Here is a 55,513-nt window from a genome sequence, read left to right on the forward strand (position 1 = left end):
GATCCAGTGGTTGCCGAGGTCATTCAGTTGTCCGGCGAGTATCAGGTGGTGTGCCGTGTTCACCGTGTACCGCCGGCCTGTGCGGTCCCGGGCTCTTCGGATTCCAGGGCGGCGATTTCCCATCGGCCGGAGCGGGCCCGGAGGGTGAGCTCGTAGGCCAGTGGCCACCGCCCGCCCGCGTCCGCCGCGTCCATCTGCGCGAGGATGTGGACCTTCGTGCCGTCGCCCGGCACCTGCTCGGCGGCGGCTTGTTCGACGGCGGAGATCTGCTGGAGGGTGGCTGTCGTGTAGGGGGTGGGGGAGACGGCCGGCAGGTTGATGCCGGGTGCGAGGTAGCGGCTCGCCTCTCCGGTGCCGGTCAGGTAGGCGGCGAAGAACTCCTTGAGCGCTGACGTGAGGTCGCCGTCGGGGACGCTCACGCCGTACGGCGACGCGGGTACCTCGGCGCGGGCCGGGCCGGCCACCACGCCCGGCGCCCCGGTGACCGTGAACGAGGTGCCCGCACCGTCGATGGCAACCGGCACCGCGTAGTAGCGCACCGACCCGTCGGCGTACTGCGCGGCCACTGTCACCGACCACGCATCATCGTCGTGCTGCGCACTGCGCACGGCGACGACGGACTGTGGCGTCGACTGCGCACCCGTACCCGCGGCCGGTTCGGGCAACTCGACGTCCGGCGCGAGTGACTGCGCGAGCCGTGCTTGCGCACTCGTCGCGTCGTCGGCGCTGCTGCGCAGCCACGCACTGACGAACACCTGCGCATAACCTTCCGGGTCGGCGGAGGCCGCCACGGTGCGCACGGAGGTGGACTTGGCGGGGGTGGCCGCCTCGACCGTGGTGGGAGTGGAGGCGACGGCGACGGCCAGGGCGACGGGGCCGGCCGCGATGACGGTCCACACGGCCAGGCGTGAGAGGCGTACGCGGCGTCGCATCGTCTCGAGCCGGGCGCCGGCCGCTATCGGAGGAGCAGCCTCGCTCTCTGAGGCCTGCTTGCCAGGGGACATGGTCAAACTCCCAGGTCAGGAAGGGTTGTTGCTGACCTTGAGGAAACCCGCCGGCCCCGACCCGACCACCGACCACGAGACCCCGACCACGGTCACGATGGGGACACGAAGCCCGTGGTCGGGCTCATGGTCGGCCCGACCACCGGCCCGACCACGGGCTGACCGGGAAAAGGACGGCGCGGCCGTCCACGCTTCCGAACCGGGGCTGGGCGACCACACGCCCCATGGCCCCCACGCCGATGCGCAGACAGATGTCACCCGGACCTCGTGAGGCACCTGCGCAGTGCGCCGCCCGCACCCTGCGCAGGCGAAGATCAGATTCTCGGACCGGCGTTGCGCAGCCGCACCGCACATCGCGACTGCGCACGATCCTCGGCCGGTTGCGCAGCCCGGTTGCGCAACACCGCTTCGAGGCTGCGCAGTTGGGGTCCCGGTGCGATGGCGTGCCGGACTGAGTGCGTGGTCGGCCCGACCATGAGCCCGACCACGGCAGTCAGACGGCCGCGTTGCCGGATCGTGACCGGTGGTCGGGGCTCCTGGCCGCCGGTCTGGTCGGGGCCGGCGGATGAGCTGACGCCATGGCACACACGCACGACCGCGCACCCGGGCCCGCCACCCGCCCCATCCCGGCGGGCTCGGAGCGCTGCCCCGGACACCGCGCGCGGCCCACCCCGGAGACACCACGGTGAGCCGTTTCGGGGCGGGGGTCCGCCGGGGTGTGATGGCGGCCGATGGGTTCACGCAGATCGCCAACGGCCTGTTCCGGGACTCCCGGTTGTCCTACAGGGCGAAGGGGATCTTCGGATACGTCTCCACGCACCGGGACGGCTGGCAGGTCACTCTCGCCCACCTCGTCTCCGTGGGCCCCGACGGACGCGAGGCGGTCCGTGCCGGCCTGAGGGAACTGGAGCGGTACGGCTACCTCGTCCGCGAACGCCTGCGCCGCCCGGACGGCACCCTCGGCGAGGTCGTCTACTCGATCACCGACCACCCCGCCACCCTCGACATCGCCCTGCTGGAAGCCACCTCCGGCCCCGCGATCGAAGGCGGACACGACATCGGCTTCGGGGCGGGGGTCCGCCGGGGGGTGATGGCGGGCGGCCAGTTCACGCAGATCGCCAACGGTCTGTTCCGGGACGGCCGGTTGTCCTACAGGGCGAAGGGGATCTTCGGGTACGTCTCCACGCACCGGGACGGCTGGCAGGTCACGGTCGCCGAGCTGGTGCGGCGCGGCCGTGAAGGTGTCGATGCCGTCACCACGGGGCTCCACCAGCTGGAGCGGTACGGATTCCTCTGCCGCACCCGCGAGCGCCGTCCCGACGGCACGCTCGGTCCGGCGCTGTACGTCATCACCGACCTGCCCGCCCTGCACAACCCCAGCTCACGACCAGAGTCGGGTTTTCCAGGATTGGCTGAGCCTGTGTTGGCTGGTCCCGGCACTAAGAACACCATCGTTAAGAAGACCAACAGCCAGGACACCAGACCCCTCCGTCCGTGCGCCGACGCCGACGCCGACGCCGCGCGAACGACCGCTGCGGCCGGGAGGACGGGCACCCCGAAGGCGACGGCGTCTTCGGCATCCCTGCCGGCGGTGCCCGCGGCGGACGCCATGCATCCGGGGATCCAACTGCTGCTGGAGATCGGGGCTGTTCGTCCCGAGTTGTTGCTGACGGGGAAGGTGCTGACCGGTCAGGGCCGGGTGGCGAGCGTGATGCTGGAGGCCGGCTGGAGCCCCTCGCAGTTGCGTCACGTCATCGCCGGCCGGCCCCTGCCCCGCCCGGTGCGTACCTCGGTCGGGGCGATCGTCGCCGCCCGGCTCCGCGCCGCGCAGGCCTACCCGCCGCCCGTCACTGCCGCGGAGTACCACGTCACGCTCCCGTTCGAGGTGCCGCTCGCGACGGCGAACACCGCCCCCTCGTCGGCGGGATCCGCCGTCCGCACCGTGCCCGAAGCCCTCACCTACCGGGCTCTCGTGGAATGCGCGGGCTGCGGCGTACCCGCAACCGCCCTGGGCGAGGACCTCTGTCCGGCCTGCCTGGGCTGGCCGCTCTGCCGCACCTGCCCGGGCCCGACCCCACGGCGCGCCCGCCCCGACGGCGACGGCCGCTGCACGACGTGCGCCTCCGCCTCGACCAACCCGATGGAAGGAAGCACTCCATGACGGACCCGCTCCGCACGCCGTGCCCGGCCCCGGCACGCCTGCGGCCCTTCGCCGACAACCCGGCCCGCTGGGACGCGGAACGCTCCTGCGCCCTGCAGACGGGGCGGATCGCATGCGACACCGGATCCGCCGGCGTGGCCGGCGAGCCCTATCTGGTGCACGAGCGCACCGGCTGGGGCTGGCTGGCCTGGACGGTTCCCGCCGACGCCAGCATGCCCGAACGGCCTTTTCAGATCGGTGTGCTCCCGCCCCGCGCGACGTGGGCGGACCGTCTGGCGGTCCGCTGGCTCGCCCGGCGCCAGGCCGGCCGCATGGCCCTGCACGCCACGAGCCGCGGGTCGCTGCGGTACTTTGCCGTCGCGGTGGCCGTCATCGGATGCTTCGCCGCCGTCGACGCGATCGCCCGCGGAGTGCCCCTCGGTATCGCCGTGCCGGTCGCGCTGCTGGCCCCGCTGCTCGCCGATCATCTGCCCGACCGGCTCGACCTGCGCGCCCGACGGCGTGTCCGGGTCGTGCAAGGCGTAGCCGCGACCGGGTACCTGCAGCGCCTTGCCGCCTGGCACGCCGGTCTCCTCCAAGCCGCCGCCGTCAGCGACCGCCACGAGGTGCGCCGCTCGGTCGAGGTCGGCCGGCACCTGCTGTGGGACGCGGCCGGCCTGCTCCAGGCCCAGGACACCCGCTCGGCCTCGCCTCGGCTGATCGCCTGTGAGCGGCTGATGCTCCAACTCGCCGACCAGGCCGGCCAGTTCATCGAGCGCACAGCCACCGAGAACGGCGCAGCCGACGCGGACCGGGCCGACGCGGACCGGGCCCATGCGCCCGGGCGGCCCCGTGGCCCGTATCCCTCCGGGGGCCGGCCGGCGACGCCTGCGGCACCTCACCACGCGCACGGCACGTCACCCCTGAAGGGACTTCTCCCCATGGCGCAGATGGCGCAGAGCGAACCCGGCCCGGCCGCCCGCACGGCGGACGTCTACCTGCTCTTCGCGCACGAGCCGTACCATCCCGGCCCCGCAACCCGGGAGATCAACACCACCGTCGTTGCCGCCGGCTCTCTGCTCCACCCGCAGGTGCTCCAGCCCGACGGGGCCCGCATCCACCGTCTCCTCGTCCACGGACGGCAGCCGGGCGGGATCGTCCCGCTGTCCGCCCTCACCCACGAACTGGACGGCGGCGCCGGCTGGCCTGCCGTCGGCGACTGGGAGCGCGTCACCACCGACCTGGTGCAGCTCGCCCATTCCGGTGGCTGCGACGCTCTCAGCCTCGGCCTGCCCGAGATCACGCGCGCTCTCCTGTGCACCGGTCCGCACAGCCACGTGCGCGCCTACGACGCCGCAGCCGACGAGTTCATCGACTACGGACCCGCGGCACGGGCCGCCGCGCTGGCCGACGTCGGCACGCTCCTCGCCGGCCTCGTGGCCGAACGGGACCTGTGGCCGGGCGACGGTCTGCTCGCCCCGCTCGCGGCACGTCCGTGAGCCGGAACACGGAGCCGGATGCGGAACGTAGGCGCTGTGGGCCGGCCTGGTGATCCTGATTCTGCGGCTTCTGCAACACGCTTGTTGTCACCGGCGGTTCGTACGCCGGCTGCCGTCGTTCCGCTCGGCCGCTCAGGCAGCCCCGCTGCCATGAACAGCGAATCCGGCGCCGTCACGCCGGAGACCGGGCCGACCGGGACGGCTGTACCCCGGGTCATCGAGGAGGAAAGGCAGCACGCTCTCGAGCGGGCCGGTGACCTGCGCCGTGCCGGACTCATCGGGCTGCTCACCCAGCCTCGCGTCTTGGAGGCGTTACTCAGCCCCGAGTATCTACTGGTAAGGACTTTTTCCGTTCGCACGACTACAGAGCATGAGGATGTCGGTAACTTCGCGTACGGGGGCGGCTGTGCTGCTGGGGAGCGTCCTTACGCACGGGCTGTGGATCGCCCTTGGCTTGGTGGTCGCAACGGGGGTCGCTATGGCGACGTACTGCGTCTGTGCGGAGCGTGTTCGACGAAAGACCTTGATCGATTTGCTCCACGCGGCACCCAACGGAACCGTCATCGCACAAAAGGGCGGGCCAGGAGGACCGGAGATGTGGGTGCAGGTGGGGGAGGCCGCTGCTGATGCGGCAGAGCCGGTGAGCGGACCGGAACCCCAACTGCCGGTACCGCTTGGAGGCGGGGGGTGACAGGACGCATTCCTGCGGCGTGGCGTGCCGAACTCGAGACGTGCTACGTGCGGTGTGCGAAGGACGTCAACCGGCACGTCTTCTTACTGACCCGAGGCGACAGGGAGCTCACGGAAGATGTTGTGCAGGAAGCGTTCCAAGCGGCGGCCAGGGATTGGGGGCAAGTGCGAATATTCGGCGCCACGCGGCAGGTGGCCTGGCTTTGCCGTACGGCAACGCATATCGCCATTGACCACTTCCGACGCAACGAGACCGCACGACGCAAACAACCCGAGGTGCTGCGCTTTCACTACCAGCGGCCTGAGGCAGACACTCTTCATGAGGCGCTGACGGAGGCGGCGCTTGAGCATTGTTGGAGGGTGATCGAGCGCATGCCTCCGCAGCAGCACCTGGTGGCGCTGCTCCGTTGGAGGTGCGGATACCAGAACCGTGAGATTTCAAGGATGTTGGGCATGGCCGAGGGAACGGTCAGTGCCCACGTGTCAGCAGCACGCCGCACACTCAGAGGCGAGGCAGGTTCCTATCTGCCATTCGGAGCCGACGACCTGGAGGGAGGAACCAGTAATGACTGATCACGACTCCGGCGAGGACAGGACCGAGGCCATTGTCCAGAATCTCTACAACGCTCTGTCTCAAGTTACGGACCGGGCTGCTGATGCTGGGTTCGATCCCGCCGCTGGACTGGCTCGATTCAACGCCTGGCTGAGCGACCGGTCGCAGACGGGCTCCCCCGACCGGACGGAGACACTGGCCGCAGGAACTGAGAATGCCCGCACAGAAAGCAAGGAGCCTCTTCCGGCTGGGCCGCGCAGTCAGGCAGCGCGGCTCATCGCGGCGACCAGGTATGCGCTGGCGCAGAGCGGCGGGGTTTCGGCGGTGATGGCCGAGGTTTGGCAGGCACAGGCCCTCGCGCAGGCGATAGGCAGCCGCTTGGCCATCTCAGGCCCCCCCGAACTCCGGGCCAAGGCGCTTGGCCTGACCGAGCTGGCCGGCCGGGGCTGCGGCATCCTCGACACCCCCGCCCTCGACATCGGCACCATGCGCGCCACCCAGCTCACCGAGTTGGGCGACGCCCGCGAGACGCTCCTTGGCCTCTCTGCTCTTCTCGGCGAGGTCGGCATCGCCCTGGTCGGGACTGCCTGCGCGGTCGACGATGAGGGAATGTACTGGCAGTGCATGGAGGCAATCGACGCGGCGGACGAGTCCCGGGACCGGGTATCCGAGCTGCTGAGACTGCTTGCGGCCCAGGACCAGGAGGTTGTGAAGCGAGGGTCGGCGGCAGGCTAGGGATGGCATTTCCGCCCGCCGCGTCTCGGGATGCAGCGGCCCCTGCCAGCGAGAGACCGCAGGGCACCGTGATTCACCCCTCACCCGCCTGGTCTCGCTCCTGGCCGGCCGCAAAACCCGCCTGTGGCGGGCGGGTTTCGGCTGAAGCAGATCGAGGAGTTGGCGAGTGGTGGCCATCCGGTGCTGGGCGAGCGCGGACAGGAGCTGGAGGGGGAGCGGCTCGGCGGGCCTGGGGCCTGGGAGTGAACGGCGCAGCGGTGTCGGTGGAGGGGACTGGTGTTCCACTTCGTGGCAGGGGAGATGGGCGAGCACGCCAGATGCAGGGCGGCGGTGTCGATGCGGTACGCGATCAGTCGAACCAGATCACGATCCGCACATGTTCTGGGCCGTGCGGCTCGCCAAGCGTCCGCATCACGTCCCAGACTGACGCCCAGCGGGTCCCCACCCCGGCGACCCTGCTTCGGCTGAGCGTGGCGGACCGATCGGTCTCGTCCCAGTCGGCGGCTGCCAGCTCGGCCCATGTGATCCATGTCGTTCCGTGCACGTTCTGCGGCCCACCCCACGCGTCGAACGCGTCCCGCAGTCCGTTTGAGGCGTCCGCCGGCAGGCCGCGGTCCTCGGTCAGCGGCCGGAAACCGAAGGAGTTGCAGACGCCGAAGAGGCAGGCCAGGGCGTCATAGGCGTTGCCGGTGTCGAGGAGGAAGAGGTCAATGGCGGCGTGCCATACCGCGTCCTCGTCGTCTTTTCCCCAGGTCCGGGCCAAGGGTCTGCACTCGATCATTCCGCTCACGTCGGTGGACATGTCCGGCAGTCTGCCGAGAGACAGGCTCTTGCCTACCGGCGGCTAGGCCGTCCGTTCTGCGACCGACAGAAGCAAGGCGGTTACTGCGGGCCGGCTGGGCGCGGGTGGGGGGTGGGGGTGTGGGTCGGGTGGGTTGCGTGGCGGCCTACGCTGGGTAAATGCCTGCGGAGCGGGACGAGTTGGGGCGCGCAGGTATCTGCTCGGGGGTGAGGTGTGGTGGCGGCTGGGGCGATCCGGGGCGGCACGTTTGATCTGAAGGAGCTGTTCGGGCAGGCCCGTTATCAGATCGAGTACTACCAGCGGGAGTACGCGTGGTCGGCGCAGGACGTCAGCACGCTGGTGGAGGATCTGTTCGAGGCCTTCGAGACACTGCTGGGCCAGGGCCGGCTGCACAGCAGGGACGCGGAGGCGTTCTTCCTCGGCCCGTTCGTCTACGTTCAGCAGTCCGACAGTGAGCGGTTCCTGGTGGACGGCCAGCAGCGCTTCACCACGCTGCACCTGCTGTTCCTGCACCTGTTCAGGGCCGCGGTCGAGTGGGGGCAGCGCGACGCGGTGAGCAAACTGGAGCGGGTCATCACCGATTTCGGCCCCGGCAACCGCCTGATGTTCCGCCTGGACATCGACGAGCGCCAGGACGCGCTGGAGGCCCTCTACCGCGACCGGCCCTACGAACTCCCGCCGCAGGCCTCGCTGTCGGTGCGCAACCTGCACGAGCGCAGCCGGCAGATCGCCGATCTCCTGGAGGAGCGGCTGGAGGCGGAGCACTGTCCGCAGTTCGTGGACTGGCTGCTGTCGAAGGTTGTGCTGGTCGGTATCCGCGCACCCAGCCGCGACAGCGGTTTCCGCATCTTCGAGTCGATGAACGACCGCGGGGCCCGCCTGACCCCGGTCGACCTGGTCAAGAGCTTCCTGCTGTCGAACGCGCGCAGGGACGAGGAGAAACTCAACGAACAGTGGCGCCGCATGCTGGCCGAACTCACCAGCGTCCGCGACGACACCGACGCCCCCCGCACCTTCCTCAAAGCCGCTCTCCTGGCCCGCTACGCCGACCTCGACGGGGACAGCGACACCGGTGACGGGCCGGAGATCGACGCCGCGCTGCACATCTGGGTACGCAAGCACCGCGAGCGCATCGGACTGCGCCACCCGGATGACTACTTCCGCTTCGTCGAGGACCTGCTGCGGCTGGCCGGCCACCACCGCACCTTCCTCGAGGCCTGCAAACGCCCCTACCCCGACCAGGGACTGTCCGCGCTCTACTACAACGACACCAACGGCCTCGGCGGCCAGATGGCGATGATCCTGGCGGCGATCCGGCCGCACGACACGGACACGCCCGCCAAGCAGAAAGCGGCCCTGATCGCCAACTTCCTGGACCGCCTCTATGTCGAGCGCATCCTCAACGACGAACCCGTCCAGGCCAAGGACTTCCACCGCGACATCCACCGCCTCATCCCGCGCCTGCGCCGCTGCGCCACCACCGCGGACGTCGCCGGCGTGCTCTCGGCCGAACTGCCCGACACCGCCTTCCAGCAGGTCGTCACCTTCGGCATGCGCGGCAACACCAAGGCCCAGGTGCGCTACCTGTTGGCCCGGCTGACCGCCTACGTCGAAACAGGCCTGGGCAGAACCGACCTCAGCGCCGGCTACCTCGGCGCCGAGCGCCACTGGCAGATCGAGCACCTCTACGCCAACCACCCCGAACGCCACGTCCCCCACGACGCCCCCGACGAGGCCACCTTCCGCGCCTGGCGCGCCCGCCTGGGCGTGCTGGTCCTGCTGCGCCGCAGCGACAACGCCAGCTACAACGACCTGCCCCTGGAGACCAAACGCCGCCACTACGCCCGCGAAAACGCCCTGGCCGCGATCCTCGCCCCCGACTACCGCAAGAACCATCCCGCCCTGCGGCGGTTCATCGCGGCCAACGACATCGAAGGCCACTTCCGTGAACTGGGCAACGCCACGATGGGGCAGGCTGTCGAAATCCGCGGCGAACTCTACCGCCGCCTGTGCCTGCGCATCTGGGACCCCCACCGCCTCGGCCTGCACCCACCCGCCTTCCAGACACCCGCCGGCCCACCACCCCCGACCACGCCGGCCGCTGCGGCACCCGCCCCACGCCGCCGCCCGCTGCGCACCGACCTGGCCCGCCTGATGCGCCAGGACATCCTGGCACCCGGCACCCGCATCGAAGCCGACCACGCAGGCCGGCACCACACGGCCACCGTCGACGCCGACGGAGTCATCATCCTGCCCAGCGGCGACCGCTTCACCAGCGCGGACGAGGCCGGGAAAACCGTCTGCGGCACCCGCCGCTGCACCGGCATGACCTTCTGGCACATCACCACCGCCGAGGGCCTGCGGCTGTCCCTGCGCGACGTGCGCAACCAGGCCCAGCAGCAGGGGCGCCTCACCGCAGCCCGCACCAGATGAGGGGGCGACCTCGTCGTATCGGCCGCGGTGGTGCTGTGGCTGCCGGCAGGGACGTCGCCGGGGGAGGGGCGGGGAGGGGGACGTGTCCGCGCGCGTGCCGGGTTGGCGTGTGCTGCGGCCAGGGTCCGATGGGACGTCGGTCGGGGGCTGTTGCGGGCTTGCTGCCGCCGGATTCACGGGGAATGGGTACCACCCACCTCCGGCTTATCGCAGGAGCCCTGTTCCAGACGTATGCCGAGACCCCCACCACAGACAGGAGCGTGACACCGTGAAACGTGGCGACAGCGACTACGAAGCAGCTCTGGAAGCCGTCGTGGACATCCTCAAGGACCGGGCACGCAGCGGTTGCCAGCCGATGACCTACGGCGACCTGAGCGCGCAGCTCATCGCCGGCCGTCACGACGTTCCCGCCCACCAGGGCCCGGGGTTCTACAGGCTCGCCAGACGGCCGCCGTACGCCGCCAGTCGGAAGGGCGACAACGACACCATCTGGATCATGGAACTGGAGGCTCTCCGGCGGGAGTACCACGTGAGCTGACGCGTCGCATGAAGCTCCGGTGGCTGGCCCGCATATCTGACCGACGAGGACCCTCTTGGTCTGTCCTCTGTCACAACGAGGCGTGCTGCGTGCTTATAGAGGGGGAGCGCGGCGTGACGGACGCTGCCCGTGGACACAGGGGATGGGTATGGATCCCACGACGACGACGGCCGCGGCGGGGCTTGCCGCGGGTGGATACATCCTGCGTCTTGGCCAACGCTGGATCAGGTTCCGTGCACAGATCCGGCGTGCCGAACTCGACCAGCACGGACTGTCGGAGCGGACCCGGTCGCTGCCACCGGGCAGCAGGCTCATCGAGAAGACCGCGCATCACGACGTCGACATCGTGATCGGCGGCCAGGCGGCCGGCCGCAACCCGAGGTGATGCGCGCGATGACCATCGAACAGCCGCCCTCGCCCCTCCATACCACCACCGAACAGACACAGTCCGAGCCGCCGGTACCTTTCCAGCGAAATAACTTCAACGCCTTCTACACGCAGGAGATGAGCGCGGTCACGGTGTTCCTCATGCACCAGGGCGCCACCGCCTACGAAGCGGCCGACGCCGCCCACGAAGCCATCGCCAAACTCCTGCCGCACCTGTGGCGCACCCTGGACCACCCACGAACCTGGTTACGGGTCACCGCCCAACGCTGCTACTGGCGCCAGAGCACCACTCGTGCCGCTCCCACGGACCCCGTCCCGGACCGCCCGGGCGGCACCTGTCCCCTGGCCACCGTGGTCGTCTCCGAATTCCAGCAGACCGTCCTCGACGCCCTGAACCAACTGCCGCCCACCATGCGCACCGTCATGGCCTGGGACATCGACGGCTTCACCTACACCGAGATCGCCGAAGCCCTCACCATGAGCCCCGCCGCCGTACGACAGAACGTCAGCCGCGCCCGCAAGCGGCTGATCACTCTCCTCGACCTGTGACCACTGTCCTCTACCTCCACAAAGGGGGATGCACATGAACCGCCCCACCCATCGCACGCTCCGTGAGGGTGACGGGGGCAACGATCCCCAACAACTGCTGGACCAGGTCCTGACCCACCACCGCACGCATCTGACGAGCGCTGTCACCGCCGCCCTCGACACCGAAACAGGCAGCACCGCCCTCGCCCCGCTGCGCTGCGAACTCTTCCAAGGCCTCAAGCCGTTCAAGCTGGCCGCGCCCGTCAAACGCACGACCAGCACGCACACAGCCGACCCCGCTACTCCGCTTCCGGCCACCCGCCTTGAGGAAGTCCTCACCCGCCTTCGCGACATCAGGCTGATGGTGGAAAGGGTCCGCGCTCGCACCGGCCTGCCTCCCGACGTCCACACCAGGGCGCACACCGTGGCCACCGCACTGCAGCGGCTGCACGCCGGCCTGCAAGCACGCACCCTGGCTCATGACCAGGTCCACGCGCTGTTCAGGGAACTGGAGGAGCAATCCGCACACATCGGCACGTCGATGCTGCGACTGCACACCCAGCTGCCACGGCACACCGTCGAAGAATGGCTCCGGGCAACCAGTTCCCTCCAAGGCATCAAGACCACGGCTCTGCGCCTGTTCAGGAACGCCGACGACAACGTCACCACGCAGGGCTGACCTGGGTCGGCCTGGACAAACCGGCGATACCGTGCGGCGGTTGACGCGTTCACCCTCAGACGGCTCGGCCGGGGCCCCGCAGGGCCGCTGAACCCTGGGGCGCGTGCTGGCTGCTGGCGGCCGGTCAGATGGGTGGCGTGATGTGCGCGTATGGAGGAGCGTGCAGCAGCGTTGAGTTGAGGCGGTGTCAGTGGCCTTTGCTAGAAACGTAGTTCGGGGACTTACGCGACGGTCTCGGGGGTGCGGTGGTGTACAGGGACGGAACGATGAAGCCCGGAGTGAAGGCCGTGGTCGGTCTCATTGTGGCGATCACGCTCGCGCGTCTGTTATGGCAGTGGGTGAGAGGCACTGCAGTGCCCTGGGTCGGTGATCATCCGTGGGGGACTGGGTTCGTTTGTCTGGGCCTTGTCTTGCTGACCGCCACGCTGATCGACCGCTTCGGCCGGGGCGGCTACCGGTACGCGTACGGTGACGATGCGGTTCTGGAAGACGCCGATCCTTCCGGGCTGACCTATCGCATGCGGGAACTTGCTGCGATGACCCCGGCTGCATTCGAGCAGGCCTGTGCCGAGTTGTTGGCCCGTGATGGGTTTGTCCACTCGCGTCGTGTCGGAGGCGCCGGGGACCTGGGAGCCGATGTGGTGGCCTGGGATGGCCAGGGTCGGAAGTTGGTCTTGCAGTGCAAGCAGTACACGCGGCGACCGGTGGGCTCCAAGGAAGTGCAGACCTTTAACGGAACGGCTCGCCCAGAGCATGGAGCGCACCATCCCATCATGATCGGGCTGAGCGGTTTCACCCAGCCCGCGATCGCATTCGCAGCGCGGCATGCCATCGTTTTGGTCGGACGGCCGGAGCTGAAGCGCTGGGCTCACGGCACCCATCTCTACGACATCATCGAAGCTGAAGCCCTGGAGTGACTTGCCAGCCTGATGTGTACGCGAGGCGCTCAGCCCCGTGCTCCCAGGCGATGAGAGCACGGGGCCTCGGTGGTGGGAGACTATCTGTCGGCAAGAGCGGACCTGGCCCCGTCAGTGAAACCGCCGTGCCGGGTCAGGGGTGGAGGCCGTTGCGTGACGGAGTGCGGGCGGGCGGGGCGATCAGGGCGATCTCGTCGTTCGCCAAGGGGCGGGCTTCGTCCCAAAGGACGTCGAACTCTTTCGCATACACCTTGAAGAGGGGCCGGCTGTCACCTTTGATCTCCAGCGCCGGGCAGGATTCGGCGGGTGCGTGGTAGAGGTACGGGGTGGCGATGACGGTCTGGTCGAAGAGCGACACCATGACGTACTGGATGACACCGTCGAGGACACGTACCTGGAAGGCGTCGGGGTGGCCGGCACGTGTGACTTCTTCGGCGACGTTGTGGAAGAACCACAGTGATTCCATGTTGTGCGCAGATGTGGAGCCGCCCTTGTGCGGTTCGCTCTGTACCAGCTCGAGCAGGGAATTTCCGCTGCCGGTGACTGGGGCGTACAGCATGATGCGGTAGTGGCAGCCTCGGGCGGCCCCGGCAATAACGCTGTCCTGGAAATACTCGCGGTCTTTGACCCAGTTGTGCTGGGCGACACCGGACAGTGCGACCTCTCTGCTGGCAGAGGCCAGTAGATTCCTCCATTCATCGGGCGTTCCGTGACTGACGTTGCGCTCGCTTGCCCGCACCAGGCCGGCGTGCCGTAGTGCTTCGGCGGTAGTGAGCAGTTGGCTCAGTTCTGTGGCACGTTGCTGGATGGAGGCCACATCACGTGCGATGTTCTGCATGCCGGGGGTGAGCGGTTCACCTCCCACGAGGTCCCACAGCAGAGTCAGCACAGACGTGCTCAGAAGTACCACGCCGACGTTGATGAGGGTCTGGTTGCTCAGGGAGCCGTCCCCGGTGCGAGGGGCTATGAGAAGACAACAGAGTCCGAGGAGAGCGAATACGGTTCGGGCAAGCCCTGTTCGAGGCATCAGCCGTACCCCCACGTCTGGCATCGAGTGATGCTGGGTTTGACGCCTGGCACGGGAGCAGAGTTTCTGCGCTGAGTTGTGGAACGGATGCATGAGGTGCACCGGAGGGGCGCTCGACGCGGGCGTGCGCCGCGAGAAAAATGGAGAGCGGGCGCAGCGCGAGGGAATGCCGGTGGGCCGGCTGGTCCAGGCCTGGCGAAACCCGGCGGGAGCCGGTGCGGGGCCTGAGCCGGGCCGGTCCTGCGCGGGTTCCTCCTCGCCGGCCCGCGACGGCGGCTGACAGGTGCTGTTGCGGGCCGGGTCACGTGATCCCGGTCGCCGGGTGATGGTGCGTCAAGGGGCGGGGCGGAGCGTCGATTTCCTTCTCGGCTGCAGTGATGGGCGGTCGGAGGGCGGGTGCGGCTGGTGGCGGCGCACCGGACGGGTTGCGAGGCGGTGCGGTCCTCGGTGCAGCCGGGCCGGCCGCCCGGGGGAGCCGGGGGGCGGTGGCGTTGACGGCATTCCCGGAAGGGCGTTGACACGCTGTCGGTACTCGGCTTACGTTTGCTGTGTGTAGCCGCTTGGTTGCATGTTTTTGGGGGGCGGGCTTCATCGCGTGAGCGGTGGAAGCCGGGGAATTAACCCCAGGAGACATGCGGCGTGAAGCGGCTTGTTGCTTTTCCAGGGGGCTCAGTTCCTCGCGAGCCCGTCCTTCCTGACCGGGAAGGAACGGCGGTGCCCTCGCAGGTTGAGCCACCAGAAGAGAACTCTGTTGTTTCGGGTACCGCCCAGGAGCCCCCGGAAGAGCCCGATCACCGCACAGTCGATTTGATCGCGCTCGTGTGCATCCTGGCCGCCTGCACCGCGATCTGCCTGTCAGCCGGTACGGCGGCTCTTCAGGCAGTGATCGGCGCGGCCGGTATTTTGTTCGCCGCATGGCGGACACCACCGCGGGCCAGGCGAGAGCCGAGATCGGTCCGGCGCCGGCCGCCGCGTCGCCCCGGAACGTGAATGGACAGGGCTCTGGCTGTGACCGGTCAGGACACTCAAGCGCCAGAGGTCCGGCCGCGCCGACGTCAGTCTGGTGCGCAGGCGCTGTTCGTGCGCCGTACTCAGGTCTCGGTGGAGGAGGGCGGGGTGTGTTCGTCGGTCAGAAGGTAAGGCGCCCGGGCGAGGAATTCGCGGCGTCTTTGCTGCGTGTGGGCATCGGCTTGTGCGCGGGTCGGCTGGGGGACGCGGCCGGCCGGCCAGGGTTGCTCCGCAAGGAAGTGCAGGGCACGGGCGGCTCGCTCGAAGGGGTGTGGTGCTCCCGGGCGCGCGAGTTCTGTCCGTGCCTGGTGATGGGCCGTGGTGAGACTGCTCTCCACGCGTCGCAGTTGCATCGGGTCGATGATCGCCAGTGCGGGGTGTGGAGTGAAGGGGGGTGTTGCGGCCAGGCCGACGTGCGCGAAGTTCGAGACGACGAACAGTGGCTGGTTCCCTGCCGGATCGACGGCAGCGAGGGTGGCGGCCCAGTCCTGGTTGAGCAGCCAGGTGCGCAGGGCGTGGGCGAACGCGGTCGGGTCGGCGGGGTCTGCCTGCGTCGCGCCGAACCAGTTCACGAGGTCCCAGTACTCCTCCTCGGCATGCAGGGATGCCTCCCGCAGGTGGGGCAGTACCTGGTCGAGGAGTTCCGCCGGCAGGGCGAGGGGGAGCGGTGGCCGGTTGTCCACGCCGATGCGCAGGGTGAGAACGCCGTGTACCTGTCCGATCTCTGTGATGTCGGCGACCGTGTACCGCCGTTGTCCGGGTGCCGTCTGCCGGGCTGCCCGCAGCCTCTTGCCCTTGCCCACACGCTGCTCCTTCGGATGAATGCTCAGGTTGTCCCCGCCGAGTGCTGGCGGTGTGCCTGGTTCAACGAGTCCGGGCCGGGGCGGTGGCATCGCCGGAACGGGTGGGCGGGACAGGCCGGAGTTGCCGTTGCATCCGTCTGCGTTGTTCGGGTTCCGCTCAGGAATCCTCCAGGGGCCCGGTCCGGCCCAGTCGGCCTGATCGCGCTCGTGTGCATCCTGGCCGCCTGCACCGCCATCTGCCTGTCGGCCGGTGCGGCTGCTGTTCAGGCTGTGATCCGTCCGGCCGGAATGTCGGTCGCCGTGCGGACACCACTGCCGGCCGGATGTCCGGCTTCACCGGTGTCGATCCGGTGCGCAGGCGCTGCTCATCCTGTTTGACGTGATGATTGCGTCACTATATCATCGGGTGATGCTCTTCCCTACGCCGGATCTCACCGCCGCGGATCGTGAGGTCCTCGACCAGATCGACCGGATGCGCGCGGCCCTGCGGCACGACGTGCGCACTCCCACGAAGTGGACGGCCGGCCTGCGCAAGTTCCTCACCGCGGACGCGGTGGCGGCCTCGAATTCCATCGAGGGTTTCAAGGTGGCCACCGTGGACGTCGAGGACCTCCTGGAGGGCGAGAGCGAGGTCGACATCTCGCAGGAGAACCGGGAGGAGACCCTTGCCTACCAGCGGATGATGACCTACATCCAGACCCTCCACGACGTCGAGGACTTCTCCTACAGCAAGGGCCTGCTCAACGGACTCCACTGGATGCTGCAGGGACACCGGCACAGCGTCCGCCGGCCGGCAGGCCAGTGGCGCAAGGGCCCGGTCTACGTCACCGACGCCCGCGATCCCAGCATCGCCGCCTACACCGCCCCCGACGCCCCGCTCGTTGCCGCTCTGATGCAGGAACTCATCGACTGGCTCAACGACAGCGACAGCACACACGCCCTCGTGCGGGCCGCGATGGCCCACCTGCACCTGGTCTCCATCCACCCCTGGGCCGACGGCAACGGCCGCATGTCCCGCTCCCTGCAGACCCTCATGATCGCCAGAGAAGGAGTCCTCGCACCCGAGTTCTCCTCCATCGAGAGCTGGCTGGGACGGCCGGGCAACACCTGGGAGTACTACCGCGAACTGGGCGACCGGGGCAGCCAGTACCAGCCCGATCAGGACGTTTCCGGCTGGATCAGATTCAACCTCACCGCCTACCACCAGCAGGCCCAGACCGTCCAGGGCCGCCTCGCCCGCTCAGGCCGCGTCTGGAGCCGTCTGGCAGCCTTCGCCGCCGGCCGCGGCCTGGACGAGCGCACCGTCACCGCCCTCCACGACGTGGCCATGGCCGGACGCGTACGCCGCTCCCGCTACCAAAATGGCGAAGCTCTTAGCCTCCAGCAGGCCCAACGTGACCTGCGTGACCTCACGGCCGCAGACATCCTTCAGCCCGTCGGCCGCACCCGCGCCCGCTACTACACCGCAGGCCGCGCATTCCCGCAGGACGCCCTCGACATCGCGCAGACTCCTATGACCCTGACACGCCCTTACCGCGACTGACCCCTCCCGCGCCCGGGCGCGGGAGCAGACATCGGGATCCTTGTCCCTGCCGCAGCACGGTGGCAGGTCTTCATGGGCTTGCGGATGAGAACCGTGGTGCGGATGCACGGGATCGGGCAGACGCCCGCTGTGCAACGTGCCGCCGGTCCGGTGGCGATGAACTCCTCCTGCTGCGTGCCCCGTTCGGGGGTAACGGAGGACGGGTGTCCTGGATCAGCCGGTGTCTGGATCGTCGGGTTCCTGAAGGAGGCGTGCTGCGAGGTCGTCGGCCCATTCCACGGCCCAGGTGCGCAGAGAGGTGATGGTGGCCTCGTCGAGGCCGTAGGCGGCGAAGGCCTCGTCGTCGGTCCACTCGGCACCCGCGAGATTGGCTTGCAGGTCCTCCCTTTCGAAGCGGCCCCGGGCGTGTCGGCGGCCGAATTCCTCAAGGTCGGCGGTGCTCCATCGCTGGGACGCCGCGAATACGTCGATCAGGTCGCGGGGTGCACCGCGGTCGCCGAGGGCGCGGACTTTGGTTCCGATCACGTCTTCCTCCGCGAGGACGGGCCCGTAGGGGCTCTGGGCAATGGGGCGCCAGAAGATCTCTTTGAGGATGTCGACCTCGCAGTCCTGCCCGGTGACCGGGTCGGTCACAGTGAAGCGGGCGGACAGCGGAGCGGTCTCCAGCGACTGCACCTGCCAGCCCCGTGCTTCCAGGCCGGCACGCAGTGTGGCCGCGATGTCGGCCATGGGAGCCGGGTTTTCGGTGGCTACGTCGAGGTCCTGGCTGGGGCGGTTCACGAGGCGGTGTGCCCGCACGGCGTATCCGCCGGTGAGGACCAGTGGATAGGGGGAGCCGAGGTCGATCACATCCGCCAGGAGCCGGGTGTGCAACTGCGGCATGTCCCTCACGCGGCTGCCCGGGCTTGGGCGGCGAGCTGGGGAAAGGCGTCTTCCCACACCGTGCGCACGGTGCGGCCGGCGAGGGTACGCAGGATGGGCCACATCTGCAGGAGCAGATCCTGGTTGAGGTAGCGGGGCAGGTCCTCGCGCAGGCCCTCGTGCAGGACGGTGCGGTACAGGCCCATGCGCTGGCGCGGCTTGCCCAGGTCGTAGACGGTCAGCCCTGACCAGGCCATGTGCAGTGGCAGCTCCACGACCCCCTGGGTGGGCCCGCGCAATTCCTCCAGCGATGCCGGCAGGCGCTGAATGAACTTCTCCCGGTAGAGCGCGAGGTCCTCGGCGTACACGCCGGACAGGTCTGGTGCCTGGGACGGTGTATGAGGCGGTGGGCTGGCTGCCATGACTCCCATTATGGCGGGCCGCTGGGCGTCGTTGCGGCGGTGCTTGGCCGCTGCGCCGTTGTTCGACTCATTCCGTCACCGCGACGCGCGGTTCCTCCTCCCCGGCAAGCGCGACGGCCTGGGCTGTCAGCGGCCAGTTAGATTTCCCCGCTCGCGGCCACCTTCAATTCCCCACTGGCGGACAGTTCGTGCACGCAGCGTGAGGTCATCCTCGGCGGTGCTCGCCCCACCACGGCAGGATCGGAGGCAGGTCGCTGAGCCCGCGGGCCGGCCGCTTCGGCATCGGCGACTCCCCGTCGTCTCCGTCCCAGCGGCGTGCGTATTGGTCCGGGAGGCTGCCCCAACCCCAGTACGGAACGGGACGGTCGGGGGCCTCGCCGAGCTCGTCGAGAGGATCGATGCGCTTTTCCGCCACCGTGCACAGGTGGGCCCAGTCGTCGCCCATGTCGAAGACATAGGCGAACTGCTCGCAGGCCTGCAGCCTGCTCAGCTTGGTCGCATGGCCATCCACGGTGCCGTCCGGGGCCTCGCCGTCCCACCAGTCCAGAGGGCTGACCCGGGCGCCGTCGGACAACGTGAACAGGTGCATATGGGCGAGGTCCCAGCGGCCGAAGGCGAGGTCGATGGCCGTGGCGAACTGGGCGAAGGAGTGCGAGCGCGCGGCGGCGAAGATCCGGCCGGGGCGAGGCCACAGGTCTGCACCGTGCCCGCAGACCAACTCCACCCGGATGGACAGCCAGGTACGTGCCACGACCTCAACCCCTTCATACGCCAGGTGCGCAAGCTGACATCGAGGCTACTGAGTGTGACTGCCGCCTGGGGAATCGAGCTGCCCATGGGTGCTGCGCGCGAAGGTCTCGGTTTTCGTCGAGCTGTACATGAAGAACTGCCAGCTTCGGGAGCAGGCGGCGCTGCTGCGGCTCCAGTTGGGAGGCGGCGGCCAGACGGAGGGTGCTCACGCAGCCAAGCCATCCGGCCTGCTCGCCGAACTCTCCGCGCGTCTGGCGGCCGTTGAGGAGCAGGTGGAAGCCCTGGCCAAAGGACCGGGCACGCAGCGGTTGCCAGCCGATGACCTACGGCGACCTGAGCGCGCAGCTCATCGCCGGCCGTCACGACGTTCCCGCCCACCAGGGCCCGATGAGTCGTGGCCCCATCCCACAACGAGTTTTGGCCCCACTTGTTGATCTTCAAGAGCGGGAGTAACGACGAGAGTTGGCCCTACCGCTTGCTGCCGCAGCGCTCGCGCAGCATCCGCATGACGGCGGCATGGGACGGGGTACTGGCGTCTGCTTCTTGGCTGGACCCCGTCCCTGCCAGGGCGCGACGATTGTCGTATGGCAGACGAATCCCTCACCGATGTGCTGGCCCGTCTGCGCTTCACCGCCGGGCCGGTCGAGACCTTGTACCTCAACGAGCTGCGGGTGGGAGAACGCTTCGTCTCCCACCTAGGCGTGATCGAGTCGTACACCCGGACCGCGCACCGCCAAGTCGGCGGCGAGCTTGGCGTGGGCGTAGTCAAGCTCAGCGGCGCGCGCTCCACCGAGGACGGCATCACCTATACCCTGCGCGAACCGATTGCTCAGGCCCTCGTTCTGCGCGAGTCCCTCGCCCAGGACGGCAGCCTGCACCGTTCAGCCCGCCATCCCCACCCGGGCGACTACGTCCAACTCTCCGGCCGCGCCTGCCTGTCCCACCCGACTCGCTACCCGCACGACGATTGCCTGCCCACCCACACCGCCGCCTACCCGGCACTGGAAGCAGAACGGGCTCGACAGGAATGCTGGCTACAAGCCCTCGGTTCACCCGGCGCCACCATGTGGCTGCTTGTGCTTGACGACGGCCCGAAGCTTTCGGCCGCGGTCCTGGCCTCCGGCTGGCTTCGCGACAATGCCGTCACCTCGTACGTCCACACTCACTGGGAGGCATTCGGCGTGGTCGAGAAGGTCATCGACTCCGTGCCCCTGCTCTCTGCCCTGCACATCGCCGTGGACCACGGATAGACCGCGAGTTGCAGACCTGGCCCCGTTGCAGCGGGTGATTTCGGGTCGTGTGGAGAGGGTCGTGAGGATCGGTGCTTTCGTCCAAGGTCACGAGAATTTTGCGGGACTGGTTCCGGTCCGTGCCCCCTCAGCGCGAGGAGCGCAACGAGCGTCCCACCACAACAACCGCGGTGGGGCCAGAATCCGCCACTACACCATCCCGGATCCACCGGGTGGGGCCAACTGAGCCTCACAGACGGGGCCAGCGCTCACTGTTAGAGCCGACCAGCGGAACTGTACCGGGTGCAGCTCTTCCTGCGTGAGATCGCTGGTCAGGTCGGGAGTCCGTAACTGCCGGCTCTTCCTCTGTCCTTGAGGAGGTCATCAACTACCGCATGACATCTGCCCGGTGATGGAGCCGGCGTGGGGTGCGCGTCCCCGCTCCACGTCACCACTGGACGGCTTCAGGCGCAGCCACGGGTCGGCACATCCGGACGCCGACGACCTCGTGTGGCGCGTCCCGCCGGGCGGCGAAAGGGATGCGCCGTGCCTTCGGCTTCGGCGAACTACCGCACTCTGCTGCGCACTTCGGGTGCCGCGGCCTTCTTCCTTCCCGCTGCTGTCGGGCGTCTGGGCATTGCTATGACGGGGATCGGTATCGTCTGGCTGGTGCACGCGCGCACCGGGTCGTATGCCGCCGCGGGTCTCGTCACCGGCGCCTTCGCTGTCGCGGACGCCGTCGCCGGGCCCCAACTCGGGCGTCTTGTCGACCGGTTCGGGCAGGCGCGGGTGCTTCCCTGCACGCTGGCCCCAGCTCGGTGCCCTGTCCGCCGCTCGCTGGTCCGCCCTGCTGTCCGGCGAACGGGCGGCCGCACTGCCCACCGCCTTCGCTCTGGAGGTTCTCGCCAACGGCGTGTCCTACATGGCCGGCCCGGCCCTGGTGAGCGTCCTCGGTGCGGCGGGCCGCCCGGGCGCCGGGGTGCTGCTCGCCGCCGCGCTCGTCGTCGGCGGCGGGCTCGCCCTCGCCACCCAACGCCGCACCATGCCGCCCCTCACCGGCCACGCCGAACGCCGGCACGCCGCACGCGCCCTGCTCCGCTCCGCATTCCTGCGACAGGCCGCACTCGGCCTCGCGCTCGGGGTGTTCTTCGGCGCGATGCAGGTGTCCGTCGCCGCGTACGCCGTCGAACGCGGCACGCCGGATGCGGCAGCGCTGCTCTATTTCGCCTTCAACTGCACCAACCTGGTGGGTGGTTGGGCCTACGGAGCCTGGCGCCGCGGCGACTCACCCCGGCGCCACCAGGCCGCAGCCGCCGCCTGCCTCACCCTCGCGAGCCTCCCGCTGACCATCCTCGACGCGCCCCTCGCGGTCGGCGCCACCCTCGCCCTGACCGGACTCGCCGTGCCGGTTCTACTGATCCTCACCTCCGCCCTCACCGAGTCGTCGGTCCCGCGCGCCGTCCTCACCCAGGCGTTCACCTGGGGCAATTCCGCAAGCGCGGCAGGAATAGCAGGCGCCGCGGCGGTCTCGGGTCGGGTAGTGGACACGGGCGGTGCGCACGCGGCTTCGGTGTGGCTGCGGGGGCCGCGGTGGCGATGACGGTCCTGGCGCTCAGCGGTCTACGGAACCCATCACCGGACCTGCCGAAACCGTCCGCGCCTGCGGAAACCACTGCGCCGACCCGACGGGGCGGTTCAGGCTGCTAGCCCGGCCGCGCACTCATCCAGAGGAGCTCTGGACTGGCCAGTGCCGTAGGCCAGGGCGACGTCGGAGGCGGTGACGATGCCGGCGACGTCGTTTTTCGGTCGGCGTACCAGGACGAAGTCGTGCTGGGCGATGACGGTCTGCGAGCGTGGCGGCCTGGAGGAGTCCGCGGTCGAGGTCGGCGAGGTCGTTCAGCAGGATGCCGGCGTCGGCGGTGGCGTAGGGGTGGAACTCGAAGGTGACCCGGTGTCGGGCGGGGTGGGCGGTCATGCCGCTCACGAGGGCGACGCGGACGTGGGCGGGGCTGCTGGCTGCTGTCCGGTCACGTGCATGGGCGGCCAGGAAGGGCAGCGTGCACGACGTCGCCGGTTTCCGCCGTGTGCAGTTCCGTGTGCTCGTAGTCGTTCACGTGGATCCTGCTCGCCGCGTAGGACATGGTCTGAATAGGTTGGGACGCGGCTGAGGGGCCGCCGGTGGGTCGGCCCCTCAGCTGTGGAACGGGCGGGTCTATCGGTCTGTGCCGTCGGCGCCGGTGAGTGCGTCGGTGACGAAGGCGGTGAACTGGGCCGGGGCGAAGAGGAGTGCGGGGCCGGTGGGGTTCTTGGAGTCCCGTACGGCGATCCGGCCGAGAACCGGCCGGACGTCCGCGACCTCGACGCATGTGGACTGGTCCGAGCCGCTGTACGACGACTTGAACCAGGCGGCTCCTGGCAGGTCGGTGGCGCGGGCCACGGCCGTTTCAGGCATGTGGGTTTCCCTCCATGTACTTCTTGATCACATTGCGCGATTCGTCGGTGGGCAAAGCCGCCTCATAGACGGCGTCGAACACCTCTGTGAAGGCTTTCACGTCTTCCGGCTCCTCCAAAAAGACGCCGCCCCGGGTGTGGTCGACCATGGCCAGAGAGGGCCAGGGAGGCCGGAAATCCATGATCGTCATGTTGCTGGTCAGGCCCGAGTGCACGGGCGCGGACAGCGGCATGACACGAAGGGTGATGTTCGGGCGTTCCGACATGTCCAAGAGGCTGAGGAGCTGGTCGCGCATCAGGTCGGGGGCTGAGCCCGCCCGTGGGTAGAGGGCGGATTCGTCGACCACCGTGCGTAGTTCGGTGGGGCCGCTCGGCCTGGTCAGGATCTCTTTACGGGCCTGTCGCACCTGCACCAGCGCGGTTGCGGTCTTCTGGGTCGCGGCTCGCGGCGAGCTGGAGATGATCGCGTGCGCATAGGCGGGTGTCTGTAGCAGGGCCGGAATGAGCTGCGGGAAGTAGCCGCGGATCAGTACCGCCTCGGACTCCAGGGCGATGATGTCCGCGTAGGTCTGCGGCAGCACGTCGGCGTACGCGGCCCACCATGCGCGGTAACCGGAGTCGATGACCTGGGTCACTTCCGCGACGGTCCCGGCCTCGGCGATGCCGTATGAGGTGAGCAGGGCCGCGATCTCGTCGCCCTTGATCTGGTACTGGCCGGTCTCCACGCGACTCAGACGTGTGTTCTCCCACCCGAGGGTCTTCGCGGCCTGGGCGAGGGTCAGCCCGGACGCCTTGCGGTAGTGGCGGAGCAAACCCCCAAGTCGCCTTCTGCGAATGGGCGGTGGTGTTTGCGCAGTGGCCATGTGCGGATTCTGGCACAACGTTGCCAGTTCGCCGAGAGGAGTTGCGGAGGGGACGCGCGCTCTCGTCTCTGCGGTTTCTCGTCACAATGTTGCGGACTGCCCGCAGAAGGGAGCATGGTAGGAGCAAGGCTGTTGAGTGTTCGTCAGATCCCGGTCTGTCGATCACGCACGGTCGCACGCGGGTGCCGTCCCTCTCCCCCGTGGGGGATGGCACCCGTCGTTGACCACTGTCCGCGAGCAGAGGCCGCCGCGATGACCGCACATGCCGCCCAGGATCAGCACGGTACGACGAGCGCCCCCCGGAGCGCGGTTGCCTTATCCAGCCCAGACCGGAACGGCGGCGAGACCCCGGAGGCCGGTGGGCAGACCAAGAGCCCTGGCCTCTTTCCTGCGGTGCTGTACGTGTGCGCGGCACGCGGGACGCCGGCGCGGAGCCCGGCGGCAGCGGAGGGCCGTGATTTCGCTGAGGAGCACGGCCTGGCGCTCGTGGAGACCGTCACCGATCCGTACGGTGGGCCCGACCTCTGCCACCGCGAAAGACGGATGCGCGTGCGGGAGTTGGCGGCATCTGCTGCGGTCAGTGTGGTGATCGCCCGGTGGCCCGCCTGCATCGCCCCGGACGCCTCCCACGAACTGGGACACCGTGAGGCCCAGCGGCTTCAGGGCCACGGCGTACGGGTGCGCTGCTCGTGCGCGCCCCCGGCCGCCGGGGGTGAGGTGAGGTGACCGCCAACACCACCCCGGACGCCCACACCTCAGCCGTCCCGGACGCCCGTACTTCGGCCGAATTCGTTGAGTGGTGTCCGCTGCGGCAGGTCCCGCCACACGGCATGGACCAACCGCTTCCCAGACCGGAACCCACCAGGCCCTACCTCCGCCGGATGTGGACACTGCCCGGCCGTTCCGAGCGGGCCCCGCACACGGCGCGTGAGCGGGTCACCCGCACGTGCCACGGGTGGCGCGTCCCCCGCCAGGTGGTCGACAGCCTGGAACTGATCGTGTCCGAGCTGGTCACCAACGCGGTCACTCACGCCGACGGTGACACGGTCACCGTCGCCGTGGCGCTCACCGAACACGCCGTGTGGGTGGTCGTCGCCGACCGGGGCCCTCGCGAGCACTTCGAGGCCCGGTGCGCGGACGACGAGGACGAGCACGGCCGCGGCCTGTTCCTCGTGAAGGCACTCGCCCACCGGTATGAGATCCGTCCCTCCGGAGCAGGCACCGCCGTCATGGCCTGTCTGCACACCGACCGGCGTGAGATGCCCCCAGGCGCGGCCGACGACGTCACCCACTCTCCCCACGAGCCCACCGAGGACACGGATGTACCCCGCAGCCACTCTTGACGACGACATGGTGACGTTGGCCGCCGCGACTCCGGCGCCGGTCGTGGCCGTGGCCCTGCGCTGGACCTGGCCCGCCACTTCCGACATGTACGAACGGGTCTCCGCGTGCGTGGCGGGAACCTGCGAAGGATGGGGCGTTTGCTGGGGCGTGGCCGACTTACTCGGCGAGCTCGCCGCCGACTACGCCCACGACGTGCTGCAGATCCAGCCGGGCCCGTACGCCACCGTCACGGCGATGATCACGGGCAACCGTGCCACCGTGAGCGTCGTACCGGCCTACGACGTCGAACCCGCTCAGGGCGTCCGGCTCCCCGCCCTGGCGGGGGCGGGCATGGAATTGAGCTGGGGCTGCGTCACCCTGGCCGCGGGCCCGTGCCTGTATGCCGGCGTCAACGTCATCAACACCGGGCGGGAGTCGGCGAAGTGACGGCTCTGCACCCGTGGCGCGTGCCCGACGACGGCACGTCGGCTTACCTGGCCCGCCGTAGACAGCGCAGGTTCTCGTGCCACTACGCCACGGCCGACCCGGACACACCGAACGCCGCAGCGTGCAACGTCGGTGTGACGCTCGCCGGGTGGGCGGTGCCTGCGAAGGTAGCCGAGAGGCTGATCACGCGTACCCGGGACATGGTCGCCGAGGCGGTCGAGGCGTACGGCGGTGACCGGGTTGCCGTGGCCGTCGTCCTGGCCGAGGGCCGGGTGCGGGTCCACGTCGTGTCTCTGTTCTGCGAGCTCCACCCGGTGGACGCCATCGACCCCGTCACGGCCGTCTCCCTGCTGGGCTTCACGGCCGTGCCCGGGGGAGCGGCCGGGCCGAGCGTCCGCTGTCTGTGTGTCGACCTGGCCTTGTTGGGCGCGGACTGGACCCACCGCATGTTCCTCGCCGTCCGCCACGGCGCCCCCTAGACCCGCAGGCCCGCGCCCCCCCGTCGCGGGCCTGCGGCCAAGCCCCTTCTTCCGTACGTGCGGGAGGGGCGGGCGCACAAGGGCCCGGCCTGATCTCTCGCCGGGCTGACGTCAAGCGCGGCCGCCTTCCTCCTCTACCGGGAGGACGGCCGGGCACCGTGGCACCACCGACCCGGAGGGAACCGGATCGTGACGATCGCTCCCGAGACACCCGCAATACCCGTACCCCTGACGTTCCTTGAGCTGGAGATCACCGGCCGTTGTCAGCTCACCTGCGCGTCGCACTGCTACGCACAGGCCGGCCCGACGAAGGGGCACGGCACCATGACCGCCGAGGACTGGCGGCGCGTCATCGAGGAGGCCGCCGCGCTCGGCGTGGAGACGGTGCAGTTCATCGGCGGGGAAGCGACCATGCACCCCGACTTCGCCGACCTGGTGGAGTACGCGTTGGCCTCCGGGCGCCGTGTGCAGGTGTTCAGCAACCTGTACCGGGTGTCCGCCCGGCACTGGGAGTTGTTCGAGCGGCCCGGTCTGAGCCTGGCGACGTCGTACTACTCCGACGACTCGGACGAACACGACGAGATCACCGGCCGCGCCGGGAGCCACGTCTGGACCCGGGCCAACATCGCTGTGGCCGTCGAGCGCGGCATCCGCCTGAAGGTCGGCATCATCCACATGCGCGAGGGGCAGCGCGTCGAGCAGGCGCGCGCCGAGATGCGGGCCCTCGGGGTGGACCGGGTCCACATCGACCGGGTGCGCGAGGTGGGCAACGCGGCGCGCACGGCGGCGATTCCGTCCACGTCACAGCTGTGCGGGGGGTGCGCGGACGGGAAGGCGGCGATCCTGCCGGACGGCACGGTCGCTCCGTGCGTGCTGGGCCGGTTCCTGCCCGCCGGGAACGTGAAGGCGGCCGGGCTCGCTGCGGTGTTGGGCGGCCGGCAGTGGGCGCAGATCGCTGCGAGCATCCCTCGCCGACACCGCGCCGGTTGCACGCCGGACGAGGATTCGTGCATGCCCTCGCCCGGCATGGTCACGGCCTGCAACCCTGATCAGGACGGCGAGGACTGTTCCCCGGCTGAGACTCCGGCCTGTGAACCCTCGTACGACTAGACGGGGGCACCACTATGGATTGGCAGACGCACGCGCGGCGCCTGGCGGCGGACGTGGTCCGGCCCGAGTCGCGCTGGTACGGGCCACTCGCCACCACGCCGCGGCATGTGTTCGTGCCCCGCTGGTGGGCGCGCGGCGATCAGGCATGGGAGCTGCGCGACGGTGTGGCCGACACCGAGGCATGGATGCGCGACGCCTACGCGAACCGCACGTTGGTGACCCGTATCGGCCCGGTGCACGCCGACCGGGCCGAGCCCGGCGCCACTCTCACGACGGGGAGCCCCACGTCGTCGTCGACGCTGCCGGGTCTGGTGGTGACCATGTACCGGCACGCGATGATCGCCGACGACTCCCGGGTGCTGGTGACGACCGGCACCGGCTACGGCACGGCGCTGTTGTGCCGGCGCCTGGGCGATGAGCGGGTGACGAGCGTCGACGTCGACCCGTACTTGGTCACGACAGCCGCCGGGCGGCTCGACTCCATCGGGCTGCACCCGCACACGGCCGTCTGCGACATCACCGCGGACGTGCCGGGGGAGTACGACCGGATTGTGTCCACCGTGTCCGTACGGCGCATCCCCGCATTGTGGCTGGCCGCCCTGCGGCCCGGCGGACGGCTGGTGACCACTCTTGCCGGAACCGGGCTGATCGTCACCGCCGACAAGACCGAGGACGGCGGCGCCACCGGCCGTATCGCCCCCGAACCGGCCGGGTTCATGCGCACCCGGCACGGCGACGACTACGACCGGCACACAGACGAGCTGTGGGAGAAGGTGCGGCAGGCCGACGGCGAGAGCATCACCACGAGCCGGTACCCGCTGCTGTATGTGCCGGACTCGTGGGAGGTGATGTCGATGCTCGAACTCACGGTGCCGGGCATCGACCACCGCACCGTCACTGACGGGGACACCCGCACGGTATGGATGCTGCACCCCGATGGGTCGTGGGCCCGCGCGAGTGCGGCCGGGTTCCTTGATGCGCCCACGGTGTACCAGGGCGGCCCGCGTCGCCTGTGGGACGACCTCGAACGCATCCGCCACCGCCTCAACCGCGAGGGCGGATTGCCGCTCTACGGGGCACGGGTGCGGATCGGGGCGGACGGCACGCTCACTCTCGCGCGCGGGTCCTGGACCGCGCGGATCGCCTGATCGGTCCGAACGAAGAAGAAAGACCCCGCGAGCGCCGAGAGCAGTGCCTGCGCCGAGAAGGTGAAGCGAGTGCCCCGGTCCAGGAGCGCGCCGATCACCCGCTCCTGCACGCTGCCGTCGTTCTGCTCAGCGCGTTCGTCATCGGCGTCGTCATGGGCATCCTCACCGCTCTCACCGGTGTCCCCGTGGCCGGGGCCGTCGCTGCCGGACTGACCAGCGCCGGCACCAGCGTCCCCGTCCTGCACATCCTCATCCGATGCCCCCGCCGCGCCCGGCGGACGGCAGCCCCATCACGACAACTCGCTGCGATGGCCGCAGGAGAGCCTGCTTCGTATACCGGCGCATCAGATGTGACGGGGTGTCAAGCCGCCGGGGCGGTGCCGGGTTCCGCTTCCGCCCAGCGCGTGGGCGGCTGGACGGAAGCGGGGCGGTCCCCTTCGGTGGTTCTTGAGCACAAGGGAGCCGCGCGGCCTTCCGGACTGGAAGGTGCGACGCCGGGGGAGGCGTCCGCTTCCATGGTGCGCCATCCCGCCGGTGCCGCAACGGCAAGTACGGTTTCGCCACCAAAAGCGTTCATTCAGCCATGATTTGCCCGCACTTGTGGCCGTCATGGAGTAACGGGCCGACTGTGCCGCGGCGGGCGGCGGGGGCTATTTGTTCCGTAACTCCGGGATCGCGTTGAGGGGCGCGCCCCGGCACACCATGCTGTCGTCAACTCCTCCGGGGCGCGTTTGAGCACCGTCCCGGAGGAGGTCTTCCGGACTTCCTCATCCCTTCAGGGAAGGTGCGATGACAGGCAAGCAGGTGATGACCGTGGCCGTACTGGCGGCGGTTCTCGCATGGAGCACGGTGATGACCGTGCTGGGACAGTACGCGGCCGTGGCCGCGTTACTTCCCTCGCTGGGACTCCTCATCCAGCAGATCGTCGCCGCGCTCGGCGGCACGGACACCCGTCCCGGCCCGACCCCGGCCCCACCGGCCGGGAGTGGGGAGCCGCCACGGTGAAGCCTCCCCAGGATCCTCCGAGTCGCCGCGGGCGCCCTCCGGAGCCGATCTGCGAGAGCGCCGGCACAGCGCACCGGACCTGGCTGGAGCCGGTCCGCACCCGGCTCACCGTGAGCGGCCTGACCCTCGATGAGCTCGTGAACCGCTCCGGCTACTCCAAGACCCGCCTGTCGGAACTCCTGCGGGGCAAGGGCTACTACCCGGGCTGGGAGATCACCTACAGCGTGGTCCGCGCGCTCGACATCCCCGTCAGCCCGGCATGCCGGCTGTGGAAGGCGGCCGCCGTGGAAGCGGAGAAGGACACCGACTGGATCAAGAACCGGATCCTCGATGTCCAGGCGCCCGCCCCGGAGGAACAGCCGGTCGCCCACCTCGCCTTCACCCAGGCCATGTGGCAGCCCTACACCGCCTACGCCCGCGCCTTCCTGCAGTCCGACCGGCGCGCACAGCAGGTGGTCGCGGAGACCTTCGACATCCTCTGGCTCACCTGGGACGAAGCGACCGCGAGCCCCGACACCCCCCGCCACGCCTGGCTCCTGCTGCACGCGCGGGTCCTGGCCCGGGCCGCACAGCGCCCCGACGGCCGTCCCGACCTGCGGGCGGCCGCGTTCTCCACGGCCTGCCAGGCCGACATCGGCGACCTCACCGAACGCCTGGCCCACATCGGCGTCCTGGCCCGGTTCTTCGACACGATCGCCTCGCTGCCCCCGGACCAGATGGACGTGACCGTGCTGCGCTACCTGTGCGGCATCCCTGCGCACACCGTCCCCGGCGTCGTCGGCCTGTCCGAGGCCGTCACCCACACCCTGGACCACCACGCCCGAGGGGCACTGACCACGCTCCTTTCCGACACCGACACCCAGGAGTGATCACCCCGCCATGAGCACCATCGACGACCTCCTCGCCCAGTCCCTGCTGCTGCACCAGCCGCGCGTCCCGTCCGACGTCGTCCCCTACGACGACCTGGCCTACGACGATCTCGCCGCGGACGGCATCCCGCTGTGGGACGCCGGGCCACAGACGGCCGATGACGGCGCCGCGCAGAGTCTTGCCGCCCTGTGCGAGGCGGTCGTCACCCACTGCACGATCGAGCAGCTCGCCGACTTCCTCACCGACCAGGTCCCCGAGCCGAGGGCCGCCTGGATCCTCGGCTGCGCCCTGCAGCTCGCGGGCGCCGACGACGGCGCCCGCTTCTGGTGGCAGTACGCCGCCGGCGCCGACGACCAGCCCGCCTCCTACTGCCTCTACCTCCAGCACCTCGCCCAGGGAGACACCCACGCCGCCGCCCTGTGGCGAGCCCAGGCCGGCCCCCACGCACCCCACGTACCCAACGACGAAGACGATACGGATCCGGCGGATTCGGCAGATCCCGGCCAGGACGCCCCGGCCTACCGGATGATGACCGCCGACACCAGCCTCTCCACCGTCCTGCGCATCCTCAGCCATCTCACCCGGGCCAACCCGCGCAGGCACACACCGATGGCGCAGGCCGTCATCGACATCGTCGCCGCCGCGGTCGCCGTCGGCTACGACCACTACCCCGACCTCGAACTCCCCGTGCCCGGCGACGACTTCGCCGAACGGCTCGCGGTCGCCGCCATCGCGGCGTCCGGAACAGGCCAGTACACCCGCGCCACCGATTTGTCGGCCGCCGCGGCCGCCGACACGGAGGACCTGCCCAACCGTCCCCCGACTGATCCGGACATCGACGACGAGCCGGCCTGGACGCAGGGCCCGGAGCAGGTGCTGGTGAACGTCACCGCCGACATCGATGAGGAGCCCGCGACCACGCACACCTTCTTCCAGGAAGCGAGCGCCGTCTGCTCCTGGGAAGCGGCCACCGCCTCCGACCGCACGGACGGACGCGGAATTCGCACGTACTACTACCTCAGCCGCCTCCGCATCCGGGCCGCCAAGGCGTTATCGCAGGGTCCCTCCGGTTTCGGGGCCGGATTCGCAGCCCCGGCTGCTTCCGGCGCCGGTCCCTCACCGACCTTCCACCGGCTATAGTGGATCTTGAACTGGTCGCCGCAACTCCGGTCGGCCGGTACTGCGTTGGTGGTCCAAGGCAAGACGCCCCGCTTCCTGCGGGGAAATGCAGGTGCAAGGCCTGCCCGGCGCTCGAACAACGGTCTCCGTCCCACACCTTGTACGGGACGGAGACCGCTTTGCGTCCGGCGTCGTGAACCAGGGCCCTCTGCCAGCCAGTTTCGCCGGCACACCGTACGTCCCCCGGAGGACGGCGTGCCGATGCGTCAAGAGGCGTAGAAAAATGGATTGCGGAGTCGATGGTTCCGCCGCGCAGGCACTGTTCTCTGAACGCCGTCCGGCGGGCGCAACTGCCGCACCAGGGATAAGGCGTCGGGCGATTCGACATCCGGAGCTGCGCGGCAGGAGCCCTATGGGCACGCGAGTTCGGGGGCTGTAAGTCTTGCCGACAGTGGTGATGGCCGGTTCCGCGTTGCGGTGTGGCTTCGCGGTGGAGGGGTGGCTGGCCTCTCCGTACCGGCCATCGTGCGGCGTCTGGCCCGCCGGGAGTTCGTCGATCCCTTCAACCAGAGGCCGCGGTCTTACGGTATCCCGCCTGCGGCGCGGTTCGGCGTGCTGCAGTCAGGATGTCGGGGACCGGCGGGCGGTGAGGTCCTCGAGGCGTGAGCGTTTCCAGCGCTGCTGGCGGGGGCGGCCGGCGCTGCCGCGCCGGTATTCGTATCCGTCGGGCTGCTCGAGGTCGGGCAGGAGTCCGTGCCCGAGTGCGCTGATGAAGCTGTCGGCGCTGGCGTATCCGAGGATGCGGGCTGCGTCGGCGGCGCCGACCAGGTCCTCGTTCTCATCCTGGTCTGCCGGCGGCAGCACGCCGCGCTCGCGTGCGGCAGCGACGGCTGTTGCCCGGCGCCACTTCTTGCGCGCCGGCCCGCGGCTGCCTTCCTTCTTCTCCAGGGAGTCCGGCTCGGGCAGTTCGGGGATGCGTCCCTGGTAGAGGGCGCTGGAGAAGGAAGCCGTACTGCTGTAGCCGAGCAGGACTGCAACCTCGGTCGTGCCGAGGAGCTCGTCGGGATCGCCGTCTGCCGAGACCTCAGGCCGCGCTGCCGCCGGCGCGGAGGCGCGGCGGCCCTTGCCGGGGCGGGTGGTCGCCCAGGCGATGATGGTGCCGCGGCGCCACATCTGGCCGTCGGCGTCCTCGTCGGGCTCGGGGAAGTAGCCGGGCCGGTCGCGGAAGTAGGCGTCGATGGTCGAGGTGCGCGTGTATCCCAGGAGCTGGGTTACTTCCCGCTTGGTCAGCAGCTCGTCCTGGTCGGCATCGAGTACCGCGGCCGGCAGCGTGCGCTTCTTCGGGGCACGCTGCGCGAAGAACGCGGCGACCTCGGCGTGGCGCCAGAACCGTTTGCGGCCCTCGGTGTGTGCGACCGCGGGGAAACCACTGTCCGAGGTGTTGCTCCACTCGCTGACCCGGGACTTGCTCGTGCCGAACTCGGACACGATCTGCGCGGTGTCCACGAGCCGGTCGGCGGAAGTCATCGGGTCCCCTCTGCAAGGATCAGCACGGCGGCGCCGGCACCCGGACGAGCGCGACAGGTTCGATAATGCCAAATAAGGTGGTTTGCTGTCCAGCCTGACGCCAAATCGGCCTACAGCACGTCCTCGCCCAGCAGACACACTCCGAAGCGCGCCGCACGCTCAGCAAGCTCTGTGTAGGCCATGGCGGCCGGCGAGGCATCCCAGGTTGCGAACGCGAGAGCGGCGACCGCCTCGCTGCGCGCCGTCCCTTCTTCCCACGGTGTGCCTGCGGCGGCGCACCGCTCGGCGACGTCGGCGTCGGACAGGGGCGCGGTCTGCCGGCCGATGCTGGCCTGGACGTCGGCGATGCCTTCGCACCAGGCGCGGTGGCCTGCGGAGAGTACGTCGCGCAGTGCGTCCGGGTCGTTCATGTTCCGGGCCTGGGCGGCGAGTTCGAGCAGCAGGGCGGTGGGGTTCGTCTCCATGGTCATCTCCAGTTTCCACTGTAGGGGGCGTCTGCCGCGCTGTGGGGGAGCCCCGGCGCGGCAGACGGTGGTCATCAGCTGTGAATGGTGCAGTCCTCGCACATGGCGCGGCCGCGACGGCGGGGCCAGGTCGGGTTCCTTGCGGGGTTCCTTCTCCAGGGCCGCCCGCACCTGGTCCTGCAGGGCGGTGAACTCCGGACCGTCGTCGGGGCAGACGACGCCGGGGTCGGGCGCCTCGCGCTGCTGGGCGTGCCGGATCAGGTCGGTGATGCGCCAGTCCGCGTGGAAGCTGTCGCCCGCACCCGTTCGACCTCGGCGCAGAGGTCGGCCAGGCGTGGCCGTCGGCCGATGGAGAGCAGGACGTCGCGCTTGGAGGCGAAGACACACAGCGAGCACGAGCAGCTTTACCGGACTACGCGCTCTGTTCCTTCCCCTCGACAAGCGCAGGCGGGCGCAGTGCTCTGAAGGGAGGCCTGTTGGGCCGGTGGGAGGTGCGCATGAGCGCGAATTCTTGGTCCGCCTTGGTGGGTGCCTCGTCAACAGTGCTTGCCCTGGCAGGTGTTGCCATTGCCTTGATCGCCTATCGGTCTGACCGGCGACGATCGAGGTTTGAGAGGGCTTGCGCCCTGCACCGGGAACTCACGACGGGGGAGGTCGCCGCAGCCCGCGACATCGCGGGGCACTTCCACTACGGCGGCTTCAACAGGTCTGGTGCAAGCCCTGATGCTGCTGCCGGCCTGCACGCATATTTTCTCCTGCTCTGGTCCTTCCAACGGCTCGAAGCTGGCCGTACGGCCCTGGTCCACGATTCCCTACGCCCGAGCGGCAGCGTGGATTCAGTGGTCCGCTACCTAGACGGGCTGATTGCGTCGGATGTCGCCGAGTACGCCTGTGCCTTGGCCATCATGCGCCGGAAGCTATCTGAGAGCTCTGGCATCTCCGACTGGAGATCCGCTGCTGGGTTCATCCGGCTGCTGAAGGCCCTGCAGGGGCTTGGGTTGGTTGATTCCTCCTACCAAGCGCTCGCCTGTTCGGTAGGCGGTTGCCCCTGCACTTGTCACCAGATGGCGCCTTCCTCGCGCCAGCAATCTGGGACTTGAAAAGCTGCTCACGCCCGGCGTGTCCAGTAGTCCGGTCAACGTATCGCGAGGTGCCCGTCTAGTCGCCGGCGCCGGGCACGGAGTCGTATGTCCAGGAGTACGGCACCGGCGCGTCGGCGTGCCACTCCCTGACCGCGGCGGTCGGCCAGTCCTTGACGGGCAGCCACTCGTCCACGATCCGCGCCCTGTTGGCCTGCACCGTACGGAAGGCCGGGCGCTTCTTGCGGTCGGGACCCTCGTCGCTGCGCAGACCCATGACCTTCAGGATCCGTACCGGGCGCCCGAGTTGGCGCACGAGCGGGGTCCAGGCGCTGGAGACCACGCTCTCCTTGGTGCTCTTGCGGCAGTACGGGCTGCCCATGCGGGGGAAGCGGCCGTACGCCGCGATCTGGGTGAGCAGACTGTGCGGCATCCGGGTGCCGTCCGGGCCGGGCATCGTGCGGGTGACCTCCAGGTGCCGGTCGGCGGGCACCCCGAACGCGGCGCTCTGCAGGGCTGCGAGTTCGGACACCCCCGGGTGGCGGACTCCCTCGACCACGACGGACGGCCACTCCAGGACGCCCAGGCTGGAGGGGTAGGAGATCACCCGGTCGGCCACGCCGGCGTTGGGGGCGGCTTCCATGAACACGGCCATCATGACCGCGCTGTCCTTCCCGTCGGACAGTTGGGGCGCGAGCAGATCGTACGAGGCCAGATCGGGTGTGCGGGGCGGGCGGCTGGTGGGACGTGAAGGCATGTCAACTCCAGGGAGACGCAGGGGCGGAGGGGAGCTCGGGCGGCGATCGGATGGTGCCGTCGGTGATCAGGCGGCCGGCGGCTCGGGGTCGTGCTGCTTGGGATAGGGCTGTCGGGCGGGGAGGCCGAGCTTGATCTCCTCCCGCTCGCGGCGGTTGCGGCCGAGCCGGAACACGAAGCGGTGCGCGCCGCAGTGGCGGATGTTGCGGGCCCGGCCAGGGCCTCGCGCAACCAGAGGGCCGGTCGCTTCCGGGCCGCGGCCGCGGAGCGCCGAGTGCGACGAGTTGGGCTTCGGCGTACTGGTGGCCCTGCTCCTGGCGGCGGATCTTCTGTGCGGTCCGGGCGGAAGCGCGCGAGTTCGCAGAATCCCGGATGCGTGAAGACGGAAACCCGCGCGCCGGATAGCCGTTGAGGCCGTTCGGCGCGCGAGTTCGATGGTGCTGGGCGGGTGCTACTCGTCGTGGAGTTCGGCCCGGACGCGGCGTGAGGGCTGGAAGGCGTACAGGTCGAGGACGCCTGGCGGCTCGGCCAGGCCTGGGCCGCCGTCGGTGACCCAGGTGGTGATGTCGGCGGCGGCGCCAGGGGCGTTGACCTGGCCTAGCCAGACCGGGCGGCCGCCGGCCTTGCGGCCTTCGGCGGAGGGCTGGATAACGATCGCGTTCGCGCGCTCGCAGGCGTCGAGGCAGTCGGTGCGCCGGATCATCGCCACCCCGGCCAGCGCGGTGCGCAGGTCGGTGAGCTGGGCCTCGTGGTCTAGGCGGGGCACCTTGGCCGGGGTGCCGCAGCAGCAGCCCCGGCAGACAGTCACCGTGCATCGGGCTCCGCCGGTGCCGGTCGCCCCCGCGGGGGCGACCGGCCGGTCGCCGCGGGCACACCTGCTCACGCGATGTCCTTGCCGAGGGAGTTTGTCCAGACGCGCTCGCGCAGCAGGCGCAGGCCGTTGAGGCCGACGATGACGGTGGAGCCTTCGTGGCCGGCGACGCCGAGCGGGAGCGGGAGGGTGCCGATCAGGTCCCAGGCTACGAGCGCGGTGATGAAGACCCCGGCGATGACGAGGTTCTGCACGACCAGGCGCCGGGCCCTGCGGGACAGGTCCACGATCCCGGGGATGGTGGCGAGTTCGTCGCGAACGACAACGGCGTCGGCCGTCTCCAGGGCGAGGTCGCTTCCGGCCTTACCCATCGCGATGCCAGTGTGGGCGGCGGCCAGGGCGGGGGCGTCGTTGACGCCGTCGCCGACCAGCAGCACCCGGCGTCCCTCCGCCTCCCATCCCTGAACAGCGGCCACCTTGTCCTGCGGCAGTAGCCCCGCGCGCACGTCGGTGATGCCGACCTCGGCGGCCAGGTGGCGGGCAGCACGCTCGTTGTCACCGGTCAGCAGCGCCGGCGGGCGGCCGGTTAGCTCGGTGAGTGCGGCCACCGTGGCCTTCGCGTCCGGGCGGAGCCGGTCGGCGATGCCCAGCACTCCGGCCGGGAGGCCGTCGAGCAGGACGACGACCACAGTGCATCCCTGGTCTTCGAGCGCCTGCACTGTGCTGCCGGTCTTCGGGCCGCTGGTGGCGGTGAGGTGGGCCGGGGAGCCGACCTGAACGGTGCGGCCCTCGATCGTGGCGGTGACACCCGCGCCGGGGGTGGAGGTGAAGCCCGCCGTATCGGCGAGGGCGAGTCCGCGTTCGCGGGCGGCCTGGACGACGGCGCGGGCCAGCGGGTGCTCGCTGGGGTGCTCGGCCGCCGCGGCGAGCGCCAGCAGGGAGTCCTCGTCCAGGCCGGAGCCGGGCTGGGGGCGGATGTCGGTGACGCGCGGGGTGCCCTCGGTGAGGGTGCCGGTCTTGTCCAGCGCCACGGCGTCCACCTGGCCGAGGCGCTCCATCACGACGGCGGACTTGGCGAGGACACCGTGGCGGCCCGCGTTGGCGATGGCCGAGAGCAGCGGAGGCATTGTGGAGAGAACCACCGCGCACGGCGAGGCGACGATCATGAACGTCATCGCGCGGAGGAGAGCCGGCTGGAGTTCGTCGCCGAAGGCGAGCGGGATCGCGAAGACGGCGAGGGTGGCGACGACCATGCCGATGGAGTACCGCTGCTCGACCTTCTCGATGAACAGCTGGGTGGGCGCCTTGGTCTTGGAGGCTTCCTCGACCATCTTCACGATCCGCGCGATCACCGAGTCCGACGGATCCCGCTCGACGCGCACGCACAGGGCGCCGGTGCCGTTGACGGTGCCGGCGAACACCTCGTCGCCGGGCTGCTTGGCCACCGGGAGGGCCTCGCCGGTGATGGTGGCCTGATCGACGTTGCTGGCGCCGTCGAGGACCTTGCCGTCGGCACCGACACGCTCGCCGGGCCGCACCAGGATGATGTCGCCGACCATGAGGGCATCGGCGGGGACGCTCTCCTCCCCGCCACCGGGCAGGAGCCGGGTCACGGTGGTCGGCGCGAGGTCGAGCAGCCCGCGCACGGAGTCGGCGGTCCGCGCGGTCGCGACGGCCTCCAACGCACCGGAGGTCGCGAAGATGACGATCAGCAGGGCCCCGTCGGGAACCTGCCCGATTGCGGCGGCACCGAGCGCCGCGACGACCATCAGCAGATCCACATCCAAGGTCTTGTCCTTAAGCGCCTTCAGGCCCTCCCATCCCGGCTCCCAACCGCCTGTGATGTAGACGGCGGCATACAGCGGACCCCACACCCAGACCGAGGCGCCGAGGAGATCCAGCGGGAGGGCGACCAGGAACAGCACCAGGGCGGCCAGCGCCCACCGGGACTCCGGCAGCGTCAGGATCCGCGTACGCCGCCTTGGTGTCGTCGGACGTGGGCCGACGGCGACCGGAGCAGGCCGCTGGTCGAGGACGGAAGACATGACAAACAACCCTTCACGGGCGGATGGACAACGCCTTCACCATACAGGAACATATGAACAGGTCTTCAGATATCACCGGTATGCTGTCTCCATGGGCCACGGAACCGATACCGCCAGTAGCGCCACCACCCGCGAGCGCCTCGACGCCGTCGGCACCGCCGACGTCGCCGCCACCCTCCAGGCCCTCGCCACGCCCTCACGGCTGCACATCCTGGCCCGGCTCCAGGAAGGCCCCTGCTCGGTCAGTGACCTCGCCGAGGCCGTCGGTATGGAAGCCTCCGCCTGCTCCCACCAGCTCCGCCTGCTGCGCAACCTCGGACTGGTCACCGGCGAACGCCACGGTCGCTCGATCATTTACGCCCTCTACGACAACCATGTCGCTGAACTCCTCGACCAGGCCCTCTACCACGTGGAACACCTGCGTCTGGGTATCCGCGACGTGCCGGCCGACCTGCCTGAGCCCGCCGTCGCCGATTGATCCTGTAGACCGGGTCGGGCGCTACCGGGGCAGCTTCGCGGTGCGTTCGGGGTGGGCCGTGCCCACGTAGCGCATGGCGGTCTGCTCCGTGATGCCGAACAGCCTCATCAGTTTCAGCGGGTCGGCGCTCTCCAACGCCTCGTTGAGGATCCGGTCCTGGCGCAGGCCGTCCAGGGTCAGCCCCTTGGGTATCACCAAGCGAAGTGGGCCGATACTGACGGCCGGATGGTCGGGATCCAGCGCAGTCTTCTGGCTGACCAGCAGATGCGGGTTGGTGGAGGCGGGCCAGCGGCGGTGGCGGTACGCCAACCACTCGGCGGCGAGCCGATGCGTGAGCTCCTCCAGGTACAGGGTGTGCCGCAGAAGGCCGCAGCGGATTTCGAGTGTGCCGCGCGCGAGGTCCACGTCGGCCGTCAGGATCGCGAGGATGTCGTTGCCGGGGACGGCGTGCACGGCGGCCAGGGCGACGGTCGGGCGCCCGAGTGGGGTGGTGGTGTGGTCGAGCAGGCCGGCCAGCAGGTCGCTGGGCACAGACTTCGGGATTCCCTTCAGGTCGCCGACGGGCAGGTGCTGGGCTGGGTAACGGAAGATGATCCGCTGCCGCTTCAAGGCCCGGAACAAGCTGCGCAAGGTGATGGCGACCTGTCGGCGGGCGTGTCCGGACAGGTCCTCGACCGCGGCCTCGACCTGCTGCTGGGTGATCTCCCGCAGTGACGTCATGCCGGCCTCCGGCGAGCGCGGCGCGGGCGGCGCGTTCGGACAGGCGGGTGCTGGGCACGGCGTACCTCTGTGAAGGGGGGCGGCAGGCATGCCGGGGCCGCGGTGGGCGGTTGAGGAACGTGGGTGCGTTCAGCGGCCGGGCGAGGTGGCCGTGTCCCGCGAACTGCTCGGCGAGCGCCACCAGTCGGCCGGGGCGGCGGGAGGTGCGGCCGGGCGGGGGTGGGCGCGGTGTGCGCCCTCGGGGGTGGTGGTCGTCGTACGCGGTGGCTGTGCGGGGGCGCGTCCGGCGAGGACGGCGGGCAGGGTGTCGTCGATGTAGGTGATGTGGTGGGCGAGGTCCACGCCGACCTGGGCTGCGTCGAGGTGCAGCAGGCCCGCGCGGAGGGCGAGGTTGCCGGTGGCGATCACGTGGACGGTGTCGGTGAGGCATTCGGCGACGTGTCGGGCGAGTGGTCCGGTGGCGGTGCAGATGACCGGGACGGGTTCGCCGTCGTGCCACTGGCGGCGTGCGCGGTCGTACTCGCGCGGGATCTGGATCACGGTGAACCGGGCGGCGGGTGTGCCGCGTTCGGTGTGGCGCAGCTGCACGGCCCCGTGCACGCGGCCGCGGATGACGGCGGTGGTCTCTCCGCTCATGAGGTACTCCTCGATGCGACGAACGGTCTGGCGGTGCCCGGGAGCCATCCAGACAAGATGGGTTCCATAATACCTAAATGTGTGGGGCGGGTGTCATCCTCTTATCCGTCACGAGGGAGGCACCCGCCCCGCTGCGACTGGCTACGGCTCGCGTGACATGCGCTCCGCCTCAACTCCTGGGTCAGATTCGGGGGTTCGGCAGGGCCCCGGTCCTTCGCAGCAGGTTGCCGCGCCCGGGTTGTCCCACTGGCAGGTGGGGCAGCGCCACAGGAATCCGGCGCCCCGGGCCGCCGCGAGGATGACGTCCTTCTGCACGGCGTCGGCCGCGCTCAGCAGCGCGTCCAGCAGCGGTGGTCGGGGCGCGCCTTCTGCGTTGCTGTCGTCGAGGACGATCGTGTCCTCGACCTCGACCCGCAGCGGCACCGTGCCGTCGGGCCGGACGAGGTGGTCCGGGGCGTTGTCGACGTGGACGGACACCCGGAAGGCGCCGATCTCGTGGTCGAGGTGGGCGAAGACCAGAACGTCGTCGTTCTCCAGGCAGGGAAGGTCGCCGTGGTCTCCCGGGTGGAAGACGGCGGTGCGGTTGGCGCGTTCGCAGGCGCCGGCGTCGGGGAACTGGAAGTCGAGTGGCACGATCCGTGGGCGTCCTCTGCCTCTGACGGTCTCGGCGTACAGCGAGTAGCCCTCGTCGGGGCGGTTGTCGCGGTCGGGCCCGTAGTAGAGGTCCACGGCCGTGGCATCGTCGGTGGGCGGTTCGTCGGGGACGTCGTCGTTGAGGAGGTTGTCCCAGTTTCCCCGTGCGTGCCGGGCGAGTTCGGCCAGGGCGGAGTCCTCGTCGGCGAAGAGGTCGATGATGGCGTTCTCGTGCCGGTCCCAGCGGTGCAGCACCCAGGCCTGCCCCGGTGGGCGGGGCGGAATGTGCGCGAGGGCCGGTTGTGGTGCGGCGGTGAAGTCGAACTGCTCCAGCCAGGTGCCGAGGATGTCGATGACGTCCGCGCCGGGCCGCTCGCCCGTACGTTCCTCTAGGTCGGTCAGCTGCTGGCGCAGCGAGATGATGGCTCTGCCCACGGGGGCGGTCAGGTCGACGGGGGTCTTCGGTTCGGGGATGGTCATGGTGCTTCCTCTCTGTTCGGGGTGAGGACGGCGGTGTGCGGCATGGCCGTGGTCGGCTCAGAACTCGCCGGGAATGCGGAGGCTGACGTGCCAGTGGTGGGGGCCGGCCTGGTGCTCGGCGGTGGTGGTCGCCCGGCGGAGGTCGTCCTCGTAGCTGTGGTTGATCCACGCCAGGACGCGCAGTTCGGCCTCGGCCGGGCTGGAGGCGTCGATCGCGAACAGGGTCGTGGCGCTGGGCCATCCGTCGTCGGGCCGCTCGGTGACTGTGTCGCTGATGCGCTGGGCGTGCCAGGCGGTCTCGGGGTCGTCGGGAACGGGTGGCAGGGTCACGGGGTATGTGGTGGGCATGCAACTCCCCTTCGGGGTAACGGAGGTGGGGGCGGTTTCCCGGGCTGTGGCCGGGACTGCGGGCTAGGGCTGCTCCAGTCCCAGGGCGGTGCGCACCAGGTCGAGCAGGGCGGTGGGCCCGGCGGGCAGGACGGCTTCCCGCCGGACGCGCTTGCGCAGGACGGGTACGTCCAGGCTGATCCCGGCCGGGACGGCGGATGTGTCCTGGGGGAACGCGAGTTGGTAGTGCCGGGCCGCGATCATCCATGCCTCGTAGCGCTCGGCGGGCCGGCCGCTGCGGGCGGTGTGCCCCTGGTCCGGGGTCTGCTCGGGGCACGGGCGTGACGGGTCGGTGCAGGGGCGGCCCGCGGGGTGGGTGGCGAGCACCGGGCGGGAGCGGTAGTGGGTGGCGGTGCCGTTGAGCATCGGGCAGTTTGCCGCGGTGTAGGGCTGGCACTCCGGGTGCAGCGCCGGTTCGGGGGAGCAGCCACGCTCCTGGTCGGCGGGGCGGACGATGACGAAGAACCGTTCCTGGAGGGGCTGGGCGCAGATCTGGCACAGGCGCTGGAGGACGGCGTGGCGGGCGCGGTCGGCGTCGAGGCTGCCGAAGACGGCGTGCCCGTTGTGGATCAGGGAGACATAGGGCACGACCAGTCCGCCGGCCAGCGGCCGGGCCAGGCAGCGCACGGGGATCGCGGGGCTCATCGAAGTCACGCCCCCTTCGGGGGAGTTGAGGGTGAGGACCGGGCGGCGGGGCCTGGGGCAGCGCGCGGCGCGCTGCCCCAGGCTTCCGGGGCGGTCTAGGAGTCGGCCGGGGTGTCCGTGAGCTCGATGCAGGCGGCCGGGACCCTCGGGACGCGGTAGCGCTGCTGGTCCTCGGGGATGGTGAAGCGGTTGCGCGGGTCGCGGCGCAGCTGCTCGGTGGAGTCCTCGTCGAGCACGAAGTCGAAGCGGCTGCCCGTCTTGTTGGGCGCTCCGACGGTGCCGGTCAGGCGGCGCAGGCAGGCTGGGGTGATCGTGGTGTCGATCCGCCCGGTGCGGCCCGGGAGAATGACCGGGCCCTTGGCGGCGTCGAGTTCGACCAGGCGGGCGGCGGCCGCCTCCTGGAGGGCGATCAGGGCGCCGGTCTCGGACAGTCCGCCGACGAAGGCGCGGATCTCGGCAAGCGTGGGCATGGGTGTGTCCCCTCTTGTGGTTCGCGTGGTGGGCCGGGCGTCTCGCGCGCCCGGTGGAGGAAACCGGCCCGTTGGACGGCGGGCCGGAGGCGGGCGCCGGAGACGCGGCGCCCACCGTGGCGCGCGTCGGTCAGCCCGGCGGGTAGAGCACCAGGGCGGCGACGGCGCTGTCCGGAACCTGCGGGAACAGCCGCCGCAGTTCGGCGTCCCGGGCGAGTTCGCTCTCCAGCGGGTAGACCTCGCCCCGCAGGTCGTCGGCTTCGGGCTCGGGGGCGTAGCGGGCGCGGGCGTACGTACTGAACGGCGAGAAGCCGTTGCCCTCGGGGTCGGTGGAGAGCACGACCAGGGTGGTACCCGGCATGCGTGCCCAGTCGTTGTCGACGAGTCGGCGCAGCACAGCGAGAGTGAGCGGCTGGTCGCCCCGAACTGGCGCGGGTTCCGCAGGACTGGATGTGGACATGAGGCACTCGGTGTGGTGGTGAGTGAGCGCGGGTTGAGGGGGCCGGGCACCTGTGGGTGCCCGGCCGTCGTGCGCGTGCGGACTGGCCGTACGGCTCAGGTGTCGTCGCCGGTGGTGTCCGCGTCCGCGCCCCGGTGCGGGGCGAGTGCCTGCTCCTCGACCTCCGACAGCCGGTAGGAGCCCTTGTCGTCCTGGCCGAGCTTCTCCAGCAGTAGCAGGTAGGCGATCTGCTGGGGGCTGGGGTCCTCCCACAGGAAGCGGACCTGCATTTGGGCGTCGTTCCAGCCCTTCGGGTCGCGCATGTCGCGCTCGAACGCGGCGGCGACGTGCGCGAACAGCACGTGCGGCAGCCGGGCCTTGGAGACGGTGACCAGCTCCGACAGACGCACCCGCTCGAACGGCGACTCGGGCAGCTTCACGCCCAGGAGCCGGGCGACGTCATGGGCCTCCCGCCGACCGGCCCACTTGCCGTAGAAGTGGGGCAGGTCCAGCAGCACGGAGGCGGCGAACTTCCAGGCCTCCTCCGGCAGGGTCTTGCTGGAGCGCACCAGCCGGGAGACGAAGTCCTGCCGGGGGCCTGCGGCGGCCTTCCAGGCCCGGTTGCATGCGGTGGTGCGGGCCCGCTCGGTGGCCTTGGCCTCGTCGTCGGCCGTCTTCTCCGGCTGCGCCTTCGGCTTGGGGCGCACCTTGTGGCCGTAGGCGGCAGGGTCGGCGCAGTACCACACGGGCTGGTGCTCGTCGTCGAGCCGGGCGCTGTGGCCGGGGCAGTTCTTGTGGTTGTCCTCGGTCAGCGGGTTGCCCAGCCCGGTGGTCAGGTCGGTGAGCGGGCGGGCGGTGTCCTTCTCCCCGTACGCGAGCCGTGTGGGCAGCAGGGGGATCTCCGCCTCTTCGAGGGCGGTGACCGCCTCCTTGCGGGCGGCGCGGTCGGTCTGCTCGGCCTTGAGCAGGGCGAGTTCCTGCTCCCAGTGGCCGCGCCCGCCGTCCTCCTCGTCCTCGTCGCGGGCCAGCGCCCGCAGCAGGCGGTGTTCCGCGTCGGGTACGTCGGCGACCTCGGCGAGCGTGGCCATCTGTTCCAGGTCCATGCCCCCGGCCGACGCGCGGCGCAGGGCGGCGTCGCTGAGTTCCTGGGCGCGGGCGAGCCGCTGGCCGGTGCCGCGCTTGAGCCCCAGGGCGCGCGCGGCGGCCTTCTGCTCGATCTCGTCCATGCCGATCAGGGAGAGTTCGGCGGCCTTGAGGGTGTCCTTGGTCGCCATGCCCTTGCGCTGGTGGTTCTCGATCAGGGACAGGAAGCGCGTCCACGCGTCCCGGCTGACCAGGTCGGTGCGGACGAACGCCTTGATCTGCCGTTTGGTGCGCCCGTCCTCCTCGGCGGTGGCGTTGGCGATCTGCGCGGCCTGGGTGCGCCGCCAGCCCTTGAACGCGCCGTAGGTGCCGTCCGGGCGGGGCCGGACGCTGACGGGGTCCTGGACGTCGACGGCCTTGACGGAGTTGATCAGGTCGTCGTCGGGCTCGGTGTCGTGCTCGCGGGCGTTGCACTCGTCGCGCACGATCGTGTCCGGGTCGAGCAGGACGGCGGTCAGGCCTGCTTCGTCGGCGTCGACCGGGGTGTGTTCGGCGCTCTGGTCGGCGGTGGACTTGGTGGCTGTGGCCATGTCTGGCCTCCTTGCGCTGGGTTGACGGACTTTCAGCGGTGCCGGGAGGGAGCCACCCTCTCGACATGTTCCATAATACGTTATTCGCGGAGTGGGGCAACCGGATTTCTCAGCGCCACCCCGCCCGCAAAAGTGCAGCTCAGGCGGCTCTGCGGCGGCGCGCTGCGTGCACGGAGCACCCGAACACGGCACGTGCTCCACTGCCGATGCGGGGGATGGAGGTCACCTGCTCGGTACAGGGCACGCCGCAGTCGACGCACCTACGGTCGTCTTCCGGGGCGGGCGCCGGCGCGGGTGGCGGGGGCGGGGCGGATCGGGGCATGGCGGAGCCTCTTTCGTCTTCGGGACAGCGGGAGTGCCCTGCGCGCCCTGCGTGGGCCGGGCGTTGACGGTTACCCGGGTGCGCCGCCGGTGGCTTCGCGGCGGTGTATCTCGGCGAGCGCGCGAGCGCCCAGCTGCGATGCGGCCGTCGCACTCCAGCCGCACGAGCAGGACGCGCCGGTGGAGCCGTCGTACATCTGCCCGCCCTTGCGCTCGCGCCCCAGCCCGGTGGAATGGCCACGGTCGAACGGCCGGTACCACCCGGAGGGCTGGCCGGTGCGGGTCAGGTGGCGGGCTTCGGGGGTGCACAGCAGGCGCAGGCCTGCGTCCGCCACGGCGGCGACCTTCCAGTGATCCCACTCGGAGCCCTCCAGGCAACCGGTGAGCTCGGTGCCGGTGGTGCCGCACAGCGCGATCCGGCCGTCCGGCCAGACGCGCGCGGACGCACCCGGCATGCTCCAGCCGACCGAGCCGTCCGACTGGCGGGGGATGCCGTTGCGGTGGTCCGGCGTCATCCTCGCGAGCAGCCGGACCGAGGACATGGCGGCGGACGGGCGGCGGTGGTCGGCCGTCTCGGGCGCGGCTTCGGCGATGGCGGCCAGCCAGGCCGGCGCGAGCGGGTACGCCCCGGGGTGGAAGGTCAGCAGCGCGGCCCGGTCGCGCCCGTTCCCGGAGCGGACGGCGGCGTGGATGGAGTCCGAGTAGCGGGCGTACCTGCGCACCGACACCGGGCCGCGGGCGGTGGTGAACCAGGCCTGTTGGCGGTCGGTGAGCGTCGACAGGTCCGCGCCGTCGAGCGGGGTGTTTGCCGGGGGCACGGCTCAGGTCCTTTCGGGCGGGGGCTGTTGAGGTGGTGTCAGCGGCCGGTGCACTGGGCGGCGAAGTGCCACGTGGACCGGCGCCCGGAGCGCATCCCGTGCGTGGGGCAGCCGGGGGCCAGCAGGAAGCCGCCGCACGGCAGCCAGGTGCAGATGCAGCGCGGGTCGGCGTCGAGGTGGAGGTGCTCGGCGGGTTCGCGGTCGGGGAACAAGGGGATCCTTCGCCTCGGGGCGGGCGGGGTGTGCGGGTGGGGTTCAGCCCTGGACGGGGCCCTTGGCCTGGTTCTCGACGCGCCACTGCGCCAGCCGGCTCACGCATGCCGCGCTGTCGGCGAGGCACTCGTGCGCCGTGCCGGGGGAGGGGTGGCGGATCACGTCGATCGTGTCGCCCTCCGGGTCGTGCAGGTGGGCGGTCCATCCCGGGGTGCCCCTGCCGGTGCCGTGGTCCTCTTCCGGGTGGTCGGCCGAGCCCTGGTCGTCGATGCGGATCGTCCAGCCGTCGACCAGGGGGACGGTGACGGCGGTGTGCTCGCCTCCGGCGCTGGTGAGGCTGCCTCCGTGGAAGGCGGCCTGTTCGAGTGCGCGGATGAGGATGTCGCCAGCGCGGCAGGGGAGGTCGCGGGCCGCCACGGGCGGGGCGGCGAGGCGCTCGCGCAGGGCGGTGACCATGTCCAGGGCGGTTGTCGTGGGGGCTTGCTCGCCGGTGAGCTGCGTGTGCAGTTCGGCGAGGACGGCGGCGGCGGTGGGCGCGCCGGGCAGGTGGTCGACGATGTTGGTGTGAAGGAGGAAGAGCCGGGCCGCCCAGTGCCGGGCCGGGCTCTCGGCGGCGAAGGCGCGGAACTCCGGACGGGTGGGGTCGTAGCCAGTGAGGTCGTACGCGCGGGTGATCCCGTCGCGGGTGAGGGTGCGCAGGGCGCGGGAAGAGGCGACCAGGCGCGCGGGGTCGGCGAGCGGGAAGAGGTCCCGCTCGTGGGTGCCGTGGGCCTCCCACAGGACTCCGTCCCACAACACGGCCAGTTCTACGGCGCGTTCGGCCTGGTGGGCGCGGCGCGCCAGCCGGACAGGATCGCGCTGGATGCCCTGGGTGAGGGCGGCTCCGGCGCGCTGCTGGAGGGTGAAGGCGTGCTGCGCGTGAGAAGCCAGCAGCGCGGCGGCATCGTGCAGGTCCATGGAGAACTCCTCCCGAAGAGTAACTAGTTCCATAATGCCTAAATCCTGGAGTGGGGCAGCTGCTTTTCCGGCGCTGCCCCACCCTGAAACCCGCAGGTCAGGGCCCGGTCGGCACAGGATCGAGCGTGACCCGGGCACCGTCTTCCATGACGTCCACGGTCCGGCCCGAGGCTGCCAGAACGCGTGCGTAGTCCTCCAGATCCTTCTCGAAGCGCTCGCCCTCCTGCGCGGTCGCCTCCCTGCGGACTCCGGGCCGGATCGCGCCCCACGGCTCCAGCAGCCGCGCCACCCTGGCCACGGCAGGATTCTTGCCGGGGAGGATAAGGAAGCCTGGTGTTCGGGTGTAGTCGGCGTCGGTCAAGCCGTACGGCATGTGCCCGGCGGTCGCCAACTCCACGGCCAGCGACCGGAATTCGTCCCTGTCGATCAAGTCCGGCCACAGTCCCGGCAGGTCCAGGGACGCCACCCCGGCGTGCCGGGCGGCTTCGGCTTCGCGGTTCTCGCTGTCGGCCGCACCCTGGGCCCGGTCGGCGTCGGTGTAGGTGTTCACGGACGCTCCGGTGAGCTGGTCCACGAGGTCCCACCCACTACGTCCGGGGGCCGGTGCGACGTGGAACCGGGCTTCGGGCTGTTCGGCCGGCGCCTGGGCGAAGAACACGTGTGCGCTGCCGTACGGCTCCGTCGTCACCAGTCCTGCCCGGCGCAGGATGTCGGCGAGGAACGGGGCGACGGCCCGGGATTCCCCGGCGGGCGTGTGCCACCAGGCGATCGGGCAGTGCCGGTTCGCTCCGCGCGGGTGGTGCACGGGCAGGTCGGCGATGGCCCACTGCTCCCCGGGGCGGTCAGGGAGCGCGGACGCGAGGGCGGTCCGCGCGCGCTCGACGGCGGCGGACAGGCGGGACAGGGCTGCGATCTGCTGGGGCACGAGGCGCCGCCAGATGTGGGAGGCGGTGTGCCGGGCGGTGGCCTGACCCTGGGTCTCGCCCGGGCCGGGGCGCGGTTGGGCGGTCACCGTGATGGGCTCGATGCTCAGGCCGTGGTCGGCGGCCTGCTCCGGCAGAACCGCGGTGATGGTGATCCGGGTTCGCGGGCGGTTGGCGGCGAGGACGAGGGCGCGGCCGTCGGCGTAGACGATCCGCACCCGGTCCGGGGCACCGTCCGTCTCGGCGCGCTCGGCGCGCTCGGCGCCGAGCTGCTCGGCAACTGCACGGGCGAGCGACTCAAGGCCGGTGGCGGTGGACAGGTCCATGACGGTCTCCTTCGGGCACGGGGGGGGCAGGGGTGTGGGGGCGGTGCTCGTGCGGCGCGGGGTGTTCCTGCTGTCCTGCGCGGCGGGCGGACTACGGGCGGCGGGTCTCGCGATGGATGCGCTCGCTGGTCGCGCGGGCTTGCTGGCGGGCCTGTTCGGCTGCGGCCTGCGGACTGGCGGCGTAGACGATCTCGACGCTGCCGGATGTGGTGTCGGCCGCCTCGCGGTACTCCTCGCACCGGTCGGACCGTTCCCCGGGATCGGCGGGGGCCTCCTCGACGTGCCAGATGTCGACGTCGCCCCCGCCCTGCCACTGACCGACCACGAAGAAGGGGCGGTCCCGGTTCTGCGGCGCGGTGGCGGGGAGCGGCAGTGCCTCGCGCCCCGGGGCGGCGTCCTGCTGGTCGGCGTGGCGCTCGGCCTGGGCGCGGTGGTCGTCGGCGGTGTATCCGGTGTCGCACCAGGGGCGGCAGAGCTGCCCGGGCGGGGCCAGGCAGGTTTCGCACGTCTCGTCGAAGTCCTCGGGGCGGAACGGTGGCAGGCTCACGGGGCGGTCTTGATGGCCTCGGCCACCTTGGGGGCGGACAGCACCGGGGTGGTCGCCGCCAGTTCTCCGCAGCTGGCCTGCCAGATCTGCGCCGTGTTCGTCGTGGGGATCTGGAAGTTGGTGGCCGGGGTGATCCGCCACGTGCGGCCGTGCGGGTCGGTGGCGGTGTAGGTGAGGCACTGCGGGGTGTCCTGCTGGCCGTTGTCGCTCCAGGTGAGGCCGGCGTCCGTGAGGGCGCGGCCGAGCTGGGCGCAGCGTTCCGGGGTGGCGTGGCCGAACGATGCCATGGGGTGGCTCCTCACTCGCACTCGATCTGACATGTTCCATAATACGTTAATGATGGGGTGGGGCAACGGGTTTTCCCGGGGCTGCCCCACCCCATCCGGCGCCGGTCCCCTAGGGACGCATGAGCACCTTGTTCCCGGGCGGCACGGCGGCACGTGCCTGGTGGTCGCGGTAGTCGGACACCTTCACGTAGCCACCCGACATCGTGTCCAGGCGGAGTTCGTCGTGCCCCCAGTTCTCGGTCACGCCCGGGGGAAGGTCCTCGATGTCGTCCGCCTCGACCTGGCAGGCCCACCCAGTCAGGTCCTCGCCGTACGCCCGTCGCCACTCCAGCAGGATGGGGAACAGCTGCCCGGCGTCGTCGACCAGGGCGACCGCGCGGGCCTCGTACAGCCCGGGGCACTCGGCGAAGGTGGGAACGTCGGGGCGGGTGCGCTCGCCCAGAGTCATCAGCCAGCGCACGGTCACACCGTCTCCTTGGTCCCGGGGTACTCCTGGGCTCCCCGGCGGCGGGTGCGGCCGCGCTGCTGCTGGGCGCGCAGCGACACGACCTCGTCCCGGAACTTGTCCGCGCGGGCCCTCTCCTCGGCTGCGGCGTTGGCGAAGTACGGGCCCTGCCACTCCAAGACGTGAATGAGGCGGGCCAGCGAGTCGTCACGGTCGGCCAGCAGCACCAGCAGCAGAGGGTGCGGGCGGTCGGTGAACCAGCGCGCGACGGTCCACCAGGCGGCCACGGCGGTCTTGAGCGCGGGGCGCGCGGAGCGCGACTCCGCCTCGCAGCGGACGGCTTCGGCGTCGGCGTGCGCGCTGGCCCAGCTGAGGAATCGCAAGAGTCCGGGCGTCTTGCGCAGCCGGGACGCGTCCAGGATCAGCGGCAGGTCGTCGCGCTGGGCGACGCTGTCGGCACACGCGCGCAGTACGGCGGTGAGCGTCGCGGTCGTCTTCGCGGACGGCTCGTTGCCTGCGGCGGTTGTCGGGGTCCGTACGGACACCTCGATGTAGTCGCCGTAGTCCGCGGGATAGCGGGTCAGGCTGCCGCTGTAGCCGGTGCCGCCGCGGGTCAGCCGGGGCAGGGCGTCGTCGGGGGCGGTCGTCTCGTAGGCGTCGACCGGGCCGAGACAGGCGCGGACGGCGGTGAACTGGTCCCAGTAGCGCGGGTGTTGGGTTCCGGTGACGTGCACGCTGCCGCGCATCGCGCCGTGCAGCTCGAACACGACGGCGTCCGTGCACCGGGGGCCGGCGGTGGCGTGCACGGTGCCGGTGGGCGTCTCGATCGTGAGGGAGTCGGCGGTGGACATGGGCGGTTCCTCTCGGAGCGGAGCGGAGCGGGGCGGACGGCGGGTGCGGGGGAGGTGCGGCGTGGGCCGGGCCGCCCGCGGTGGGGCGGACGGCCCGGCGTGCTACTCCTGCGGCTGCTTGTGGCGGTGCAGGTTGCCCCGGCCGGTCAGGCCGATCGCCGCGCGGCCGCACGGGCAGTCTCCGTAGGGGCGGTTGTTCATCCGGGCGAACTTGCTGCCGAGCGCGGTGGTGTTGGTGCTGCGGACGCTGCCTGCAACCGGTGTCGTGTTGGTGCAGTAGCCGTCCGGCGCAGCGGCGGGCTTGTCACTCATGGGCGTTCCCTTCGTCGGGCTCGTCGGGGTGGTGCAGGGCGGGCGCGGGGTAGACCAGGCGCAGCGTGGCTGCGACGTCGGGGCAGGGCATGACCGCTTCCTGGAGCTCGCGGGTGTCCATGGGGTGCAGCCATCCGTCCCGTACGCTCCAGCCACAGGCGCGGGGGAAGGGTTCGTCGGCGGTCGTGGCGACCAGGACGGCGCTGCGCACGGTGCTGTACTCCAGCGCAAAGGTCAGCAGCGCGAAGAACCGGAGATAGGTCTCCTTGCTGTGGCTCACGCGCACCGGGGCCATACCGAGGGACAGGGAGAAGTCGGCGGTCACGATCGCGCCGTTCGTGCGCTCGGCAACCATGCTGAACCGGTGGCTTCCCTCTCCCAGGGCCAGCAACAGGGCGGCGAGCACGTTCATGGCGCGGCCCATCGCGGATGCGGTGGCGGTGTCATCGGGCCGGGTGCGCCTGGGCTGTGCGGGCATGGCGCATCGCTCCTTGAGGAGGGTCCGGGCAAGTGCTGTACGGGGGCCGGTCAGACGGGGCGGCGGCGGCCCTGCTCGTCCAGGCGGCGGATCTCCGGCGTGATCTCGGGGAAGTGGCACCACGTGCGGCCCATGACGTCGTGGGCGGTGTAGAAGTGCACGGTCCTCGTCCGCTCGCTTCCGCCGGCCGTGGCGTAGGCGGCGGCGTACCAGTAGCCGTTGATGCTGAACGGAACAGCGTCCTCGGGCCACGCGTGCGGGATCAGGGTCAGACTCGCCCGGTCGGCGTGCCTGACATAGCGCCCCGACGTCGAGTCGGCGACCAGGAAGTGTTCCCGGTCCGCGCCCTCGTTGTTCAGGGCCCACTCGCGGCAGGCTTCACAACTGCCCATGCTGTTGCAGTGCAGAACGGCAAGGGGGCGGTCGTGCATCTCGGTGAAGGGGCCGGTGTAGGTGACGGCGTTTCCGATGTAGAGGCGAGGCGCGGACTCAGGCATGAACGGCCTGCCAGGCATGCGCGTTCCACCTACGGGTCAGGTCGTCGGCGTACGCGACGTCTCGCGCGGACTCACCGTCCAGGGCGGCCACGACCGCGAGGCTGCCCCGGATCTCTTCGGTACGCCGCATGGCGGCGTCACCCTGCGCCTGGCGTTCGGCCTCGTCGTCTGACAGGTGCTGCACGAGGTAGACGCGCGCTTCCCGGGTGAAGAGGACCACGTAGCGGCGGAAGTCCTCGATCCGCGACGGGCGGGCGGGCCCGGTCGTGGTGTCGGCGAGCTGCGCGCGGGCCTCGGCGAGCAGCTTCGCGACTTCCTCCGTCGCCTTTACGCCTGTGTCCCGCTGGCGCTGGTTGCGGGCGTAGTACACACGGGCCTTGTCACGGATGGGGGCGGACTCGATCGGGGCGTAGAGGCTGATCATCCGGCGCGCGTGGGCGTCGCGCTGGTCCTGCTGGGCCTGGGCGGCGCGCGCGGTGTCGGTCACCTTGCCCTGCGTCCAGCCCAGTGCGGTAGCAGCGCAGGCCGTGCCGTAGTACGCGACGTCTTCGGCGGTGCCGTCCTCGTTCCCGTCGGCGTCCAGCGGCATCAGCGCGACGGTGCGCTTGAGGCCGCGGCGGCCGCAGCAACCGCAGGTGTCGTAGTCGTCGACGATGCCTTTGATCGTCCACTTCGGGATGGGCATGAAAGGCCTTCCGTGGGGCGGTGGGTGTGGGGTGGCCGGTCTGGTGTGCTCCGGCCGGAGCAGCTGCGTGCAGGAGGGGGCGGGCAGGTTCCTTGCGCGCGGTCTGCTCCGCAGACGCGATGCGCTGCCGCTACGCGGCAGGGGCCGGCGCGGGAGCGCTCCGCGCCCCGAATGCGGGGGTGGCGCGCTGCGCGCTCGGGGTCCGTGCGGCCACTGCTGGCCGGTGGGGGCCGGGTGGGCACCCATGGGGGAGTTGGGCGCCCACCCGGCGTTCAGGGGGTCAGACCGTCGTGAGGGCGAAGGCCTTTTCCATCAGGCCGTTTGCCGCTCCGCTGATGACCCGCTCGGCGCGAGCGACTGCCTTTTCGGCGTCGGTCTTGCCCTGGGCGGGGGCAACGTGGTTGGCGTACTCGGTGAGCGCGTTGTAACCGGCCCACCGCGTGCCCCGGATACCGGCCTGCGTGTCGGCGTGCTCGAACAGGTTCGAGATCGTTCCCCACCGCTGCCGCTGGTTGGTCTTCTTGCGCGGGCTGTCGTTGTCCTGGACCGGCCACATCTCGTCCACCACCGACTTGAGCTCGCTGAGCGTCATCTCGGCCTCGATCATGCGCTGTGCGGCCTTCTCGAACTCCTCGGCATACCGGGCGGTCAGACCGAGCGCGGAACGGGCCTGCGCGATACGGGATTTGGCGCCTGCCGTGTGCCGCACCACGAACGAGGAACGGGCCCCCGCGATCGCCGCGCGTGCGGTGTTCGCGCACACCACCCGGACCGGCGTCGTGACGATGCGGAATGCGGAACTTCCGTCGTGGCTGTTGATCGCCGCGATATAGAGATCTACGGCGTCGTTCCCTCCGATGGTGAGGGACTGCGGCAACTTCATGGTCAGGAACACCTGACGGCCGTCCCTGAGTGATCCGGCGGTCTCGAAGTGCGCCCCGGACTCGTCGGAGAGCAGGTTGAGGAACTCGGCGTGCTCCTCGTTCTGTACGGGGAAGTAGTCGGTGCCGACCACTCCGAGCGTCTGCGTACGGCCGGTCTTCGGGTGCGTCCGCGCGCTTGCGAAGTGCTCCGGAACCTCAACCGGCGTTGTGCCGTCGGACGTGATCTCCGTTGCGGTCAGCGGGAGGAGACGCACGTTCCATCCGGACAGGGACGCGAGGCTCATGGCCTCCTCGGCGGTCATGGCGCCCTCGGTGACGGTGCCCAACTTGTGCCACGCGCTCTCGTTGGCGGAGGCGAACGCAGCGGTTCCGTCGGTGAACTGCTCGATCTCATGAGCCACTTGGGCTTTCCCTTCGGGTGACGAACTTTCGGCGGTCCGGTCCGGGGGCCACCCGTTCCGAACTGGTTCCATAATACCTATTATGGAGGGTGGGGCAACAGATTAAAACCGCCTCCGTGTCCCACCCTCAGGACAACGCGCTGACCTGCTACAGCGATTGCTCAACCGGCAGGGACTCGGCGTGCCGGTAGATCAGGTCAGGCTCGGGGTCGTGCTCACCTTCCCTGCGGGCCTGCTGGTATCCGGCGCGTACCTCCTCGGCGGTGCAAGGCATGAGCCAGCGTCGGGCGGCGTCGACTGTCCACGCACGCACAGAATCCACGGTGTCCGGGGCCGTGGTGCGCACGATGACCGCTCCCTTACCGCCCGGGACGAAACCGCTCGCGATCGTTGCCCAGAATCCGAGTGCCTCGGTCTCCTCACAGGAGGCGCGTTCTGAGTCGTCGGTGAAGAGATGGAAGTTCCCGACGCGCAACCCGTCCTCCGAGTACGTGGTGCAGACCAATGTGTGTTCTCCGGGGCCGATTACGTCCAGCAGAGCGAAGAACACGGCTTCGGCTCGGGCGAGTACTCCGACTGCTTCGCCTACGGCGTCCTCGGCGAGTTGATGGGAGGCCGTAGCCGGAGCGGTGTCCTCTTGGGCCGGGGGTGCCCACCGCATCGCAATGCGCTCGGGCCATGTGTGGCCGTCGAGGGTCAGACGAACATGATTGGTGTACTTGGACATACTGCACTCCTCCTTTTCGCTCGGGAATTGAGGGGGCCCGGTCGGGCTGGGCCCCCGGCTCGGCTACTTCAGTCCATGTGTCCGCAGAAATTCACTGATGCGGAATGCGATCGCGCGAACGGGGAGGGATGCGCCCCGGAATGTTCCGAGAATGCGGGGTCCCGTTTCGCTGTCGTGGATGAAATGGAACTCGAACCCCTCGGCGACGGGGAGGAGAATTCGAATAGGTCCGGCCGTGGTGTCGAACCGAATTGACGTGGTGTTGTCGTCCAGGTCATGAACGATGACGGCGTCACGGAGGAGCTCCGGGCGCGGGAGGAAGTTCGCGATCCGGCGGGCCCTCTGTGCCTGCGGGGTGTCGATTTCCCCCGTCTCTGACGTCACGGTGCCGTAGAGAATGACGATTTCCACGTGTGTACCTCTCTGCTGACGAACATTCGGCGGTGTCAGTGGGGGCCACCCTCTGACATGTTCCATAATACATTAGTGGCTGATCTGCTGCACTACCTCACGCGCAAACTCCTGCACCATCTCCTGCGATATCTCCTGACCTCGACTCGCGGCCGGCCTCTCCAACTTCCCTGGTCAGATGCCATGTTGAACCTGGTCGGGGTTGCTGACATCCCCTCTGCTGCCGCTCTCCCTGCCCGAATGTGAGTAAGGGTGGGGGCGGGCTAGGGCGGGCGCGGCGGTTTCGGGGATCGGGGTGAGGCTTTGTGGTTGCGCGTCGGCGGGGGCCTCCGCGCTCGGGTGCTCCGCACCCGAACCCCCTGGAGGGCTCACTCCCTCCGACCGAGCTGCCGGAGGCAGGCTCACCCCCTGCCTCGTCTCAACTCCTCACGTCTCCATGGGGATCGGGCCCCGGAGGGGCCCTATCCCCTTTCCTCGTATTCCGTGGAATACTTTCCATCACGGAATACACATCACAGCCTCTCGTCTTGAAAGGAATCGGAGATTCCCCACCACCCCACGACAGAAACCAATATGACGGACCCTCACCTAAAACGCCCTCAACCCACCAATAAAACAATCCTATTTCCGTGCCGGAGGCACGCCAATTCGACATCTCCTCCGTTCCGGAGGAACACGAATCCCGCCATTCGCTTTTCATTCCGGAGGAATGCACGTTATGGAATGCCCGGAGGGCAATTCCATAACGCCCCCGCCGGAGGCGGGAATTCGCGCGGGGACGCGCGAAACGAGCGGAGCGAGTATTCGGCTGCCGGAGGCAGAGC

General features: G+C 70.1%; 62 protein-coding genes and 1 pseudogene. 26 read left to right on the top strand and 37 right to left on the bottom strand.

Annotated features, from left to right (window positions below; all coding sequences use genetic code 11):
• Window positions 1-59: 59 nt before the first annotated feature.
• Window positions 60-1,004: a conjugal transfer protein gene (locus OO70_RS48360; protein WP_043687363.1), complete on the bottom strand. Its 945-nt coding sequence runs from the start codon at window positions 1,002-1,004 to the stop codon at window positions 60-62.
• Window positions 1,005-1,689: 685 nt separating this feature from the next.
• Between OO70_RS48360 and OO70_RS51615 the strand changes: the two genes are divergently transcribed.
• From OO70_RS51615 to OO70_RS56755, 5 genes are all read left to right on the top strand, one after another.
• A complete protein-coding gene (locus OO70_RS51615) occupies window positions 1,690-3,165 on the top strand; it encodes a hypothetical protein (protein ID WP_051742416.1) in 1,476 nt (491 codons plus the stop codon).
• A complete protein-coding gene (locus OO70_RS56460) occupies window positions 3,162-4,643 on the top strand; it encodes a hypothetical protein (RefSeq protein ID WP_234337129.1) in 1,482 nt (493 codons plus the stop codon). Before OO70_RS51615 ends, OO70_RS56460 begins: the two co-directional genes overlap by 4 nt.
• A 687-nt stretch (window positions 4,644-5,330) precedes the next feature.
• On the top strand, window positions 5,331-5,906 hold the full coding sequence (locus OO70_RS53370; protein ID WP_078651886.1) for an RNA polymerase sigma factor: 576 nt from the start codon (window positions 5,331-5,333) through the stop codon (window positions 5,904-5,906).
• Between the two features lie 175 nt (window positions 5,907-6,081).
• Complete coding sequence (locus OO70_RS48375) at window positions 6,082-6,621, top strand: DUF6099 family protein (RefSeq protein WP_407702899.1); 540 nt, start codon at window positions 6,082-6,084, stop codon at window positions 6,619-6,621.
• Between the two features lie 123 nt (window positions 6,622-6,744).
• Window positions 6,745-6,867, top strand: coding sequence for a hypothetical protein (locus OO70_RS56755; RefSeq protein WP_267881264.1), 123 nt, complete (start codon window positions 6,745-6,747; stop codon window positions 6,865-6,867).
• 103 nt (window positions 6,868-6,970) lie between these two features.
• On the opposite strand, the gene OO70_RS48380 is transcribed toward OO70_RS56755, so the two are convergent.
• Window positions 6,971-7,423 carry a hypothetical protein gene (locus OO70_RS48380; RefSeq protein ID WP_043687368.1) on the bottom strand — a complete coding sequence of 151 codons (453 nt, stop codon included), beginning with the start codon at window positions 7,421-7,423 and terminating at the stop codon, window positions 6,971-6,973.
• 216 nt (window positions 7,424-7,639) lie between these two features.
• Between OO70_RS48380 and OO70_RS48385 the strand changes: the two genes are divergently transcribed.
• From OO70_RS48385 to OO70_RS48410, 6 genes are all read left to right on the top strand, one after another.
• Complete coding sequence (locus OO70_RS48385; protein ID WP_043687372.1) at window positions 7,640-9,856, top strand: GmrSD restriction endonuclease domain-containing protein; 2,217 nt, start codon at window positions 7,640-7,642, stop codon at window positions 9,854-9,856.
• A gap of 268 nt (window positions 9,857-10,124) precedes the next feature.
• A complete protein-coding gene (locus tag OO70_RS48390) occupies window positions 10,125-10,394 on the top strand; it encodes a hypothetical protein (RefSeq protein ID WP_043687376.1) in 270 nt (89 codons plus the stop codon).
• A gap of 148 nt (window positions 10,395-10,542) precedes the next feature.
• The gene (locus OO70_RS48395; RefSeq protein WP_158711650.1) at window positions 10,543-10,779 is read left to right on the top strand and encodes a hypothetical protein; all 237 of its coding nucleotides are present in this window, start codon (window positions 10,543-10,545) and stop codon (window positions 10,777-10,779) included.
• Window positions 10,780-10,787: 8 nt separating this feature from the next.
• On the top strand, window positions 10,788-11,330 hold the full coding sequence (locus OO70_RS48400) for an RNA polymerase sigma factor (RefSeq protein ID WP_043687382.1): 543 nt from the start codon (window positions 10,788-10,790) through the stop codon (window positions 11,328-11,330).
• Between the two features lie 34 nt (window positions 11,331-11,364).
• On the top strand, window positions 11,365-11,988 hold the full coding sequence (locus OO70_RS48405; RefSeq protein ID WP_043687385.1) for a hypothetical protein: 624 nt from the start codon (window positions 11,365-11,367) through the stop codon (window positions 11,986-11,988).
• Window positions 11,989-12,254: 266 nt separating this feature from the next.
• Window positions 12,255-12,905, top strand: a complete 651-nt coding sequence (locus OO70_RS48410) for a restriction endonuclease (RefSeq protein ID WP_043687388.1) — start codon at window positions 12,255-12,257, stop codon at window positions 12,903-12,905.
• A gap of 133 nt (window positions 12,906-13,038) precedes the next feature.
• Here the strand turns inward: OO70_RS48410 and OO70_RS48415 are convergent, their stop codons facing one another.
• Window positions 13,039-13,794 carry a hypothetical protein gene (locus tag OO70_RS48415; RefSeq protein ID WP_043687393.1) on the bottom strand — a complete coding sequence of 252 codons (756 nt, stop codon included), beginning with the start codon at window positions 13,792-13,794 and terminating at the stop codon, window positions 13,039-13,041.
• Window positions 13,795-14,023: 229 nt separating this feature from the next.
• Here OO70_RS48415 and OO70_RS55090 point away from each other — a divergent pair, with 229 nt between their 5' ends.
• Window positions 14,024-14,212 carry a hypothetical protein gene (locus OO70_RS55090; RefSeq protein ID WP_158711651.1) on the top strand — a complete coding sequence of 63 codons (189 nt, stop codon included), beginning with the start codon at window positions 14,024-14,026 and terminating at the stop codon, window positions 14,210-14,212.
• 811 nt (window positions 14,213-15,023) lie between these two features.
• On the opposite strand, the gene OO70_RS48420 is transcribed toward OO70_RS55090, so the two are convergent.
• The gene (locus OO70_RS48420) at window positions 15,024-15,743 is read right to left on the bottom strand and encodes a hypothetical protein (protein ID WP_043687396.1); all 720 of its coding nucleotides are present in this window, start codon (window positions 15,741-15,743) and stop codon (window positions 15,024-15,026) included.
• 409 nt (window positions 15,744-16,152) lie between these two features.
• Here OO70_RS48420 and OO70_RS48425 point away from each other — a divergent pair, with 409 nt between their 5' ends.
• A complete protein-coding gene (locus tag OO70_RS48425) occupies window positions 16,153-17,286 on the top strand; it encodes a Fic family protein (protein WP_043687398.1) in 1,134 nt (377 codons plus the stop codon).
• A gap of 213 nt (window positions 17,287-17,499) precedes the next feature.
• On the opposite strand, the gene OO70_RS48430 is transcribed toward OO70_RS48425, so the two are convergent.
• The 3 genes from OO70_RS48430 to OO70_RS48440 form a co-directional block, all read right to left on the bottom strand.
• On the bottom strand, window positions 17,500-18,168 hold the full coding sequence (locus OO70_RS48430) for a nucleotidyl transferase AbiEii/AbiGii toxin family protein (RefSeq protein WP_043687400.1): 669 nt from the start codon (window positions 18,166-18,168) through the stop codon (window positions 17,500-17,502).
• 5 nt (window positions 18,169-18,173) lie between these two features.
• A complete protein-coding gene (locus OO70_RS48435; protein WP_078651889.1) occupies window positions 18,174-18,569 on the bottom strand; it encodes a hypothetical protein in 396 nt (131 codons plus the stop codon).
• 205 nt (window positions 18,570-18,774) lie between these two features.
• Window positions 18,775-19,320 (bottom strand): IS1096 element passenger TnpR family protein, encoded by a 546-nt coding sequence (locus tag OO70_RS48440; RefSeq protein ID WP_043687405.1) that lies wholly within the window; start codon window positions 19,318-19,320, stop codon window positions 18,775-18,777.
• An 82-nt stretch (window positions 19,321-19,402) separates the two neighbouring features.
• Here OO70_RS48440 and OO70_RS53375 point away from each other — a divergent pair.
• The 3 genes and pseudogenes from OO70_RS53375 to OO70_RS48450 form a co-directional block, all read left to right on the top strand.
• Window positions 19,403-19,609, top strand: a pseudogene (locus tag OO70_RS53375) (response regulator); the annotation flags it as partial.
• Between the two features lie 294 nt (window positions 19,610-19,903).
• Window positions 19,904-20,569 (top strand): hypothetical protein, encoded by a 666-nt coding sequence (locus tag OO70_RS48445; protein WP_043687408.1) that lies wholly within the window; start codon window positions 19,904-19,906, stop codon window positions 20,567-20,569.
• A gap of 742 nt (window positions 20,570-21,311) precedes the next feature.
• Window positions 21,312-22,148, top strand: coding sequence for an MFS transporter (locus OO70_RS48450; protein WP_063749789.1), 837 nt, complete (start codon window positions 21,312-21,314; stop codon window positions 22,146-22,148).
• A gap of 612 nt (window positions 22,149-22,760) precedes the next feature.
• Here the strand turns inward: OO70_RS48450 and OO70_RS48455 are convergent.
• Together OO70_RS48455 and OO70_RS48460 are read right to left on the bottom strand one after the other, a co-directional pair.
• The gene (locus OO70_RS48455) at window positions 22,761-23,000 is read right to left on the bottom strand and encodes a DUF397 domain-containing protein (protein WP_043687411.1); all 240 of its coding nucleotides are present in this window, start codon (window positions 22,998-23,000) and stop codon (window positions 22,761-22,763) included.
• A complete protein-coding gene (locus OO70_RS48460) occupies window positions 22,993-23,862 on the bottom strand; it encodes a helix-turn-helix domain-containing protein (protein ID WP_043687413.1) in 870 nt (289 codons plus the stop codon). Before OO70_RS48460 ends, OO70_RS48455 begins: the two co-directional genes overlap by 8 nt.
• A 252-nt stretch (window positions 23,863-24,114) precedes the next feature.
• On the opposite strand from OO70_RS48460, the gene OO70_RS48465 reads away from it, so the two are divergent.
• From OO70_RS48465 to OO70_RS48510, 9 genes are all read left to right on the top strand, one after another.
• A complete protein-coding gene (locus tag OO70_RS48465) occupies window positions 24,115-24,588 on the top strand; it encodes a hypothetical protein (RefSeq protein WP_234337130.1) in 474 nt (157 codons plus the stop codon).
• Complete coding sequence (locus OO70_RS51620; protein WP_051742419.1) at window positions 24,585-25,205, top strand: ATP-binding protein; 621 nt, start codon at window positions 24,585-24,587, stop codon at window positions 25,203-25,205. Before OO70_RS48465 ends, OO70_RS51620 begins: the two co-directional genes overlap by 4 nt.
• Entirely contained in the window at window positions 25,183-25,632 is a 450-nt protein-coding gene (locus tag OO70_RS48475; RefSeq protein ID WP_158711652.1) for a hypothetical protein, read from the top strand. The genes OO70_RS51620 and OO70_RS48475 overlap by 23 nt, the downstream gene beginning before the upstream one ends.
• The gene (locus tag OO70_RS48480; protein ID WP_043687419.1) at window positions 25,629-26,111 is read left to right on the top strand and encodes a hypothetical protein; all 483 of its coding nucleotides are present in this window, start codon (window positions 25,629-25,631) and stop codon (window positions 26,109-26,111) included. The genes OO70_RS48475 and OO70_RS48480 overlap by 4 nt, the downstream gene beginning before the upstream one ends.
• Before the next feature lie 189 nt (window positions 26,112-26,300).
• Window positions 26,301-27,221 (top strand): radical SAM/SPASM domain-containing protein, encoded by a 921-nt coding sequence (locus tag OO70_RS48485; protein ID WP_043687422.1) that lies wholly within the window; start codon window positions 26,301-26,303, stop codon window positions 27,219-27,221.
• 14 nt (window positions 27,222-27,235) lie between these two features.
• Entirely contained in the window at window positions 27,236-28,369 is a 1,134-nt protein-coding gene (locus OO70_RS48490) for a methyltransferase domain-containing protein (protein WP_043687425.1), read from the top strand.
• Between the two features lie 789 nt (window positions 28,370-29,158).
• Entirely contained in the window at window positions 29,159-29,374 is a 216-nt protein-coding gene (locus tag OO70_RS48500) for a hypothetical protein (protein WP_043687431.1), read from the top strand.
• Window positions 29,371-30,243 (top strand): sigma-70 RNA polymerase sigma factor region 4 domain-containing protein, encoded by an 873-nt coding sequence (locus OO70_RS48505; protein WP_043687434.1) that lies wholly within the window; start codon window positions 29,371-29,373, stop codon window positions 30,241-30,243. The genes OO70_RS48500 and OO70_RS48505 overlap by 4 nt, the downstream gene beginning before the upstream one ends.
• Window positions 30,244-30,253: 10 nt before the next feature.
• Window positions 30,254-31,384, top strand: a complete 1,131-nt coding sequence (locus OO70_RS48510; RefSeq protein ID WP_043687437.1) for a hypothetical protein — start codon at window positions 30,254-30,256, stop codon at window positions 31,382-31,384.
• Window positions 31,385-31,984: 600 nt separating this feature from the next.
• Here OO70_RS48510 and OO70_RS48515 read toward each other — a convergent pair.
• The 5 genes from OO70_RS48515 to OO70_RS48540 all read right to left on the bottom strand — a co-directional run bounded on the left by OO70_RS48515 (window position 31,985) and on the right by OO70_RS48540 (window position 38,045).
• The gene (locus tag OO70_RS48515; protein ID WP_043687440.1) at window positions 31,985-32,890 is read right to left on the bottom strand and encodes a hypothetical protein; all 906 of its coding nucleotides are present in this window, start codon (window positions 32,888-32,890) and stop codon (window positions 31,985-31,987) included.
• Between the two features lie 110 nt (window positions 32,891-33,000).
• Window positions 33,001-33,741, bottom strand: coding sequence for a hypothetical protein (locus OO70_RS55095; RefSeq protein ID WP_158711653.1), 741 nt, complete (start codon window positions 33,739-33,741; stop codon window positions 33,001-33,003).
• 771 nt (window positions 33,742-34,512) lie between these two features.
• Complete coding sequence (locus OO70_RS48530; protein ID WP_234337131.1) at window positions 34,513-35,190, bottom strand: hypothetical protein; 678 nt, start codon at window positions 35,188-35,190, stop codon at window positions 34,513-34,515.
• Between the two features lie 450 nt (window positions 35,191-35,640).
• Entirely contained in the window at window positions 35,641-36,072 is a 432-nt protein-coding gene (locus OO70_RS48535) for a hypothetical protein (protein ID WP_043687449.1), read from the bottom strand.
• Window positions 36,069-38,045 (bottom strand): heavy metal translocating P-type ATPase, encoded by a 1,977-nt coding sequence (locus tag OO70_RS48540; protein ID WP_043687451.1) that lies wholly within the window; start codon window positions 38,043-38,045, stop codon window positions 36,069-36,071. Before OO70_RS48540 ends, OO70_RS48535 begins: the two co-directional genes overlap by 4 nt.
• Window positions 38,046-38,136: 91 nt before the next feature.
• Here OO70_RS48540 and OO70_RS48545 point away from each other — a divergent pair, with 91 nt between their 5' ends.
• Window positions 38,137-38,523 carry an ArsR/SmtB family transcription factor gene (locus OO70_RS48545; protein ID WP_043687454.1) on the top strand — a complete coding sequence of 129 codons (387 nt, stop codon included), beginning with the start codon at window positions 38,137-38,139 and terminating at the stop codon, window positions 38,521-38,523.
• 21 nt (window positions 38,524-38,544) lie between these two features.
• On the opposite strand, the gene OO70_RS48550 is transcribed toward OO70_RS48545, so the two are convergent.
• From OO70_RS48550 to OO70_RS48655, 23 genes are all read right to left on the bottom strand, one after another.
• Window positions 38,545-39,243 carry a hypothetical protein gene (locus tag OO70_RS48550; RefSeq protein ID WP_051742421.1) on the bottom strand — a complete coding sequence of 233 codons (699 nt, stop codon included), beginning with the start codon at window positions 39,241-39,243 and terminating at the stop codon, window positions 38,545-38,547.
• Window positions 39,244-39,372: 129 nt separating this feature from the next.
• Window positions 39,373-39,879 carry a single stranded DNA-binding domain-containing protein gene (locus OO70_RS48555; protein WP_043687505.1) on the bottom strand — a complete coding sequence of 169 codons (507 nt, stop codon included), beginning with the start codon at window positions 39,877-39,879 and terminating at the stop codon, window positions 39,373-39,375.
• A gap of 141 nt (window positions 39,880-40,020) precedes the next feature.
• Window positions 40,021-40,992, bottom strand: coding sequence for a hypothetical protein (locus OO70_RS48560; protein ID WP_051742423.1), 972 nt, complete (start codon window positions 40,990-40,992; stop codon window positions 40,021-40,023).
• A 57-nt stretch (window positions 40,993-41,049) separates the two neighbouring features.
• On the bottom strand, window positions 41,050-41,340 hold the full coding sequence (locus tag OO70_RS48565; RefSeq protein WP_043687456.1) for a hypothetical protein: 291 nt from the start codon (window positions 41,338-41,340) through the stop codon (window positions 41,050-41,052).
• Between the two features lie 63 nt (window positions 41,341-41,403).
• The gene (locus OO70_RS48570) at window positions 41,404-42,024 is read right to left on the bottom strand and encodes a cell envelope biogenesis protein OmpA (protein ID WP_199827551.1); all 621 of its coding nucleotides are present in this window, start codon (window positions 42,022-42,024) and stop codon (window positions 41,404-41,406) included.
• A gap of 95 nt (window positions 42,025-42,119) precedes the next feature.
• Window positions 42,120-42,494 carry a hypothetical protein gene (locus OO70_RS48575; protein WP_043687457.1) on the bottom strand — a complete coding sequence of 125 codons (375 nt, stop codon included), beginning with the start codon at window positions 42,492-42,494 and terminating at the stop codon, window positions 42,120-42,122.
• Between the two features lie 130 nt (window positions 42,495-42,624).
• Window positions 42,625-42,954 (bottom strand): hypothetical protein, encoded by a 330-nt coding sequence (locus OO70_RS48580; RefSeq protein WP_043687458.1) that lies wholly within the window; start codon window positions 42,952-42,954, stop codon window positions 42,625-42,627.
• A 95-nt stretch (window positions 42,955-43,049) separates the two neighbouring features.
• Window positions 43,050-44,606 (bottom strand): ParB/RepB/Spo0J family partition protein, encoded by a 1,557-nt coding sequence (locus OO70_RS48585; protein WP_043687459.1) that lies wholly within the window; start codon window positions 44,604-44,606, stop codon window positions 43,050-43,052.
• A gap of 392 nt (window positions 44,607-44,998) precedes the next feature.
• Window positions 44,999-45,745 carry a hypothetical protein gene (locus tag OO70_RS51625; RefSeq protein ID WP_051742425.1) on the bottom strand — a complete coding sequence of 249 codons (747 nt, stop codon included), beginning with the start codon at window positions 45,743-45,745 and terminating at the stop codon, window positions 44,999-45,001.
• Window positions 45,746-45,783: 38 nt separating this feature from the next.
• Window positions 45,784-45,957, bottom strand: a complete 174-nt coding sequence (locus OO70_RS55100) for a hypothetical protein (RefSeq protein ID WP_158711654.1) — start codon at window positions 45,955-45,957, stop codon at window positions 45,784-45,786.
• A 43-nt stretch (window positions 45,958-46,000) separates the two neighbouring features.
• On the bottom strand, window positions 46,001-46,915 hold the full coding sequence (locus tag OO70_RS48595; RefSeq protein WP_043687460.1) for a hypothetical protein: 915 nt from the start codon (window positions 46,913-46,915) through the stop codon (window positions 46,001-46,003).
• 97 nt (window positions 46,916-47,012) lie between these two features.
• Complete coding sequence (locus OO70_RS48600) at window positions 47,013-48,164, bottom strand: hypothetical protein (protein WP_043687462.1); 1,152 nt, start codon at window positions 48,162-48,164, stop codon at window positions 47,013-47,015.
• 91 nt (window positions 48,165-48,255) lie between these two features.
• The gene (locus OO70_RS48605; protein ID WP_043687464.1) at window positions 48,256-48,711 is read right to left on the bottom strand and encodes a hypothetical protein; all 456 of its coding nucleotides are present in this window, start codon (window positions 48,709-48,711) and stop codon (window positions 48,256-48,258) included.
• Window positions 48,708-48,998 (bottom strand): hypothetical protein, encoded by a 291-nt coding sequence (locus OO70_RS48610; protein ID WP_043687466.1) that lies wholly within the window; start codon window positions 48,996-48,998, stop codon window positions 48,708-48,710. The genes OO70_RS48605 and OO70_RS48610 overlap by 4 nt, the downstream gene beginning before the upstream one ends.
• 109 nt (window positions 48,999-49,107) lie before the next feature.
• Window positions 49,108-49,464 (bottom strand): hypothetical protein, encoded by a 357-nt coding sequence (locus tag OO70_RS48615; protein ID WP_078651891.1) that lies wholly within the window; start codon window positions 49,462-49,464, stop codon window positions 49,108-49,110.
• Window positions 49,461-50,294 (bottom strand): hypothetical protein, encoded by an 834-nt coding sequence (locus OO70_RS48620; RefSeq protein WP_043687468.1) that lies wholly within the window; start codon window positions 50,292-50,294, stop codon window positions 49,461-49,463. Before OO70_RS48620 ends, OO70_RS48615 begins: the two co-directional genes overlap by 4 nt.
• A gap of 102 nt (window positions 50,295-50,396) precedes the next feature.
• A complete protein-coding gene (locus OO70_RS48625; RefSeq protein ID WP_043687471.1) occupies window positions 50,397-50,606 on the bottom strand; it encodes a hypothetical protein in 210 nt (69 codons plus the stop codon).
• On the bottom strand, window positions 50,599-51,084 hold the full coding sequence (locus tag OO70_RS48630) for a hypothetical protein (protein WP_043687473.1): 486 nt from the start codon (window positions 51,082-51,084) through the stop codon (window positions 50,599-50,601). Before OO70_RS48630 ends, OO70_RS48625 begins: the two co-directional genes overlap by 8 nt.
• Before the next feature lie 50 nt (window positions 51,085-51,134).
• Entirely contained in the window at window positions 51,135-51,599 is a 465-nt protein-coding gene (locus OO70_RS48635) for a hypothetical protein (RefSeq protein ID WP_158711655.1), read from the bottom strand.
• Window positions 51,574-52,266 (bottom strand): hypothetical protein, encoded by a 693-nt coding sequence (locus OO70_RS48640; RefSeq protein WP_043687478.1) that lies wholly within the window; start codon window positions 52,264-52,266, stop codon window positions 51,574-51,576. The genes OO70_RS48635 and OO70_RS48640 overlap by 26 nt, the downstream gene beginning before the upstream one ends.
• A gap of 280 nt (window positions 52,267-52,546) precedes the next feature.
• On the bottom strand, window positions 52,547-53,551 hold the full coding sequence (locus OO70_RS48645) for a DUF932 domain-containing protein (RefSeq protein ID WP_043687480.1): 1,005 nt from the start codon (window positions 53,549-53,551) through the stop codon (window positions 52,547-52,549).
• Window positions 53,552-53,699: 148 nt separating this feature from the next.
• The gene (locus tag OO70_RS48650) at window positions 53,700-54,278 is read right to left on the bottom strand and encodes a hypothetical protein (protein WP_043687483.1); all 579 of its coding nucleotides are present in this window, start codon (window positions 54,276-54,278) and stop codon (window positions 53,700-53,702) included.
• A gap of 63 nt (window positions 54,279-54,341) precedes the next feature.
• Window positions 54,342-54,689, bottom strand: coding sequence for a hypothetical protein (locus OO70_RS48655; RefSeq protein WP_043687485.1), 348 nt, complete (start codon window positions 54,687-54,689; stop codon window positions 54,342-54,344).
• Window positions 54,690-55,513 lie beyond the last annotated feature (824 nt).

It is taken from the genome of Streptomyces xylophagus, from assembly GCF_000716435.1.
Lineage (GTDB): Bacteria > Actinomycetota > Actinomycetes > Streptomycetales > Streptomycetaceae > Streptomyces > Streptomyces xylophagus.

Coding starts and splice junctions, on each gene's coding strand:
- OO70_RS48380 (WP_043687368.1), bottom strand. CDS start 7,423: ATGTCCACCGACGTGAGCGGAATGATCGAGTGCAGACCCTTGGCCCGG.
- OO70_RS48360 (WP_043687363.1), bottom strand. CDS start 1,004: ATGTCCCCTGGCAAGCAGGCCTCAGAGAGCGAGGCTGCTCCTCCGATA.
- OO70_RS48515 (WP_043687440.1), bottom strand. CDS start 32,890: ATGACTTCCGCCGACCGGCTCGTGGACACCGCGCAGATCGTGTCCGAG.
- OO70_RS48465 (WP_234337130.1), top strand. CDS start 24,115: ATGACCGCACATGCCGCCCAGGATCAGCACGGTACGACGAGCGCCCCC.
- OO70_RS48540 (WP_043687451.1), bottom strand. CDS start 38,045: ATGTCTTCCGTCCTCGACCAGCGGCCTGCTCCGGTCGCCGTCGGCCCA.
- OO70_RS48570 (WP_199827551.1), bottom strand. CDS start 42,024: ATGAGCCCCGCGATCCCCGTGCGCTGCCTGGCCCGGCCGCTGGCCGGC.
- OO70_RS48545 (WP_043687454.1), top strand. CDS start 38,137: ATGGGCCACGGAACCGATACCGCCAGTAGCGCCACCACCCGCGAGCGC.
- OO70_RS48620 (WP_043687468.1), bottom strand. CDS start 50,294: ATGTCCACCGCCGACTCCCTCACGATCGAGACGCCCACCGGCACCGTG.
- OO70_RS48395 (WP_158711650.1), top strand. CDS start 10,543: ATGGATCCCACGACGACGACGGCCGCGGCGGGGCTTGCCGCGGGTGGA.
- OO70_RS48460 (WP_043687413.1), bottom strand. CDS start 23,862: ATGGCCACTGCGCAAACACCACCGCCCATTCGCAGAAGGCGACTTGGG.
- OO70_RS48625 (WP_043687471.1), bottom strand. CDS start 50,606: ATGAGTGACAAGCCCGCCGCTGCGCCGGACGGCTACTGCACCAACACG.
- OO70_RS48635 (WP_158711655.1), bottom strand. CDS start 51,599: ATGCCTGGCAGGCCGTTCATGCCTGAGTCCGCGCCTCGCCTCTACATC.
- OO70_RS48475 (WP_158711652.1), top strand. CDS start 25,183: ATGTACCCCGCAGCCACTCTTGACGACGACATGGTGACGTTGGCCGCC.
- OO70_RS48435 (WP_078651889.1), bottom strand. CDS start 18,569: ATGGCAGCCAGCCCACCGCCTCATACACCGTCCCAGGCACCAGACCTG.
- OO70_RS48500 (WP_043687431.1), top strand. CDS start 29,159: ATGACAGGCAAGCAGGTGATGACCGTGGCCGTACTGGCGGCGGTTCTC.
- OO70_RS48530 (WP_234337131.1), bottom strand. CDS start 35,190: ATGCCTTCACGTCCCACCAGCCGCCCGCCCCGCACACCCGATCTGGCC.
- OO70_RS56460 (WP_234337129.1), top strand. CDS start 3,162: ATGACGGACCCGCTCCGCACGCCGTGCCCGGCCCCGGCACGCCTGCGG.
- OO70_RS48445 (WP_043687408.1), top strand. CDS start 19,904: ATGGCAGACGAATCCCTCACCGATGTGCTGGCCCGTCTGCGCTTCACC.
- OO70_RS48595 (WP_043687460.1), bottom strand. CDS start 46,915: ATGGACCTGCACGATGCCGCCGCGCTGCTGGCTTCTCACGCGCAGCAC.
- OO70_RS48425 (WP_043687398.1), top strand. CDS start 16,153: ATGCTCTTCCCTACGCCGGATCTCACCGCCGCGGATCGTGAGGTCCTC.
- OO70_RS48555 (WP_043687505.1), bottom strand. CDS start 39,879: ATGAGCGGAGAGACCACCGCCGTCATCCGCGGCCGCGTGCACGGGGCC.
- OO70_RS48650 (WP_043687483.1), bottom strand. CDS start 54,278: ATGTCCAAGTACACCAATCATGTTCGTCTGACCCTCGACGGCCACACA.
- OO70_RS48575 (WP_043687457.1), bottom strand. CDS start 42,494: ATGCCCACGCTTGCCGAGATCCGCGCCTTCGTCGGCGGACTGTCCGAG.
- OO70_RS48405 (WP_043687385.1), top strand. CDS start 11,365: ATGAACCGCCCCACCCATCGCACGCTCCGTGAGGGTGACGGGGGCAAC.
- OO70_RS48490 (WP_043687425.1), top strand. CDS start 27,236: ATGGATTGGCAGACGCACGCGCGGCGCCTGGCGGCGGACGTGGTCCGG.
- OO70_RS48640 (WP_043687478.1), bottom strand. CDS start 52,266: ATGCCCATCCCGAAGTGGACGATCAAAGGCATCGTCGACGACTACGAC.
- OO70_RS48410 (WP_043687388.1), top strand. CDS start 12,255: ATGAAGCCCGGAGTGAAGGCCGTGGTCGGTCTCATTGTGGCGATCACG.
- OO70_RS48550 (WP_051742421.1), bottom strand. CDS start 39,243: ATGACGTCACTGCGGGAGATCACCCAGCAGCAGGTCGAGGCCGCGGTC.
- OO70_RS55090 (WP_158711651.1), top strand. CDS start 14,024: ATGAGGTGCACCGGAGGGGCGCTCGACGCGGGCGTGCGCCGCGAGAAA.
- OO70_RS48600 (WP_043687462.1), bottom strand. CDS start 48,164: ATGGACCTGTCCACCGCCACCGGCCTTGAGTCGCTCGCCCGTGCAGTT.
- OO70_RS48630 (WP_043687473.1), bottom strand. CDS start 51,084: ATGCCCGCACAGCCCAGGCGCACCCGGCCCGATGACACCGCCACCGCA.
- OO70_RS48430 (WP_043687400.1), bottom strand. CDS start 18,168: ATGCCGCAGTTGCACACCCGGCTCCTGGCGGATGTGATCGACCTCGGC.
- OO70_RS48565 (WP_043687456.1), bottom strand. CDS start 41,340: ATGCCCACCACATACCCCGTGACCCTGCCACCCGTTCCCGACGACCCC.
- OO70_RS48560 (WP_051742423.1), bottom strand. CDS start 40,992: ATGACCATCCCCGAACCGAAGACCCCCGTCGACCTGACCGCCCCCGTG.
- OO70_RS48580 (WP_043687458.1), bottom strand. CDS start 42,954: ATGTCCACATCCAGTCCTGCGGAACCCGCGCCAGTTCGGGGCGACCAG.
- OO70_RS48455 (WP_043687411.1), bottom strand. CDS start 23,000: ATGCCTGAAACGGCCGTGGCCCGCGCCACCGACCTGCCAGGAGCCGCC.
- OO70_RS48510 (WP_043687437.1), top strand. CDS start 30,254: ATGAGCACCATCGACGACCTCCTCGCCCAGTCCCTGCTGCTGCACCAG.
- OO70_RS48610 (WP_043687466.1), bottom strand. CDS start 48,998: ATGGCATCGTTCGGCCACGCCACCCCGGAACGCTGCGCCCAGCTCGGC.
- OO70_RS48585 (WP_043687459.1), bottom strand. CDS start 44,606: ATGGCCACAGCCACCAAGTCCACCGCCGACCAGAGCGCCGAACACACC.
- OO70_RS48400 (WP_043687382.1), top strand. CDS start 10,788: ATGACCATCGAACAGCCGCCCTCGCCCCTCCATACCACCACCGAACAG.